General features: G+C 70.1%; 47 protein-coding genes and 2 pseudogenes. 22 read left to right on the top strand and 27 right to left on the bottom strand.

Annotated elements, in window-relative coordinates:
* The first annotated feature begins 295 nt into the window (after window positions 1-295).
* Window positions 296-925, top strand: coding sequence for a DUF6879 family protein (locus WBK31_RS29185; protein WP_364060582.1), 630 nt, complete (start codon window positions 296-298; stop codon window positions 923-925).
* A gap of 52 nt (window positions 926-977) precedes the next feature.
* Here WBK31_RS29185 and WBK31_RS29180 read toward each other — a convergent pair whose 3' ends face one another.
* Window positions 978-2,201, bottom strand: a complete 1,224-nt coding sequence (locus tag WBK31_RS29180) for an acyl-CoA dehydrogenase family protein (RefSeq protein ID WP_406673482.1) — start codon at window positions 2,199-2,201, stop codon at window positions 978-980.
* A gap of 103 nt (window positions 2,202-2,304) precedes the next feature.
* Here WBK31_RS29180 and WBK31_RS29175 point away from each other — a divergent pair, with 103 nt between their 5' ends.
* Window positions 2,305-3,177, top strand: a complete 873-nt coding sequence (locus tag WBK31_RS29175) for a TetR family transcriptional regulator (protein ID WP_378786676.1) — start codon at window positions 2,305-2,307, stop codon at window positions 3,175-3,177.
* Between the two features lie 58 nt (window positions 3,178-3,235).
* Here the strand turns inward: WBK31_RS29175 and WBK31_RS29170 are convergent, their stop codons facing one another.
* Genes WBK31_RS29170 through WBK31_RS29155 form a run of 4 tightly spaced genes read right to left on the bottom strand, consistent with a single transcriptional unit; the run spans window position 3,236 to window position 7,975 of the window.
* On the bottom strand, window positions 3,236-5,164 hold the full coding sequence (locus WBK31_RS29170; RefSeq protein WP_364060591.1) for a DUF6807 family protein: 1,929 nt from the start codon (window positions 5,162-5,164) through the stop codon (window positions 3,236-3,238).
* Entirely contained in the window at window positions 5,164-6,216 is a 1,053-nt protein-coding gene (locus tag WBK31_RS29165; RefSeq protein WP_364060594.1) for a mandelate racemase/muconate lactonizing enzyme family protein, read from the bottom strand. The genes WBK31_RS29170 and WBK31_RS29165 overlap by 1 nt, the downstream gene beginning before the upstream one ends.
* Entirely contained in the window at window positions 6,213-7,085 is an 873-nt protein-coding gene (locus WBK31_RS29160) for a 5-dehydro-4-deoxyglucarate dehydratase (protein ID WP_364060597.1), read from the bottom strand. Before WBK31_RS29160 ends, WBK31_RS29165 begins: the two co-directional genes overlap by 4 nt.
* Window positions 7,082-7,975, bottom strand: a complete 894-nt coding sequence (locus tag WBK31_RS29155) for an NAD-dependent epimerase/dehydratase family protein (protein ID WP_406673481.1) — start codon at window positions 7,973-7,975, stop codon at window positions 7,082-7,084. Before WBK31_RS29155 ends, WBK31_RS29160 begins: the two co-directional genes overlap by 4 nt.
* 192 nt (window positions 7,976-8,167) lie before the next feature.
* Here WBK31_RS29155 and WBK31_RS29150 point away from each other — a divergent pair, with 192 nt between their 5' ends.
* The 6 genes from WBK31_RS29150 (at window position 8,168) to WBK31_RS29125 (ending at window position 14,806) form a co-directional block, all read left to right on the top strand.
* Window positions 8,168-9,121 carry a LacI family DNA-binding transcriptional regulator gene (locus tag WBK31_RS29150; protein WP_378786680.1) on the top strand — a complete coding sequence of 318 codons (954 nt, stop codon included), beginning with the start codon at window positions 8,168-8,170 and terminating at the stop codon, window positions 9,119-9,121.
* Window positions 9,122-9,316: 195 nt separating this feature from the next.
* The gene (locus tag WBK31_RS29145; protein ID WP_364060606.1) at window positions 9,317-10,279 is read left to right on the top strand and encodes a sugar ABC transporter permease; all 963 of its coding nucleotides are present in this window, start codon (window positions 9,317-9,319) and stop codon (window positions 10,277-10,279) included.
* Window positions 10,280-10,358: 79 nt separating this feature from the next.
* Window positions 10,359-11,129 (top strand): carbohydrate ABC transporter permease, encoded by a 771-nt coding sequence (locus WBK31_RS29140; protein ID WP_378790185.1) that lies wholly within the window; start codon window positions 10,359-10,361, stop codon window positions 11,127-11,129.
* 48 nt (window positions 11,130-11,177) lie between these two features.
* A complete protein-coding gene (locus WBK31_RS29135) occupies window positions 11,178-12,464 on the top strand; it encodes an extracellular solute-binding protein (RefSeq protein ID WP_364060612.1) in 1,287 nt (428 codons plus the stop codon).
* An 8-nt stretch (window positions 12,465-12,472) separates the two neighbouring features.
* Entirely contained in the window at window positions 12,473-13,597 is a 1,125-nt protein-coding gene (locus WBK31_RS29130; protein ID WP_406673480.1) for a Gfo/Idh/MocA family protein, read from the top strand.
* Window positions 13,598-13,741: 144 nt separating this feature from the next.
* Window positions 13,742-14,806 carry a dienelactone hydrolase family protein gene (locus WBK31_RS29125; protein ID WP_406673479.1) on the top strand — a complete coding sequence of 355 codons (1,065 nt, stop codon included), beginning with the start codon at window positions 13,742-13,744 and terminating at the stop codon, window positions 14,804-14,806.
* On the opposite strand, the gene WBK31_RS29120 is transcribed toward WBK31_RS29125, so the two are convergent.
* The 7 genes and pseudogenes from WBK31_RS29120 to WBK31_RS29090 all read right to left on the bottom strand — a co-directional run bounded on the left by WBK31_RS29120 (window position 14,778) and on the right by WBK31_RS29090 (window position 21,464).
* Complete coding sequence (locus tag WBK31_RS29120) at window positions 14,778-16,562, bottom strand: ABC transporter substrate-binding protein (RefSeq protein WP_406673478.1); 1,785 nt, start codon at window positions 16,560-16,562, stop codon at window positions 14,778-14,780. The two genes, WBK31_RS29125 and WBK31_RS29120, sit on opposite strands and share 29 nt — an antisense overlap.
* 18 nt (window positions 16,563-16,580) lie before the next feature.
* Window positions 16,581-16,856 carry a DUF2160 family membrane protein gene (locus WBK31_RS29115; protein ID WP_364060625.1) on the bottom strand — a complete coding sequence of 92 codons (276 nt, stop codon included), beginning with the start codon at window positions 16,854-16,856 and terminating at the stop codon, window positions 16,581-16,583.
* Window positions 16,857-17,567 (bottom strand): annotated as a pseudogene (locus WBK31_RS29110) (carbohydrate ABC transporter permease); the annotation flags it as partial.
* 195 nt (window positions 17,568-17,762) lie between these two features.
* A pseudogene (locus WBK31_RS29105) lies at window positions 17,763-18,461 on the bottom strand (carbohydrate ABC transporter permease); the annotation flags it as partial.
* A 170-nt stretch (window positions 18,462-18,631) separates the two neighbouring features.
* Window positions 18,632-19,735 (bottom strand): ABC transporter ATP-binding protein, encoded by a 1,104-nt coding sequence (locus WBK31_RS29100; protein WP_378786689.1) that lies wholly within the window; start codon window positions 19,733-19,735, stop codon window positions 18,632-18,634.
* Window positions 19,728-20,819: an ABC transporter ATP-binding protein gene (locus WBK31_RS29095; protein ID WP_406673477.1), complete on the bottom strand. Its 1,092-nt coding sequence runs from the start codon at window positions 20,817-20,819 to the stop codon at window positions 19,728-19,730. The genes WBK31_RS29100 and WBK31_RS29095 overlap by 8 nt, the downstream gene beginning before the upstream one ends.
* Window positions 20,820-20,909: 90 nt before the next feature.
* Window positions 20,910-21,464, bottom strand: a complete 555-nt coding sequence (locus tag WBK31_RS29090) for a TetR family transcriptional regulator (RefSeq protein ID WP_378786692.1) — start codon at window positions 21,462-21,464, stop codon at window positions 20,910-20,912.
* Window positions 21,465-21,566: 102 nt separating this feature from the next.
* On the opposite strand from WBK31_RS29090, the gene WBK31_RS29085 reads away from it, so the two are divergent.
* The gene (locus WBK31_RS29085) at window positions 21,567-22,706 is read left to right on the top strand and encodes an FAD-dependent oxidoreductase (protein WP_406673476.1); all 1,140 of its coding nucleotides are present in this window, start codon (window positions 21,567-21,569) and stop codon (window positions 22,704-22,706) included.
* Between the two features lie 105 nt (window positions 22,707-22,811).
* Here the strand turns inward: WBK31_RS29085 and WBK31_RS29080 are convergent, their stop codons facing one another.
* Entirely contained in the window at window positions 22,812-23,240 is a 429-nt protein-coding gene (locus WBK31_RS29080) for a MarR family winged helix-turn-helix transcriptional regulator (protein ID WP_364060646.1), read from the bottom strand.
* 65 nt (window positions 23,241-23,305) lie between these two features.
* On the opposite strand from WBK31_RS29080, the gene WBK31_RS29075 reads away from it, so the two are divergent.
* Window positions 23,306-23,695, top strand: coding sequence for a VOC family protein (locus WBK31_RS29075; RefSeq protein ID WP_406673475.1), 390 nt, complete (start codon window positions 23,306-23,308; stop codon window positions 23,693-23,695).
* Between the two features lie 48 nt (window positions 23,696-23,743).
* On the opposite strand, the gene WBK31_RS29070 is transcribed toward WBK31_RS29075, so the two are convergent.
* A complete protein-coding gene (locus WBK31_RS29070; RefSeq protein WP_364060652.1) occupies window positions 23,744-24,535 on the bottom strand; it encodes an SDR family oxidoreductase in 792 nt (263 codons plus the stop codon).
* A gap of 98 nt (window positions 24,536-24,633) precedes the next feature.
* On the opposite strand from WBK31_RS29070, the gene WBK31_RS29065 reads away from it, so the two are divergent.
* From WBK31_RS29065 to WBK31_RS29055, 3 genes are all read left to right on the top strand, one after another.
* Window positions 24,634-26,199, top strand: a complete 1,566-nt coding sequence (locus tag WBK31_RS29065; protein ID WP_406673474.1) for a DUF4434 domain-containing protein — start codon at window positions 24,634-24,636, stop codon at window positions 26,197-26,199.
* 391 nt (window positions 26,200-26,590) lie between these two features.
* Window positions 26,591-26,887 carry a hypothetical protein gene (locus WBK31_RS29060; RefSeq protein WP_364060658.1) on the top strand — a complete coding sequence of 99 codons (297 nt, stop codon included), beginning with the start codon at window positions 26,591-26,593 and terminating at the stop codon, window positions 26,885-26,887.
* Window positions 26,887-28,440: a DUF6745 domain-containing protein gene (locus WBK31_RS29055; protein ID WP_406673473.1), complete on the top strand. Its 1,554-nt coding sequence runs from the start codon at window positions 26,887-26,889 to the stop codon at window positions 28,438-28,440. The genes WBK31_RS29060 and WBK31_RS29055 overlap by 1 nt, the downstream gene beginning before the upstream one ends.
* 663 nt (window positions 28,441-29,103) lie before the next feature.
* Here WBK31_RS29055 and WBK31_RS29050 read toward each other — a convergent pair.
* From WBK31_RS29050 to WBK31_RS29010, 9 genes are all read right to left on the bottom strand, one after another.
* Complete coding sequence (locus tag WBK31_RS29050; RefSeq protein ID WP_406673472.1) at window positions 29,104-30,027, bottom strand: STM4011 family radical SAM protein; 924 nt, start codon at window positions 30,025-30,027, stop codon at window positions 29,104-29,106.
* Window positions 30,021-31,298, bottom strand: coding sequence for an STM4012 family radical SAM protein (locus tag WBK31_RS29045; RefSeq protein ID WP_364060667.1), 1,278 nt, complete (start codon window positions 31,296-31,298; stop codon window positions 30,021-30,023). The genes WBK31_RS29050 and WBK31_RS29045 overlap by 7 nt, the downstream gene beginning before the upstream one ends.
* Entirely contained in the window at window positions 31,285-32,079 is a 795-nt protein-coding gene (locus WBK31_RS29040) for an STM4013/SEN3800 family hydrolase (protein ID WP_406675537.1), read from the bottom strand. Before WBK31_RS29040 ends, WBK31_RS29045 begins: the two co-directional genes overlap by 14 nt.
* A 19-nt stretch (window positions 32,080-32,098) precedes the next feature.
* Window positions 32,099-34,102: an STM4014 family protein gene (locus WBK31_RS29035; protein ID WP_406673471.1), complete on the bottom strand. Its 2,004-nt coding sequence runs from the start codon at window positions 34,100-34,102 to the stop codon at window positions 32,099-32,101.
* A gap of 7 nt (window positions 34,103-34,109) precedes the next feature.
* Window positions 34,110-35,075, bottom strand: a complete 966-nt coding sequence (locus tag WBK31_RS29030) for an STM4015 family protein (RefSeq protein WP_364060676.1) — start codon at window positions 35,073-35,075, stop codon at window positions 34,110-34,112.
* Between the two features lie 70 nt (window positions 35,076-35,145).
* The gene (locus WBK31_RS29025) at window positions 35,146-36,513 is read right to left on the bottom strand and encodes a cellulase family glycosylhydrolase (RefSeq protein WP_364060679.1); all 1,368 of its coding nucleotides are present in this window, start codon (window positions 36,511-36,513) and stop codon (window positions 35,146-35,148) included.
* Between the two features lie 8 nt (window positions 36,514-36,521).
* Window positions 36,522-37,367, bottom strand: a complete 846-nt coding sequence (locus WBK31_RS29020) for a carbohydrate ABC transporter permease (protein WP_364060682.1) — start codon at window positions 37,365-37,367, stop codon at window positions 36,522-36,524.
* Window positions 37,364-38,323, bottom strand: coding sequence for a carbohydrate ABC transporter permease (locus tag WBK31_RS29015; protein WP_406673470.1), 960 nt, complete (start codon window positions 38,321-38,323; stop codon window positions 37,364-37,366). The genes WBK31_RS29020 and WBK31_RS29015 overlap by 4 nt, the downstream gene beginning before the upstream one ends.
* Entirely contained in the window at window positions 38,320-39,603 is a 1,284-nt protein-coding gene (locus WBK31_RS29010) for an extracellular solute-binding protein (protein ID WP_378786705.1), read from the bottom strand. The genes WBK31_RS29015 and WBK31_RS29010 overlap by 4 nt, the downstream gene beginning before the upstream one ends.
* Window positions 39,604-39,750: 147 nt before the next feature.
* On the opposite strand from WBK31_RS29010, the gene WBK31_RS29005 reads away from it, so the two are divergent.
* The 7 genes from WBK31_RS29005 (at window position 39,751) to WBK31_RS28975 (ending at window position 48,447) form a co-directional block, all read left to right on the top strand.
* A complete protein-coding gene (locus WBK31_RS29005) occupies window positions 39,751-40,767 on the top strand; it encodes a LacI family DNA-binding transcriptional regulator (protein ID WP_364060691.1) in 1,017 nt (338 codons plus the stop codon).
* 282 nt (window positions 40,768-41,049) lie between these two features.
* Window positions 41,050-41,793, top strand: coding sequence for a maleylpyruvate isomerase family mycothiol-dependent enzyme (locus WBK31_RS29000; protein ID WP_406673469.1), 744 nt, complete (start codon window positions 41,050-41,052; stop codon window positions 41,791-41,793).
* Between the two features lie 174 nt (window positions 41,794-41,967).
* Entirely contained in the window at window positions 41,968-42,324 is a 357-nt protein-coding gene (locus WBK31_RS28995; protein WP_364060697.1) for a nucleotide pyrophosphohydrolase, read from the top strand.
* Between the two features lie 307 nt (window positions 42,325-42,631).
* The gene (locus tag WBK31_RS28990; RefSeq protein ID WP_364060700.1) at window positions 42,632-45,040 is read left to right on the top strand and encodes an ABC transporter substrate-binding protein; all 2,409 of its coding nucleotides are present in this window, start codon (window positions 42,632-42,634) and stop codon (window positions 45,038-45,040) included.
* A 236-nt stretch (window positions 45,041-45,276) separates the two neighbouring features.
* Window positions 45,277-46,500 carry an amidohydrolase family protein gene (locus tag WBK31_RS28985; RefSeq protein ID WP_406673468.1) on the top strand — a complete coding sequence of 408 codons (1,224 nt, stop codon included), beginning with the start codon at window positions 45,277-45,279 and terminating at the stop codon, window positions 46,498-46,500.
* A gap of 201 nt (window positions 46,501-46,701) precedes the next feature.
* Complete coding sequence (locus tag WBK31_RS28980) at window positions 46,702-47,748, top strand: alpha/beta hydrolase-fold protein (protein ID WP_406673467.1); 1,047 nt, start codon at window positions 46,702-46,704, stop codon at window positions 47,746-47,748.
* 9 nt (window positions 47,749-47,757) lie between these two features.
* Window positions 47,758-48,447: a helix-turn-helix domain-containing protein gene (locus WBK31_RS28975; protein ID WP_364060709.1), complete on the top strand. Its 690-nt coding sequence runs from the start codon at window positions 47,758-47,760 to the stop codon at window positions 48,445-48,447.
* A 178-nt stretch (window positions 48,448-48,625) separates the two neighbouring features.
* Here the strand turns inward: WBK31_RS28975 and WBK31_RS28970 are convergent, their stop codons facing one another.
* Window positions 48,626-49,264: an alpha-ketoglutarate-dependent dioxygenase AlkB gene (locus tag WBK31_RS28970; RefSeq protein WP_364060711.1), complete on the bottom strand. Its 639-nt coding sequence runs from the start codon at window positions 49,262-49,264 to the stop codon at window positions 48,626-48,628.
* A 204-nt stretch (window positions 49,265-49,468) separates the two neighbouring features.
* Here WBK31_RS28970 and WBK31_RS28965 point away from each other — a divergent pair, with 204 nt between their 5' ends.
* Window positions 49,469-50,287 carry a lysophospholipase gene (locus WBK31_RS28965; RefSeq protein WP_364060714.1) on the top strand — a complete coding sequence of 273 codons (819 nt, stop codon included), beginning with the start codon at window positions 49,469-49,471 and terminating at the stop codon, window positions 50,285-50,287.
* A 473-nt stretch (window positions 50,288-50,760) separates the two neighbouring features.
* Here WBK31_RS28965 and WBK31_RS28960 read toward each other — a convergent pair whose 3' ends face one another.
* Together WBK31_RS28960 and WBK31_RS28955 are read right to left on the bottom strand one after the other, a co-directional pair.
* Window positions 50,761-51,171 (bottom strand): SgcJ/EcaC family oxidoreductase, encoded by a 411-nt coding sequence (locus tag WBK31_RS28960; protein WP_364060717.1) that lies wholly within the window; start codon window positions 51,169-51,171, stop codon window positions 50,761-50,763.
* 11 nt (window positions 51,172-51,182) lie between these two features.
* The gene (locus tag WBK31_RS28955) at window positions 51,183-51,455 is read right to left on the bottom strand and encodes a hypothetical protein (RefSeq protein WP_406673466.1); all 273 of its coding nucleotides are present in this window, start codon (window positions 51,453-51,455) and stop codon (window positions 51,183-51,185) included.
* A gap of 779 nt (window positions 51,456-52,234) precedes the next feature.
* Here WBK31_RS28955 and WBK31_RS28950 point away from each other — a divergent pair.
* Window positions 52,235-53,422: a maleylpyruvate isomerase N-terminal domain-containing protein gene (locus tag WBK31_RS28950; RefSeq protein ID WP_406673465.1), complete on the top strand. Its 1,188-nt coding sequence runs from the start codon at window positions 52,235-52,237 to the stop codon at window positions 53,420-53,422.
* Between the two features lie 1,242 nt (window positions 53,423-54,664).
* Here WBK31_RS28950 and recQ read toward each other — a convergent pair.
* Window positions 54,665-56,491, bottom strand: a complete 1,827-nt coding sequence (gene recQ / locus WBK31_RS28945) for a DNA helicase RecQ (RefSeq protein WP_406673464.1) — start codon at window positions 56,489-56,491, stop codon at window positions 54,665-54,667.
* Window positions 56,492-56,810: the final 319 nt, after the last annotated feature.

Here is a 56,810-nt window from a genome sequence, read left to right as displayed (position 1 = left end):
CCTGCCTTTCGTGCCTTTCTGTTTTCGCGGCTGAGTCGCAGGCGGGTTGCGTGCTCAACACTCCGGCCACAACGCCGGAATTATTCGATTCGTGGGGGTTTGTGCGGGCGCAGGGAGGGTTTTTCGGGTTTTTGCCGGGGTTGGGTGGGGGATGCTCGACAAGCGGCGCTTCGTGGTGATAGTCAGGGACTTGACCTGCGAAATCAAGCTTGTGCCGTCGAGTGCGGCGACCGGTCCTGGCGTGATGTCCGGTCGTTCGGCGTGCGGGCTGCTTGCGTGAACAAGGGATACTCTCATGCTTGAGCGCATTCATGAGATACCGGGCGTCAGGCTGAGTGCGGACGAATATCTGGACGATTTCTGGCCTAATTTCCGGAAAATAGATGACGTGTTCTGGAAGCTGGAGCGCATCCAGAGTTTCCAGGAGACGGGCGAGCCGAGCTGGGTCGCGATGATGGAAGGCGACTGGGACCGGTCGCTGAAGCTCATCGACGACAAGCCGATCGGGTGGTTCGACAGCCGGGGCGGGCTGATGCGGGAGTACGACCGCCCGGCCGAGAGCTTCCTGCGCAGGCGCATCAGGATCGTGGAGCAGCCCGTCACGCCGTACCTGCAGTGGGAGATGCACGTGCTGGCGCTGCGGGTGGCGACCGTCGAGCAGGTGCGGGTGCTCGACGCGGGCGAGGTGGCCGAGCTGGAGGGCGGGCGGCGGCTGCCGGAGCTGGTGGTGCTCGGCACGGTGGTGATGTACGAGGTGACGTACGACGAGACCGGTACGCACAGCGGGGCACGGCGGATCGACGACCGGGAGGTGATCGAGGCCTGCCACGGTGAGCTGGACAAGTTGTTCGCCGCGGGTGAGGACTTCCGCTCCTACTACGACCGGGAGATCGTGCCGCTTCCCGCGCCCCGGGTGAGCGTCTGACTTCCCCCCGCCGGATGAGCGTCTGACGCAGCCCCCGAGCGCCCGGCGAGGCCTACAGTGGCAGGCCGCCGGTGGCCGCGGAGGTGGAGCCGGTGGCCTGGTATGCGGCGATGGTGCGTTCGGCGATGCGCATCTGGTGGATCTCGTCGGCTCCGTCGGCGAAGCGGGCCCACCGGGCGTGCTGGAACATCTGGGCCAGCGGCGTGTCGGTGGAGTAGCCGAGCGCGCCGTGCACTTGGATGGCGCGGTCGACGATGCGGTTGAGGCTGCCGGCCACGAAGTGCTTGGCCATGGAGACCTCCGTACGGAAGTCCTCACCCTTGTCGATCTTGGACGCGGCGTGCAGGACCATGAGCTTGCACTGGTAGAGCTCCATCGCCGAGTCGGCGATCATCCACTGGATGCCCTGCTTCTCGGCCAGCAGCGAGCCGTGGCTGTAGCGGTTGAGCGCGCGGTCCACCATCATGTCCAGGGCGGTCTCGGCCTGCGAGATCCAGCGCATGCAGTGTGCGAGGCGAGCCGGGCCGAGGCGGTACTGGCCCAGCCGGTGCCCGTTGCCCCGGCCGCCGAGTATGGCGCTGGAGGGCACCCGCAGGTCCTTGATGACGATCTCGCTGTGCCCGGTGGAGCCGTGCATGGTCTCGATCTCGCGGACGTCCTGCCAGCCGGGGTTGGGCAGGTCGATGATGAACGCGGTGTTGGCGCCCCGCGACCCCTCGGGCACGTCCTTCTCCGTACGGGCGATGAGGATCGCGAAGTTCGCCCGGCGCGCATTGGAGATGAACCACTTGTGGCCATTGATGACCCACTCGTCCCCGTCCTGGACGGCCTCCGTACGGATCAGGGTGGGGTCGGAACCGGCCACCTCCGGCTCCGTCATGGCGAAGCAGGACATCACCCGCCCTTCCAGAAGCGGACGGAGGTACTTCTCCTTCTGCTCGTCGTTTCCCCAGTGCAGCAGCGTGTGCATGTTGCCCTCGTCGGGGGCCTGGCAGTTGAGCACCCACGGGCCGATGCGGGTCTTGGCCGCCTCCGACTGCACCATGGCCAGCTCGACGTGCCCGAGCCCCATGCCGCCCCACTCCTTCGGCATGTGCGGCAGCCACAGCCCCTGCTCCTTGGCGAGGGAGCGGAGGTGGAAGATCGTGCGCAGGTACGCCTCGCGGTCTCCTTCGGGCACCTCGTCCATGGCGGGGATGACCGTGCCCTGGATGAACGCGCGGACCCGCTTGCGGATCTCCTCGTGCTCGGGGGCGAGGGTGAAGTCGATGGCCATGCGGTCGTACCTCCCAATGCGCGGGACGGCTGATCCCCAAGGGCGATTTCACCGATAGTACTATCGGTGAAATTCCGCACAAGACCCGCGGGAGAATCGACCGATGACGAGCACGCCGCTCACCAGGAGCGAGGCCAAAGACCTGACCAGGCGCAGGCTCCTGCGCGCCGCCCTGACCATCCTCGACGAGGAGGGCGAGGCCGGGCTCACCACGGTCAAGGTCGCCAAGGCCGCCGGCATCGCGCAGTCCAGCTTCTACGTGCACTTCAAGGACATGCAGGAGCTGCTGCGGGTGCTCGCCCAGGAGGGCGGCGAGCGGCTGCGCGCCTCCATGCGCGAGGCGCGCCGCAAGGCCCGCGAGGCTCCGGGCGACATCGACCTCCATCGCGAGACGTTCCGCATCCCGCTGGAGGCCATCTGCCGCCATCCCGAGCTGTTGCGCATCCAGCTCAGGGCGCGCCACGACCCCTCGTCCTCGCTGCGCGACTTCGCCAGGGAGACGGCGGACGCCTACCGCGACCATCACGCCGCCGACCTGGCCGCGCTCGGCTATACCGCCGACGACGAGCGCGACAGGCGGCGGCTGGAGATGATCGCCGAGGGCATCAACGCCGCCACCAACGCGCTGGCCATGGGCCACCTCGAAGGGCGCTACCCCGATCTCGACGAGGCGGCCGACATCCTGACCGCCCTGTCCCGCGGCGCCCTGCGCCTCCTCAGATCGACGGCCGGCAAGTCCGCGTCGCCGGGAGGCCCGCCGCAGGAGCCGGAGGGCTCCCCGGCTTCGCGCGCGGAAGCGGGCTCGCGCGCTGATGCGGGCTCGCGCGCTGATGCGGGCTCGTGTGCCGAGGCGGGCTCGTGTGCCGAGGCGGGCGGGCCCGTTTCAGACGGCTCGGATCCCGAGATGAGCGAGCCCGCCCCGCACGGCTCGCGCCCGGCACGAAGCGCCCCCGCCTCAGCCGGGGAGTCCGGCTGAGGCGGGGGCGGCGGGTGGGGGCTCCGGTGAGGCGTGGACCGGAGCCCTGAGGCGGTCGTCAGAACGTGACGGCGGACGCCAGCGCCCCAGCCTCGTCCGCCGTCAGCCGGCCGTCCGCCACGACCGTGACCACCCGCCGCGACAGCGTGTGCTCGAAGGTCAGCGGCGTGTCCCACGCCAGCGCCTGCCCCACCCCCGGATATTCCGCCACCCGCACGAACCACGGGTCGCCGTCGGCCTGCACGAAGACGAGCGTCCAGTCGCGCCCCTCGGGCGTGGTGCCCGACATCGCGATCCACGGCTCCCTGCTGCCGTGTACGGCCTGCTCGTCCCCGGGCAGCGTGACCCGGTCGACGGAGGTGCCGGGCGCCCGCCAGAAGAAGCCGCCGTACCCGGCGCCGGCCCGGCCCTTGGTGGCCGAGCTCTCGATCTTCAACGGCTCCCCGGTGAGGTTGGTCAGCGTGAACGCGAAGTCCAGCGCCCACGCCTCGCCCAGCGGCCGCGCGGCCACCGTGCGCTCTTCGCGGACCAGCGGCCCGCCGGGGCCGACCCACTCCAGCAGCTCGGTGAAGCCGTCGTCGTCCAGCCGGGTGAAGGCCAGGTGCCGCTGCGTGCCGTGGTTGTCCAGCCAGGTCGGCCCCTGGTCCTTGACGTACGTGCGCCCGCCCCAGAAGTTGGCGCCGCCGAGGTCGGAGATCGCCACCCCGGCGCCCAGGTGGTGCACGTGGTCCTCGGGGCGCACCTGGGTGACCTCCACGCCGCCCAGCGTGCGCACGCCGTGCAGGTACGGGCGCGGCGAGTCGGTGGCGGGCAGGTCGGGACGGAAGTCGTAGGCGGCCACCTCGGTGCCCGACACCAGCAGCGACACCCGCGTCCACGGCGCGTCCAGCTCGGAGTAGAGCGCCAGCTCGGCCGCGCTGCGCCGGGTCAGCTCGACCACGCCGGGCAGGACCCGCCCGGAGACCTCGCCGCCTGTGTCCCTGAGCACGATCTGGTGCCGCTCGGGGATCGGGACCGGCTCGGGCGACAGCCGGATGGCGTCCACCACCTGGGTGAACCGCTCGGTCGCGGCCAGCGGCGCCAGCAGCTCCGCGCCGGTGCGCACGTGGTCAATGAGGTTCTCCAGCAGCCCGGTACGCTCGTGCACGGTCGTGACGACCGACCCGTCGGTCAGCTCCACCACGAGCCGGTCGTTGGTGTAGGTCAGCGTGGCCTGGCCGCGCTCGCCGTGCACCACCAGGTACGGCTCGTGCCGGGGCACCGACTCGGGCGCGCACAGCGTCACCGCGATGGTGATGACCAGCCCGTCCTCCAGCCGGATCCGTACGCAGGAGGTGTCGTCGGACTCGATGGGGTGTGCGTGGTACAGCTCGGTCTCGATCCCGGCGATGGGGGCGTCCACGAGGGCCAGCGCGGTGGCGATCGCGTGCGCGAACGGGTTGGTCAGCGCGCCGTCCATCACGTCCACGCCGTTCAGCCGGCGGCGACCGGCCCAGGGGGCGCGGGTGAAGTACGCCGAAGGACGCTCCCAGGCCCCGGCCCCGCCGATGCCGCGGATCCGGCCGAGCGAGCCGCCCGCGATGATCCGCCGCAGATGGGGGATGGCGGCCGAGCCGAGCGACTGGAAGCCGACCTGGCAGGCGAGGCCGGTCTCGGCGACGACCTCGGCGATTCTGCGCTGCTCGTCGAGGCTGGGCGCGGGCGGCTTCTCCAGCAGCACGTGCGTGCCCGCGCGCAGCGCGGTGATCGCGAGGTCGGCGTGGGTGTTGATCGGCGTGCAGATGATGGTGAACTCCGCGCCGGTCTTGGCGATCAGCTCGCCCAGGTCGGACGACTGCGGCGGGTCGCAGAAGTCCACCTCGACCGGCCGCAGGTCGCAGATGCCGACCAGCTCGACGATGCCGCGCTCGGACAGCTCGCGCAGGATGCCGAGGTGGTGGCGGCCGTGTCCCTGCGCCCCTGTGAGGATCACCTTGGCCGGCGCCATCACGACCACCTCAGCCCGAGCCCGGCGTGGTCGCCCGCGCGCAGCACGCCGTCCGACACCCGCACCGGGTACGGCTCGGCGAGCAGCCCCAGCCGGGCGAAGGAGGCGTCCTCGACGTCCTCCACCATGAGCGGCTGCGGCAGCGCCAGCGCGAGCTGCCCCGACACCTCGCTCAGCAGGTGCGGGTAGACCGGCACATCGTAGGTGCGGGCCAGCTCGGCGATGCGCAGGAACGGCGTGATGCCGCCGACCCGCACCACGTTCGGCTGCACCACGTCGCACGCACCGGCGGCCAGCAGGTCGCGGAAGCCGTAGGTGGTGTAGACGTTCTCGCCGACGGCGATCGGCACGTCGATGGAGCGGCGCAGCTCGACGTGGGCGGCCACGTCGTCGGCGGGCAGCGGCTCCTCGATCCAGTACAGGCCGAACTCGCGCAGCGCGGCCAGCGCGCGCCGGGCCCTGTGCAGGTCCCAGCGCTGGTTGGCGTCGATCATCAGCAGCCGGTCGGGGCCGATCACCTCGCGGACCGCCGCCACCCTCTCGACGTCCTCGGCCAGGTCGGGGCGGCCCACCTTGATCTTGACGCCGCGGTAGCCGGCCGCCACCCAGCGCCTGGCCTGCTCGACCAGCTCCTCCAGCGGGTAGTGCAGGTTGACGCCGCTGCCGTAGACCGGCACCTCGTCGCGCCGCCGCCCCAGCACGTCGGGCAGCGCCTGCTCGCCGCAGCGCAGGTCCCACAGCGCGAGGTCCACGCCGGCCAGCGCGACCGTGGTGACGCCGCCGGGGCCGGCCTCGCGCAGGTGCCGCCAGAGCCGGTCCCAGACCACCTCGGGGTGCGCGGGCGCGCCGATCAGCGCCTTGCGGATGTCGTGGTCGAGCAGCGCCTTGACGGCGTGCGCGCCGATCTGCGGCGTCCACGAGAACCCGGTGCCGGTGCGCCCGTCCTTCAGCGTCACGTGGGTGACGATCACGTGGTTGTACGGCACGTCCGCGCCCCACGGGCGGGGCAGCGGGACCGTGCGCAGCTCGGTACGCAGCTCCGCGATCGTCATGACGCCACCCGGTCAAGACCGACCTTGATCAGCTCCTGCAGCTCGGCCAGGTGCTCCTCGGACACCTCGACCAGCGGCGGCCGCACGCCGCCGACGTCCAGGCCGCGCAGCCGCACCCCGGCCTTGATCAGCGACACCGCGTACCCCGGCACCTTGCCGCGCAGCCGGACGAGCGGGGCGTAGAACTCGGTGAGCAGCCGCTCGTCGCCGTTCAGGTAAGCGAGCGCGATCTCCGGTGCGAACGCGAACACCGCGCTGGAGTACAGGTGCACGCCGATGCCCCGGTAGGCGGGCATGGTCAGCTCGGCGGTCGGCAGCCCGTTGAAGAACTGGAAGTCGGGGTGGTTCTCGCGCACGGCGAGCACGGTCCGCTGCATGCGGTCGATGTCGCCGACGCCGTCCTTGAGCCCGATCACGCCCGGGATCTCGGCCAGGCGGACCACGGCGTCGGGTTCGAGCACGACCGAGCCGCGCTGGTAGATGACCACCGGCAGCACCTCGGCCACGGCCCGCACGTACGCCTCGAAGCCGTGCCCTGGGCCCTGCGCGAGGTAGGGCGGCATGAGCAGCAGCCCGTCGGCGCCCGCGTCCTTGGCGGCGCGCGCCTGCTTCAGCGCCGCGCCGATCGGCCCGCCCGCCCCCGCGAACACCGGCGCTCGCCCGGCCACGACCTCGGTGGCCACCCGCACCACGCGGGCGTGCTCGTCCTCCGACAGCGCGGAGAACTCGCCGGTGCCGCAGGCCGCGAACACGCCGCCGGGGCCGTGCTCCATGCCCCTGCGCACGTGCTCGGCCAGCACGTCCTCGGCCAGCGCGCCGCCGGCGTCGAAGGGGGTCACGGGGAAGAACAGCACACCGCTGAGTTTCATTCGGTCTCATCCTTGAGTTCGGTACGCCAGCTGCGCTTGGGCCGCCAGCCGAGCAGCCGCTCTGCCTTGGCGGTCGAGAAGGCGGGGGTGGTGCCGGTGAGCCCGTCGGCGAACCCCTCGGTGCCGGGCACGACCTGGGGGAGCAGGTCGGCCAGCGGCTTCCTGGCCAGCGCGTCGGCGGCGCCGGCGAAGAACACCTCGCCGTTGGGCAGCTCGGGCAGCGCCTCGGCGAGCACGGCGATCATCTCGGCGGCGTCGCGGGAGTCGATGTAGTTGAACAGCGACACCCCGCCCAGCTCGGGCCGGTCGAGCCGCTCGCGTACGGTGTGGCCGGACTGCGTGGGCGCGCCCGCCCACTCCTCGGGCGGGATGACGAAGCACGGGCGCACGGCGGCCATCTTGGTCGTGCCGGCCTCCGCGAACGCCTTCATCGTGTGCTCGGCGGTCACCTTGGACAGGTTGTAGGCGTTCCAGGGCTTGACCGGGTGCTCCTCGTCGATGGGCAGGTAACGGGGAGCCCAGCCGCCGGGGGCGCCGTACCCGATGACGGTGGGGCTGCTGGCCAGCACCAGGTTCGCCACGCCGAGCGCCACCGACGCCTCGCACACGTTGAAGGCGAGCTGCGTGTTGACCTTGAAGATCACCGACTCGGGCAGGCTGAACGGCGTCGCGATGGCGGCCAGGTGGATCACCGTCTCGGGACGGAATCTGGCCATCACCTCGAACGTCTCTCCCGCGTCGGTGAGGTCGGCCGGTAAGGTGACCGCTGCCTCCGCGGGCGTACCGGGGGCCCGGTCGACCCCGATGACCTCGTGCCCGGCCGCCGCGAGCGTGGTGACCACGCTGCGGCCGAGGCGTCCTGCGCTTCCGGTGACGAGGACTCTGCTCACCGTGTGGGGCTCCTTCAAGACTGCAAACAGTTGCACTAAACCTTTGTGTCAGGAAGGGTGAAGCGTCAAGAGGTGATTTCGTCACCGCACGCCTAGCTGCGGCTTCCTGAAGGGCTCGACTGACTGGCCGTGTGGCAAGCGCTTTCATCGCCCTAGTGGCTCCTGCAAGCGGTTGCGTTAGGGTGAGCGACTGTGACAGTGACGATTCGCGATGTGGCCCGGGCGTCCGGGGTGCACGTGTCGACGGTCTCCCGGACCTTCTCCGCGCCGCACATGGTGAACGCGGCCACCCGCAACCGGGTGCTGAGCGTGGCGGAGGAGCTGGGCTACCGGCCCAACCGGGCGGCACGGGCGCTGACGACCGGGCGTACGCACAATCTCGGGCTGATCGTGGCGGACATCGCCAACCCCTTCTTCCCTCCGCTGATCAAGGCCGCCCACGCGGCCGCCAGGCAGCGCGACTACCACCTGTTCGTGGCCGACACCGACGAGGAGCCGGCCGTGGAGGAGGAGCTGATCCAGGCATTCTCCAAGCAGGTGGACGGCGTGGTGCTGTGCAGTCCCCGCTCCTCCAACAAGGCGCTGGAACGGCTGGCCGAGCGGGTGCCGTGCGTGGTCATCAACCGCCGGCTGCGCGGCGCGGCCACCGTGCTCATGGACGTCGGACACGGCGCGAAGCTGGCCGTGGAGCACCTGGCGGGGCTCGGGCATCGCCGGGTCGCGCTGGTGTCGGGCCCCGCGGGGTCGTGGACGAGCGCGGAGATCCGTACGGCGGCCGAACAGGTGCCGGACGTCGAGCTGGTCGTCATCGGCCCCAACGCGCCCACCGAGCGGGGCGGCTTCGCGGCGGCGCCGCGCGTGCGCGACTCGGGCGCGACCGGCGTGCTCGCCTACAACGACCTGGTGGCCATCGGCCTCATCGAGGGCCTCGGCGACCTCGGGCTGTCCGTGCCAGAGGACATCAGCGTGGTGGGGATTGACGATATCGTTCCCGGGCGGCTGAACCGCCCGAAGCTCACCACCGTCGCCATGCCGACGGCCGCGGCGGGACGGCTCGCGGTCGATCTGCTCATCCAAGAGGTGAGCGCCACGACCTCGCTGGAGACCCGGCTCGTGATCAGGGACTCCACTGCGGCTCCGCGATGACGCGGCTGCTGCAAACGGTTGTACTAATCCGAAACGAAATTCATCAGACTTCTGTGGCGATCAAGCTCGCTAGCTGGGAAAACGCCGTAAAGATATATCGGTAACAGCCAGGTAACGCCTGCAAAGGGTTGACGTAACTTTCCCGCCAGCTATAGGAAAGCGCTATCCGTTCACCTACTCGCCGGAAGGTCCGTGATGACTGAAGTTTCGGCGGCGGTGAAACCCCGGCGGGCGGCGCCTGACGCCCCGCGCGGCGGCCACCGCTCCACGAAACGGTCCCGTCGGGAGGCACGGGCCGCCTATCTCTTCCTGGCCCCCTGGTTCGCCGGCCTGCTCGTCATCACGGTCGGCCCGATCCTCGCCTCCCTGTATCTGTCGTTCACCGACTACAACCTCCTGGAGGAGGCCAAGTGGGTCGGGTTCGACAACTACGTCAAGATGTTCACGCAGGACCCGAGGTTCCTGAACTCGCTGAAGGTGACCACGATCTACGTGGTCGTCTCGGTCCCGCTGCAACTGGCCTTCGCCCTCGCGCTCGCCCTGGTGCTCGACCGCGGCCTGCGCGGCCTGGCGATCTACCGCTCGATCTTCTACCTGCCCTCGCTGCTCGGCGGCAGCGTCGCGATCGCGATCCTGTGGCGCAAGGTCTTCGGCGCCGACGGCCTGGTGAACGCGGTGCTGGCGCTCTTCGGCATCGAGGGGCCCGGCTGGATCGGCGACCCCGACACCGCGCTGTCGACGCTGATCCTCCTGCACGTGTGGACGTTCGGCGCCCCGATGATCATCTTCCTGGCCGGTCTGCGCCAGATCCCGAGCAGCTACTACGAGGCCGCCGCGGTGGACGGCGCCGGCCCGCTGCGGCAGTTCAGGTCGATCACGGTGCCGCTGCTGACGCCCATCATCTTCTTCAACCTGGTGCTGGAGCTCATCAAGTCGTTCCAGTCGTTCACGCAGGCGTTCATCGTCAGCGGCGGCAGGGGCGGCCCGGCCGACTCCACCCTGTTCTACACGCTCTACCTCTACCTGAACGGCTTCAAGAACTACGACATGGGCTACGCCGCCGCGATGGCCTGGGTCCTGCTGCTGATCATCGCCGGGCTGACCGGGGTGAACTTCCTCGCTTCCAAGTATTGGGTCTTCTATGGCGACACCAAGTAGGCCGACTCCGGTGCTGTTCCGCCCCTTCCGCGGCGGGCCGGTGGTCAAGCACATCCTGCTGATCGGCTTCGGCCTGATCATGCTCTATCCGCTGCTGTGGATGATCTCCAGCTCGCTCAAGCCGGAGGAGCTGATCTTCCGTGAACCCGGCCTGTGGCCGAGCACCTTCACGCTGGAGAACTACACCGAGGGCTGGTACGCGCTGAAGCACCCCTTCGGCTACTACCTGTGGAACTCCGCGGTGATCACCGTGCTGTCGGTGCTTGCGAACCTGGTGGCGTGTTCGCTGGCCGCCTACGCGTTCGCCCGGCTGAACTTCCCGCTGAAGAAGCTGTGGTTCGCGCTCATGCTGGGCACGATCATGCTGCCCGCGCACGTCACGATCGTGCCGCAGTACATCATGTTCTCGAAGCTCGACCTGATCAACACGATCTGGCCGCTCATCATGCCGAAGGTGCTGGCCACGGACGCCTTCTTCATCTTCCTCATGGTGCAGTTCATCCGCACCCTGCCGAGGGAGCTGGACGAGGCGGCCGAGATCGACGGTGCCGGCTACTGGCGCATCTACATCAGGGTCGTGATGCCCCTGTGCATGCCCGCGCTGGCCACGACCGCGATCTTCACCTTTATCTGGACATGGAACGATTTTCTCAGTCAACTCTTGTATCTCAACAACCCCGACAACTTCACCGTACCGGTAGCGTTGCGCACGTTCCTGGACGCCAGTAGCGACTCGTCGTGGGGCCCGATGTTCGCCATGTCGATCATCGCTTTGGGACCCATCTTCGGGTTCTTTCTGGCGGGCCAGAAATACCTGATCCGTGGTGTCGCCACCACGGGACTGAAGTAGTTCCTCCTCCACCCCCCTCAACAGCGAACACCCATAGGAGGTAGAGCCGTGAGCTCTGGCAAGAAGATGTGGTCGGCGGCGCTGCTCGCCACCGCTGTGCTGGCGGTCACCGCGGCCTGCGGCGGCGGAAGCGGCGGTGGCGAGTCCGCCGATGGCAAGGTCAAGCTGCGCTTCTCCTACTGGGGCAGTGACGCGCGGCAGAAGATGACCGAAGAGGCGATCAAGAGGTTCGAGGCCAAGAACCCGAACATCGACGTCGAAGGCGAGTTCTCCGACTGGGCCTCCTACTACGAGACGCTGTCCACCAAGGTCGCCGGCAGCGACGCCCCCGACGTCATCAGCCTGGAGATCCGCGGCCTGCGCGAGTACGCCGACCGCGGCACCCTCGCCGATCTCTCCAGCAAGGTCAACACGGCCGACATCGACGCCAAGGTGCTGGCCACGGGTGCCATCGACGGAAAGCAGTTCGCCATCCCCACGGGCGTCAACGCCTTCTCCCTGCTGGTCAACCCGGCCCTGGTCAAGCAGGCCAAGGCCGAGATGCCCGACGACACCAAGTGGACCTGGCAGGACTTCATCGACCTGTCCGCCAAGATCACCGAGGGCAGCGGCGGCAAGATCATCGGTACGCAGCTGAGCTGGAACCCCGCGTACCTGCAGATCTACGCCGCGCAGAAGGGTGAGGAGTTCTACCAGGGCAACAAGCTCGGCCTGTCTCCCCAGACCATCAAGGACTGGTGGAAGATCATGCAGGACCTGATCTCGACCAAGGGCGCCCCCGAGCCCGCCAAGAGCTCCGAGATCGGCGCCACCAGCATCGACCAGTCGCTGCTCGGCACCAACACCGGCGCGATGGGCATGTGGTGGAGCAACCAGCTCGGCGCGGCGACCAAGGCGTCCGGCCAGGAGCTGGAGCTGCTGCGGATGCCGAAGCTGGAGGGCGCCCCGACCGGCGGCATGTTCCTGCAGCCCGCCATGTTCTACGCGGCCTCGTCGAAGTCCGAGCACCCCGAAGAGGCGGCCAAGTTCATCGACTTCATGATCAACGACCCGGAGGCGGGCGAGATCATCCTCAGCGACCGTGGCCTGCCGGCCAGCTCGAAGGTGCTGGCCGCGGTCAAGGACAAGCTGCCCGAGGCGGACAAGAAGACGCTCGCCTTCCTCGACGAGGCCAAGGGCGAGCTGACCGACCCGCCGGCCGCTCCGCCGAAGGGCGCGAGCGCCATGGAGGACATCCTGACGCGCTACTCGGAGGAGGTCATGTTCGGTCGCATGACCCCCGATGACGCTGCGCAGAAGTTCATCACGGAGGCCAACGCCTCCATCGCAGGCTAAGGAGAGTCATGAAGTACGCGTTCGTCGGGCTCGGGCACCGCGCGCAGATGTACGTCGACGCGCTGCTCGGAGATTGGCGCGACGCCGGCACCATCGTCGCCCTGTGCGACACCAACCGGACCCGCATGGACTACTACGTCGAGCGGATCGGCCAGAAGGTGCCGTGCTTCGCCCCCGATGAGTTCGACAAGGTGCTCGAGCTCGCCGACGCGGTCATCGTCACCACCGTCGACGCCACGCACGCGAAGTACGTGTGCGCGGCGCTCGACGCGGGCCGCGACGTCATCGTGGAGAAGCCGCTCACGATCGACGCCGACGGCTGCGCGGCCATCGCCGCGGCGGCGGAGCGCAGCAGCGGCAAGCTGATCGTCACCTTCAACTACCGGTACTCGCCGCGCAACTCCGCGGTGCGCCGCCTGCTGAAGGAGGGCGCGATCGGCGAGGTGACGTCGGTGCACTTCGAGTGGACGCTCGACACCATCCACGGCGCCGACTACTTCCGCCGCTGGCACCGCGACAGGGCCAATTCCGGCGGCCTGCTCGTGCACAAGTCCACCCACCACTTCGACCTGGTCAACTGGTGGCTGGACGCGGCGCCCGAGATGGTCTTCGCGCAGACCGGCCTGCGCTTCTACGGTGCCGAGAACGCCAGGAAGCGCGGGCTCGGCGAGCGGCCCGAGCGCGCGCACGGCGCGCCGGGTCTCGGCAGCGACCCGTGGCTGCTCGACATCTCCGCCGACGAGCGGCTCAAGCGGCTCTACCTGGACGCCGAGCACGAGGACGGCTACCTGCGCGACCAGGACGTCTTCGGCGAGGGCATCACGATCGACGACAACATGTCGGTCATGGTCCGCTACACCAACCAGGCCGTGATGACGTACTCGCTGCACGCCCACGCTCCGTGGGAGGGCTACCGGGTCGCCTTCAACGGCACGGCCGGCCGGTGGAGCTGGACGTGGTGGAGCGGGAGTGGACGCCCGTCCACGCCGCCATCGACCCGAGCGCCGCCTCCAAGGAACACGCCACCGGGTCCTCCGAGCGGCTGCTGCTGCGCCGCCACTGGAGCCCGCCGGAGGAGATCCCGATCGAGCAGGGCGCGGGCGGGCACGGCGGCGGCGACCGCCTGCTGCTGAACGACGTCTTCCGCGGTCCCGGCGACGACCCGCTGGCCCGCCAGGCGGGTTACCGCGACGGCATCCGCAGCGTGCTCACCGGTCACGCCGCCAACGTCTCCGCCAGGACCGGCGCCCCGGTCCTGCTCGGCGACGACGGGACCCGTGTTCTCTGAGCTCGCCCCCATCGCCGCCGCGCAGCTCGGGCTCTATCCCACCCTGCCGGGGCCCGAGCTGCGCGCGCGGGCCCGCGACGCCATCGGCGTGCTCGACCTGAGCGCGGACGACGTCCGGGTGGAGCGCTCCTGGACCGACGGCGACCTGTACGGCGAGGAGCTGTCCTGGTCGGTGGGCTTCGGGCCGCGCACGCGGGCGTACCTGCTGCGCCCGCGCGCGGCGGGCGGCCCGCTGCCCGGTGTCGTGGCGCTGCACTGCCACGCCGGCATGAAGTGGGCGGGCAAGGAGAAGATCGCCGACGGCCCCGGGGAGCCCAGCCCCGAGGTGCGCCGGCTGCGCGACGAGCTCTACGGCGGCCGGGCCTTCGCCAACGAGCTCGCCAGGCGCGGCTTCGTGGTGCTCGCGCACGACGTGTTCGTGTGGGGCAGCCGCCGCTTCCCGCTGGAGCTCCCCGAGCGGGAGGGGCTGAGCGAGGCCGACAGGTACGACCTGGCCGCCCGCGACCACGAGCACGTCGTGGCCAAGCACTGCGCCGCGCTCGGCACCTCGTTCGCGGGCGTCGTCGCGGGTGAGGACCTCGCGGCGGCGGCCTACCTGCGCTCGCGCCCCGACGTGGCCGAGGTCGGCTGCGTGGGGCTGTCGGGCGGCGGGCTGCGGGCCGCGCTGCTCGGCGCGTTCGACCCGGAGATGCGCGCGGTCGTGGTGGCCGCCATGGCCTCCTCCTACCGCGACATGCTCGGCGGGCACGTCGAGCTGCACACCTGGATGCTGTGGCCGCCCGGCCTGCCGCGCCTGGGCGACTACCCCGACCTGGTGGCCGCCCGCGCACCCGCGCCGCTCATGGTCCAGTACGCCACCCGCGACCGCCTCTTCCCCGATGAGGGCATCCGGCGGGCGCACGCCATCATCGGCGAGCGCTACCGCGAGGCGTCCGGCGCGTACGAGGCCGTCTTCGCCGACGTGTCGCACTGCTTCGACGTGCCCATGCAGGAGCGGGCCTTCGCCTGGCTGGCCGCGAACCTCGCTAGTTCCCCTGCTTCCACGTCGCGATGAGCTTGTCGTAGTCCACCGTCTGCGGCTTGCCCCGTTCGTCGGCCAGCTTCGGCACGGGCGCGCCCGGCTGGTCGAGCCAGTACTGGGCGGGCCGCTCGGGGTTCAGCTTGGGCGCGCACTGGCCGCCGTAGCCCTGCCGCTCGCGCGAGAGCCGCTCAAGCCGGGACAGGATCTCGTCCTGCTGCCTGGCCAGGTTGTCCATCGACTGCTGCGGCGTGGTCTCGCCGGTCACCGCGGTGGCGACGTTCTGCCACCACAGCTGGGCCAGCTTGGGGTAGTCGGGCACGTTCGTGCCGGTCGGCGTCCACTGCACGCGGGCCGGCGAGCCGTAGAACTCGATGAGGCCGCCGTACTTCTTCGCGTTCTCGGCGAAGTAGTCGCTCTTGATGTCGGACTCGCGGATGAACGTCAGGCCGACGATCGACTTCTTCAGCGACACCGTCTTCGACGTGACGAACTGCGCGTACAGCCAGGCGGCGGCGCGGCGGTCCTGCGGGGTGCTCTTCAGCAGCGTCCAGGAGCCGGCGTCCTGGTAGCCCAGCTTGTGCCCTTCCTTCCAGTACGCGCCGTGCGGGCTGGGCGCGATCCGCCACTTGGGCGTGCCGTCCTCGTTGACCACCGGCAGGCCCGGCTTGGTCATGTCGGCGGTGAACGAGGTGTACCAGAAGATCTGCTGGGCGATGTGGCCCTGGGCCGGCACCGGGCCCGCCTCGCTGAAGTTCATGCCGGCGGCCTCGGGCGGGGCGTACTTCTTCAGCCAGTCCACGTACTTGGTGAGCGCGTAGACGGCGGCGGGGCCGTTGGTGTCGCCGCCCCGGGTGACCGAGGAGCCGACCGGGCGGCAGTTCTCCACCCGGATGCCCCACTCGTCCACCGGCAGGCCGTTGGGGATGCCGGGGTCGCCGTTGCCCGCCATCGACAGCCAGGCGTCGGTGAAGCGCCAGCCCAGCGACGGGTCCTTGCGGCCGTAGTCCATGTGGCCGTAGACCTTCTTGCCGTCGATGGTGCCGTTGCCGTTGACCTTGTTGGTGAAGAAGTCGGCGATGTCCTCGTACGCCGCCCAGTTGACCGGCACGCCGAGGTCGTAGCCGTAGGCGTCCTTGAACTGCTTCTTGATCTCCGGGTCGGTGAACCAGTCGTAGCGGAACCAGTAGAGGTTGGCGAACTGCTGGTCGGGAAGCTGGTAGATCTTCTTGTCCGGGCCGGTCGTGAAGCTGATGCCGATGAAGTCGTCGAGGTCGAGCGTGGGGGAGGTGACGGCTCTGCCCTCGCCGGCCATGTAGTCCGACAGCGGCACCACGTAGTCGCCGCGCGAGTGGGTGCCGATCAGGTCGGAGTCGTTGACGTAGGCGTCGTAGATGTTCTGCTCGCCCTGGATCTGGGTCTGCAGCTTCTCGACGACGTCGCCCTCCTGGATCAGGTCGTGCTTGATCCGGATGCCGGTGATCTCGGTGAACGCCTTGGCCAGCGTGCGCGACTCGTACTCGTGGGTGGTGATGGTCTCGGAGACCACGTTGATCTGCATCCCCCGGTACGGCGCCGCCGCCTTGATGAACCAGTCCATCTCGGCGAGCTGCTGCTCCTTGGTCAGCGTGCTCGGGGTGAACTCCTGCGACACCCAGCGCTCGGCCGCCGCCCTGCCCTCCGCCTCCGTGTAGTCGGTCGCCGGCCGCTCGGCGCTCTGCGTGCAGCCGGCCGTCATCACCACCATCGCGGTGAGGGCCGCGACCGCGGATCTGCCTGCCCGATGCCTCATCGTTCGGCTCCTCTTCTGTCATCCCCATATGCCGATCACGACCGCCACGAGCAGCGCGCAGCCGAGCGCGAGCCACATGGACAGGTCGGTGATCGCGATCCAGCCGGCCAGCACGACGGCGGCGCTGATCAGGCCGATGTAGAGCCGGTCACCGCGATCGGTCTCGATGCGCAGGAAGCCTCGCCGTGCCACGGGAGGGGAGATGCGCGCCCAGATCGCCATGATCACCAGCAGCAGGGCGAGCCCGGCGAAGACCAGGGCGGTCGGGACGGTCCAGACCATCCACTCGAACATCTAGACCCTCCCCAGCGCGAAGCCCTTGGCGATGTAGTTGCGCACGAACCAGATGACGACCGCGCCGGGGACGATGGTGAGCACGCCGGCCGTCGCCAGCAGTGCCCAGTCCACGCCGGCCGCGCTCACCGTGCGCGTCATCGTCGCCGCGATGGGCTTGGCGTCGACCGAGGTGATCGTCCTGGCGATCAGCAGCTCGACCCAGCTGAACATGAAGCAGAAGAACAGCGTGACGCCGATGGCCGACCGGATCATCGGCAGGAAGATCTTGATGAAGAAGCGCGGCAGCGAATAGCCGTCCACGGCCGCGGTCTCGTCGATTTCCCGCGGAATCGCGGACATGAATCCCTCCAGGATCCACACCGCGAGCGGGACGTTGAACAGCATGTGCGCGATGGCCACGCCGAGATGCGTGTCGAACAGGCCGACGCTCTGATAGATCTGGAAGAACGGCAGCAGGAACACCGCCGGCGGCGCCATGCGATTGGTCAGCAGCCAGAAGAACAGATGTCTGTCGCCGGCGAACCGGAAACGCGAGAAAGCGTACGCCGCGGGCAGCGCGATCACCAGCGACAGCACCGCGTTCATCGAGGTGTAGATGATGGAATTGAGATAACTCGAATACCACGCGGGGTCGCTGAAGAAAGCCGCGTAATTGTCGAACGTCACCCGCTGCGGAATGAGCGAGAAACTGCCGAGGATGTCCTCGTTGGGCCTGATCGACATGCCGAACATCCACAGCAGCGGCAGCATCAGCGTGGCCACGTACAGCCAGAAGACCGTGCGCGCCCAGGGGAGCCGCCGGCCGGTGGTGCGAGCCATCACCCTCACCTCCCCGACCTGGTGAGCACGGTGAAGAAGACGTAGCAGAACACCTGCACGATGAGGAAATAGAGCAGCGAGAACGCGCCCGCCTGCCAGGTCGAACTGGCCGACCGCGATCTTCGACAGCAGGATGCTGAGGAACGAGGTGGCGTTGCCGGGGCCGCCGCCGGTCACCACGAACGGCTCGGTGTAGATCATGAAGCTGTCCATGAACCTGAGCAGGATCGCGATCGTCAGCACCCCGCGCAGGCGGGGGAGCTGCACGTGACGGAACGTGGCCCACGGCGAGGCGGCGTCGATCTGCGCGGCCTGGAAGTACGGCTCGGGGATCGAGCGCAGTCCCGCGTACGCGAGCAGCGCCACCAGCGGCGTCCAGTGCCACACGTCCATGACCAGCACCGTGATCCAGGCGTCGGTGGCGTCGAGCGTGTAGTTGAAGTCGGCGCCCAGCACGTTGTTGACCGCCCAGCCGCCCAGGCCGATGTCGCCGCGGGCGAAGATCTGCCAGATCGTGCCCACCACGTTCCAGGGGATGAGCAGCGGCAGCGCGACCAGCACCAGCGCCACCGAGACCCACACGCCCCTGCGCGGCATCACCACGGCCAGCGCCACGCCGAGCGGGATCTCCAGCAGCAGCACCTGCGCGGAGAACAGCAGCGTGCGCAGCAGCGCCCCGCGCACCTCCGGGTCGCGCGAGATCGACCGGAACCACTCCAGGCCGACGAACACCCGCTCGTGCGGGCCGAAGACGTCCTGGACGGAGTAGTTGACCACGGTCATCAGCGGGATCACCGCCGTGAACGCCACCGACACCACCACCGGCAGCACCAGCCACCAGGCCCGGTTGTCGCGGCGCTTGGGGGTGACGCGGGGCTCGTCGGCTGCGTCCGTGGCGTCCGTGGCGTCCGTCGCGTCCGTGGTGTCCGTGGTGTCAGTCGCGGGTTGCTCGATCACGCGCGGCCCCTTCCGTTCATGGGCGCGAGCGAGCCGCAACGCACCTCGTCCCTGAACAGGAACGTGCGCTCGGCCGGGAAGTGCAGGTACGCGCCGTCGCCCGGCCGGTAGGGCGCGCCGGCCTCGGTCTTGGCGATCACCTTGTGCCCGCCGGCCTCGGTGTGGACCAGGTCGTAGGCGCCCATGCGGTCCACCCCGGTCACCCGGGCGGGCAGGCCGGGGAAGACGCGGAACTCGCCGGCCTTGGCGATCTCGACGAACTCCGGCCGCACCCCGATCCGCACCGGCCCGGGAGGCAGGCCGCCGCCCGCCCTGCCCACGTCGGTGCCGCCGACGCGGACGACGCCGCTGACGACCTCGCCGGGCACCACGTTCATGCCGGGGGAGCCGATGAAGTGGCCGACGAACTCGTGCGCGGGCGACAGGAACAGCTCGGCGGGCTCGCCGGCCTGCACGATCTCGCCGTCCTTGACCACCACGACCTCATCGGCGAACGTCAGCGCCTCGGTCTGGTCGTGGGTGACGTAGATGAGCGTGTGTCCGGTGTCGCGGTGGATCTCCTTCAGCTTGCTGCGCAGCGTCCACTTCAGCGCCGGGTCCACCACGGTCAGCGGCTCGTCCAGCAGGACGGCGGCCACCTGGGAGCGTACGAGGCCCCTGCCCAGGCTGACGATCTGCTGGCGGCCCGGATCGAGCCGGCGCGACCTGCGGCCGAGCACCTGGTCGAGACCGAGCAGGTGGGAGACCTGCCGGACCCTGCGGTCCACCTCCTGCTTCGGCACCTTGCGGTTGCGCAGCGGGAAGGCCAGGTTGTCGTAGACCGACATCTCCTCGTACAGGACGGGGAACTGGAAGACCTGCGCGATGTCGCGGCCCGCCGTGGGCACGCCGGTGACGTCTCGGTCGTCGAAGTAGACGCGGCCCACGGTGGGCGTGATCAGGCCGGAGATGATGTTCAGCAGCGTCGTCTTGCCGCAGCCGCTCGGGCCGAGCAGCGCGTACGCCCGCGAGCTGCGCCACGTCCAGGTCATCGGCTTGACCGCCCACGTCCTGCCGCCGTCGTAGCTGTGGCCCACGCCCTCAAGGCGGATGTCAGCCATGCGGGCCCACCTCCGCCGCCCCGGTGCCGAGCAGCCGCCCGCCGTCCGCGTCGAAGACGAGCACGTGGGCAGGATCGACGTAGGCGAGCGCGGGCTCGCCCGGCGTGTACTGCCGGGTGCCCGGCAGGTGGGCGACCAGGTGACGGCCGTCCTGGAGGCGCAGGTGCAGGAACGTCGCGCTGCCCGTCACCTCGGCGAGCCTGATCTCGGCGGGCAGTTCGAGCGCGCCGGGACGGCCGTGGCCGATCGTCACCTGGTGGGGGCGTACGCCGAGCACGACCTCCTGCGCTGTGGCGTGGGCTCCCGGCGCGGGGATCGACCTGCCGAGCACCTCGATCCTGCCCTCCCTGACGAGGCCGGGCAGCAGGTTGAGCGGCGGGTCGCTGAGCGTGGTCGCCACGGCCAGCGTGGGCGGGCGGGCGTACATGCCGGCGACGTCGCCGACGTGCCGCACCCGGCCCTCGCCGAGCACCACGGTCGGCGCGGCGAACATCAGCGCCTCGGCCGGGTCGGAGGTGGCGTAGAGCACGACGCCGGGTGAGCCGGCGAACATGCTCTTCAGGTCGGCTCGTAATTGCTCGCGCAGCTTGAAGTCGAGGTTGGCGAGCGGCTCATCGAGCAGCAGCAGATCGACGGGCCTGGCCAGCGCGCGGGCGATGGCGGTGCGCTGCTGCTGGCCGCCCGACAGCTCGGCGGGGCGGCGGCCGAGCAGGCCGGCGATGCCCATGAGCTCGGCCACCTCGCGTACGCGGCGGTCCACGCCGTCGCGGCGGAAACGGGGGTCGAGGCGGAGCGGGGATGCGATGTTCTCGTAGACGGTCAGCGACGGATAATTGATGAATTGCTGATAGACGAAGGCGACCGAACGTTTTCGCACCGACATTCCGGTGACGTCTTGTCCGTTCACCAGCACACGGCCTGAATCGGGGGTCTGCAATCCGGCGGCGACCCGCATCAACGTCGTTTTCCCCGCCGTCATCGGGCCGATCAGGGTCGTCATTCCAGGGGATAATTCGAGATTGACGTCGTCGAGCCGGATCTCCCCGCGCGACCGCACGGAGACGCCGTCGAGAATCACCGTCACGGTGCCCGGTCCTCTCTGCTTCCCTCCCTTCATACATGATCTGGTTCGGCCTGCAAAGGTCGCTGTAGTGGCATTTGTTGCGGGTGTTACTCAGGTTTTCTCTTCATTGTCAAGGTCGAGGAAGCGGTGAACGGCGGGGGCTATCGCGGCGACGATTTCCTCCCTGGTCATCGTGGTCAACGGGGGAAATTTCAGGATGTATCGGCATAGGGCCATGCCGAGGAGCTGGGCCGAGATCAGCCCCGCCCGCCGGGGATCAGGGGTCAGCGCCGCCACCGCCGGCATGACCTGGGCGGCGAAGACCTCGCGCAGCCGCTCCTCCGCCTGGGCGTTCGTCACTCCCGCGCGCAGCAGGACCGGCAGGCTCTCGCCCGGCTCCCAGTGCGACAGGAAGTGGCGCACGAGCGCGGCCGCGACCTCATCGCGCGGCGCGCCGCGCAGGTCGGGCAGGCCGAGGTCCACCTCGCAGGCGGCCGCGAACAGCCGTTCCTTGCTGCCGAAGTAGCGCATGACCATGGCCGGGTCGATGCCGGCGTCGGCCGCGACGGCCCTGATCGTGGCCCGTTCGTAGCCGTCTTCTGCGAAGCGGGCCCGCGCGGCCTCCAGGATGCCCGCCTTGGTCGCGGCTCCGGATCTTCTCGTCATGCCAACAACTGTAGGCCAACATGTGTTGACGTCCATGGGGTGCCGGGCTTAATGTCAACGTGTGTTGGTCAACGGATGTTGGCCAACAGTTGAGGAGGAGACATGAACGCCACGGACGTCATCGTCGTCGGAGCCGGCCCCGTCGGGCTGACCACCGCCCTGGTCCTGATCCGGCGCGGTCACCGCGTCGTCATCGTGGACGGCCAGGCCGAAGGCGCGAACACCTCGCGCGCCGCCGTCGTGCACTCGCGCACCCTGGAACTGCTCGAGCCGTACGGGGTCACCGGCGACCTGGTCGCCCGCGGGGTGCACACGCCGCGCTTCACCATCCGCGACCGCGACAGGGTGCTGGTGCCGGTGCCCTTCGACGGGCTGCCCACGCGGTACCCGTACACGCTGATGATCTCCCAGGCCGACACCGAGGCTTACCTGCTGGCCCGGCTGGAGGAGCTGGGCGGCCGGGTGCTGCGGCCGGCCCGCGTCACCGCCGTCGCCCAGGACGCCACCGGCGTCACCGCCACCCTCGCCGACGGGACCGTGCTGCGCGCCGCCTACCTGGTGGGCGCCGACGGGATGCACAGCCTCGTCCGCGAGCAGGCCGGGATCGGCTTCACCGGCGGCACGTACGAGGAGTCGTTCGTCCTCGCCGACGTGCGGCTGCGCGGCGGAGTGCCGAAGGGCGAGGTCATCCTCTACTTCTCGCCCGACGGCCTGGTGGTCGTCGCGCCGCTGCCCGACGGCATGTACCGGATCGTCGCCACCGTGGACGAGGCGCCGCGCGAGCCGGACGTCGCGTTCGTGCAGCGGCTGCTCGACACGCGCGGGCCCGAGGCCGAGCCCGCCGTGGTCGAAGAGGTGATCTGGGGCTCGCGCTTCCGCGTGCACCACCGCATCGCCGACAGCTACAGGCACGGCCGGGTGCTGCTCGCCGGTGACGCCGCCCACGTGCACTCGCCCGCCGGAGGCCAGGGCATGAACCTGGGCATCGAGGACGCCGTCCGCCTGGGCGAGACGCTCTCCGACGTGCTCAAGGGCGGCCCCGACGCGCTGCTCGACGCGTACGCCGCCGGTCGGCGGCCGGTCGCCGAGAAGGTCGTGCGGCTCGCGTCCCGGCTCACCGCGCTGGCCACGGCCCGCGCGGCGGCCCGCCCGCTGCGCAACGCGGTGCTCGCGCTCGCCGGCCGCGTCCCCGCCGTCCGCCGCCGCCTGGCCTGGCAGCTCAGCGGCCTGGACCGACGCTGACTCGGTGGACCTGCGGCCGCCCGTCGTGTTCGGGCCCCATGACGCCTTGGCCGTCCGCCGTTTCAGCCCGTGCGGCGCTTCGGCGCGCCGGGCGTGCACTCCGCGTCAGCGGGTGAAGACCTTGGTGACCAGCTCGTGCAGGAGCTCCCGCTCCTCGGCCGTGAGCGGAGCCAGGGTCTCGCGTTCCACCTCCGCCACCAGCGCTCGGGCCCGGGTCAGCGCCTCCTGCCCGTCGGGGGTGAGCGAGATGCGGTAGCGGCGCCGATCGGCGGGGTCGCGGTCACGTACCGCAAGCCCTGCCGCGATCAGCCCGTCCATCAGCCGCACCATGTCACTCGGGTCGAGCCCCAGCCGATCGCCGACCTCGCGCTGCGCCGCAGCACCGAAATCGGCCAGCGCCGCCAGCACCGCGAACTCCCACAGGCTCAGCCCCACCTCCTCCGACAGCCGCCCGGCCAGCGCCCGCCGGCTGCCCGTGCCGACCTTGTGCAGCACGAAGGTCGGGAACGCGAGGAGGGTGGGCGGAAGATCCATACGACCAAGTGTATGGTGCTTACCAATAATTGGTTATTACCAACTATTTGGCTTGGAGGCTTTCCATGGACGCTCTCTACCCCCGGCTCCTCGTGCGCGACTTCCCGAAGAGCCCCGCCTTCTACCAGGGCGTGCTGCGCGACCTGCTCGGCGTCGAGCCGGTCAAGGTGCTGCCCGGCTACGCCAACTGGGACATCGCCGGAGAGGCCGGCCTGGTCCTGTTCGACCACGCCCAGCTCGGCATCCCTCCGGCGTCGCCGTCCCAGGAGGGCGGCGCGGACCGGGCGATGCTGGTCATGAAGGTGGACGACGTGGAGAAGGCGGCCGCGATCCTGGAACGGCACGGCGCCACCATGGCCGCCCCGCCCCAGGACCGTCCCGCGTGGGGGCCCACGCTGCGCACCGCGCACCTGCGCGACCCGGAGGGCACCCTCATCGAGCTCCAGTCGTACTGACCCGAGCCCGTCACGGGGACCCAGCCGCTTATGGGCGGGCGGAGTCTCTTACGGGAGGATCGAGTCCACGTAGCCGCCGTCCACCCGCACCGCCGCGCCCGTCGTGGCCGAGGCGAGCGGCGAACTGAGATAGACCACCAGGTTCGCGATCTCCTCAGGCTCGATCAGGCGCTGCAGCAGCGACTGCGGCCGGTGCAGCCGCATGAACTCGCGCTGCGCCTCCTCCCACGGCAGGTCGCGGTCCACGAGCTGGTAGACGAAGTCCGCCACACCGCCGGTGTGCGTCGGGCCCGCGATGACCGAGTTGACCGTGACGCCGCTGCCCGCCGCCTCCTTGGCGAAGCCGCGGGAGACGGCCAGCAGCGCCGTCTTCGACATGCCGTAATGGATCATCTCGGCCGGGATGACGATGGCGGAGTCGCTGGCGATGTACTGGATGCGGCCCCAGCCCCGCTCCTTCATCGCGGGCAGATAGGCCCGGGTGAGCCGGACCGCGGCCAGCACGTTGACCTCGAAGTACCGCCGCCACTCGGCGTCGTCGATCTCCAGCGGCGGCTTGGCGCCGAAGATGCCGAGGTTGTTGATGAGGATGTCGACGTCCGGCAGTGTCCGTACGACCTGCTCGCTGCCCTCCTCCGTGGCGACGTCGCCGGGCGCGGCGACCAGGTCGTACTGCTGTCCCCCGTTGATGCGTTCGATGGCCGCCGTGACCGAGCCCTCGCTGCGGCCGTTGATCCCCACCCGGGCCCCGGCCCGCGCGAGCCCGGTGGCGATGGCGGCGCCGATGCCCTGGGTCGAGCCGGTCACGAGGGCGGTCTTGCCTGTGAGATCGATGCGCACGATGTTCTCACCCCCTGCCCGCCATTGTCGATGATCGCCCGGGACTGCCCGCATCCGGGGGCCGCTGCGTAGTCTGGAGTGGGCGTGAGGGGGTGTGGGTGCACCGGATCCTGTGGCTGGTGGTGGCGGCCGCCTTCGTGGCGAGCCTGGTGGTGCCCGAGACCGAATCACCGGCGACGGACGACGGATGCCCGCCGCGCGACCTGCGGGTCCCCGCCCTCTACGCGGTGACCGGCTACTGGGTGATCCCGCGCGCCGACCCGTGCGTCGCCCGCCGCATGGTCGAGGCCGTCCACTCCATCGGCGGCGACACCCTGATCACGTTCGGGCCCCGGTTCGCGGCCGGCCGTCCCGGCCCCGACTTCGCCGCCTGCCAGGTGGACGGGCGGCCGTGCGCCGAGCCGCCCGGCGCGCGGGTGCGGCGCGTCTACACGTACGTCACCAGCGAGGAGTTCGGCGACGGCATGCTGCGCTGCCCCGGGATCGACCGGCGCGTCGAGGTCGAGGGGCGCGTCTTCTACCGCCTGTCGCTGGCCGAGTCGTGTGCCGCCCGCGAGCACGACCTGGTGCTGGTCTCGACTGACGGTGACGGGATCGGTCATCTGATCCGGGAGGCGACCGCGTACGGGATGACCGTCTTCCCCGGACTGCCCGCCGCGCCCCAGCGCCCCGGCAAGCCGTGGGAGCCCGACCTCGCCCACACCGCCGCGCTCAACGCCTTCACCGCGCGGGTGCTCGCCGACTACCGGGCGCGGTTCGGCTCGCTGGCGGCGTTCGGTGGGGTGTACCAGTCGTTCGAGCTGGCCGCGCGGGCCCGGTCCGCGCGCGATCCGATCATCTCCCTGTACGCCGCCCAGCACGCCGTGGTCGCCGACGCCCTGCCGGGCAAGAAGATCGTCGTCAGCCCGTACATCGACGCGCGACGGGGGCGCGGGTTCCCGCCGTCGCAGGTGCCTGCGGGCATCGAGGACATCGCGGGCACCCGGGCCGGGCTGCCCATGGCCATCGCCGTCCAGGACGGGCGCGGCACCGGCAAGGTGCCCGTCCACGGCCCGCACGAGGCCGGCGCCGCCGTTGCCGCCCGGCTCGAGCCGGTCGTCGGCGCGGTGACCAACTCGGAGGCGTACTACGGGTCCACCGCCGACTACGTCGAGGCCGCCGCCCGGCGGGTGCCCGACGGGGTCGAGCTGTGGGTGAACATCGAAGGCTTCGAACCCACGCCCGTCCCGGGGGAGTGCGGCCGGGTGGACCCGCTGCCGCTGCGCGGGCGCACCACCAAGGCCCGGCTCGACCAGCAGATCATGGCGGCGGGCCCGCATCCTTCGAAGATCATTTCGTACGGTTGGGACCCGTTCTTCACCTGCCAAGCTCGCCATGACACGCCCTCCCTGGCCGACGACATCGCGGCAGGGTGGCGGCAGCCGATCATCGTGGCGGCGTACAGGAAGGAGCTGAACGGGCGGGTCGGCGTACAGGTCGAGGGCTACAACCTGCGCGGCGGCACTCTGGATTTCGGTGGGACGCGGGTGAAGCAGGAGTGGTACGGCCGCACTTCCCGTCTGGAGTCCGCCTGGGCGCCGTTCGTCCCCACGTCCCCTTGGGTCCCGATCACCGCCACGAACGAGGCGGGGGAGTCGAGCACGAGCCCGTACGTGATGCGCTGACCTCTCAACGGGGTGCACTGGTTCTCGGAGGCCGTCGGCCGGGGTTGCGGCGGGAGGCCGTCGGCCGGGGTTGCGGCGTGTATCGGCTCCCGGAGGCTGCGAGCCGCCGCTGCGGCCTGCGCTGTTCCCGCGCCGCACGCTATTCCCGCGCCGTGCGCTGCTCCTGCGCCGCGCGTTGGCAGGAGGGGTTGCCCCGCCCCACGCCGTGGGTTCCACGCTGAGCGCTGCCCCTGCGTCGTGCGCTACCCCCGGCCACCGATCCTTCCGCCGTCCTGAGCCCTCGCGCAAGCCCTGGTCCGATGCCCTTGCCCGAACCCGAGCTTTCGGGCCCCGGATTTGTCGGTGGCGGTCGCTAGCTTTCGATCATCCCCCGATCGATGGAGGTTGGTCGATGTACCGACAGGGCGACATTCTGCTCGTGCCCGTTCCCGAGGAGTCCGCGCCCACCACGTTGCGTCCCGAGCCGCGTGACGCGCGCGGGCGGATGGTGCTGGCGTACGGCGAGGCCACCGGACACGCGCACGCCATCGCAGGGCCCGGCACGCTGTCTCAGGGTTTCCTCCACCTGCCGGAGGGAGGGCGGCTCGTCCACGAGGAGCACGCGGCGATCGTGCTGCCCAAGGGCTGGTACCGCGTCGTCAGGCAGCGCGAATACGTGCCGGGCTCCTACCAGGTGGTGGCCGACTGATGGCCACGCCGACATGGGAGCAGGTCGCGCTGGCCACCGGGCCCGGCGAGGGGGCCGAGGCGGCGGTGCGCCAGGCGTACAAGGAGGCGGGCCTGCCCGAGCCCGAGCTGGTCCTGATGTTGCCGTCTCCGGCGGCGGGAGCGGTCGTGGCGGCCTGGCTGACGGGTGACGAGCAGGCGCGCGCGGCACTGGCCGAGGCGGGGCTCGCGCCGGAAAGTCCTGCGGGGGCCTTTCCGGCGCCGGAGCTGCCCGGCCTGCTCGGGGACGCCGGTCCCGGGCGTTCGGTGCGCGATGACCTTCGCACCAAGCCGTGGGAGCGCGCCAGGGCGGCGGCGTACGCCGAGCTCGGGCCCGTCGGCTGGGCCGAGCACTGGGCCGAGACGGGCGGCAGGCTCTGGCCGCAGGCCGAACGCCTGATCAGCGACCTTCGGCGAGCGATCGGCCGGCTGGGTGACGACCCGTCCAGCTCGGTGGGGGAGCGGGGCGCCCCGCAGGAGACGCCGAGCGACCGGTCCAGGGGCGGCCGCGACGTCGGCGCGGTGCTCCGCGAGGCCACCCTCGACGCCGTACTCGGCCAGCACGACGCCCCGTGGCTGTTCACCTTCGACACCCTCGACGCCATTCGTTACGGCCTCGCCGCACCTGACGGAAGCGCCGGTAAGGGGAGCCGCGACGGCCTCGCCGGCCTCGCCGGGCTCGCTCGTCCCGGCGATCCGAGTGAGGGTGATGGGTTCGGCAAGCCGGGCGTCCGAGACCACCGGAACGGCGGTGACGGGTTCGGCCGGCCGGGCGCCCGAGACCACCGAGATGGCGGTGACGGGTTCGGCGGGCCGGGCACCCGCGACAGCCGGGATGGTGGTGAGGGGCTCGCTGGCCGCGACGGGCTCAGCAGGCTCGGTGGCCGGGATGAGCGTGGCGGACCTAGCGAGCCGGGGCCGGGCGCCGGAGAGGGCCGGGATGGCTCTGACGGGCTCGACGAGCGTGGCGGTCCTGCGGGCCTTGACGACATCCCGGATCTTGACGGGCTCATGCGGGTGGCCGAGCAGGCGGGGTGGTGGTGGCCGTACGAGCGGGTGGCCATCGTCACCGAGCGTCCCGTTGAGCTGCACCTCGACGACCTCGGCCGGCTGCACCGCGCCGACGGGCCCGCCATGGCCTACGCCGACGGGTTCGCCCTGCACGCCTGGCACGGCATGCCCGTACCGGCCGGCTTCGGCGCCGTGATGAGCGATCTCACGGTCGAGCGCATCCGCGCCGAGCGCAACGCCGAGCTGCGCCGCGTCATGCTGGAACACTTCGGCTTCGAGCGCTATCTCGCCGAGTCCGACGCCAAGCGGATCCACTCCGACGAGACCGGCACGCTGTGGCGAGTCGATCTGCCGGGCGACGAGCCGCTGACCATGGTGGAGGTGGTCAACTCCACGCCCGAGCCCGACGGCACCCGCCGCACCTACTTCCTGCGCGTGCCCCCGTGGATTCAGCGTGCCAAGCAGGGCGTGGCCTGGACCTTCGGCCTGGCCGAAAACGAGTACGACCCCCAACGCGAAACCTGAGCCGTTGCCGCGGCTGCCGCGAGACCGGCCCACACGCCGTCCCTGCTACGCGGCCCTGGCCCGGCCCACGCCGCCGGCCCGGCCAGGCTGACGCCGCTGTCTCGGTTCGCCCTCCGCCGCCCCGGCCGGGCTTGCGCTGTCCTGGCCAGGCCCGGCTCGCGCTGCCTCCTCTCGGCCCACGCCGCTGCTTCGGTCCGGCCGCGCTGGTCCCGGTGGTGGCAGTCCTGCTCGTGCTGGTCCGCGCGTGGGTCCGTCCGTGCGGGTCCAGCCCGCGACGGATCACTCGCAGATGCGCAGCGCGTGGCGGTCCTACCTGCCCCGGGTTCGCATGTGGCGGTCCTGCCCGCCCCGGGCCCGCATGTGGTGGCCCGCCCGAGCCGGCCTTGCCTCCATCGGTCGTGCCTGTGGAGGTGCTGCGCGTGGTGGCTTTGCCTGCGCCGGCCACGGGCTCAGGTCCTGGGGTGTGGGTGCACATCGGGAACGGGGTGCTGGAACCGCTACGAGTGCCTTGGCGCGCGTGGTGATGAGCGTCTGCCGGACGGGAGTCCTGGCCTGGCGGGCGTCCGGGTCTTGGGGAGGCGGGGTGTGGGGCCGGATCGTTGAGCGGGACGTCGCCGGCGGCGAGCGTCCATGCCCGAGTCGCGGGCGAGGGGCGGTTCGCGGTCAGCGGAGGGGTCCTGGGGCAGGTTCACCGCTGCTGGAGCAGGGGTGTTGCGGTGCAGGGGTGGCGGTGGGGTGACTCCGTGCGGCCGGTGGTGTGCCCCAGGCGTGGGGGATGCGTTCCAAGATGCCGCCGGCGAAGACGTCGTACAGGCCCAAAGGCTCAAGGTGGACGTAGCCGATGTGGCAGTCGCACGCGGTGGCGGGGCAGGGGCGGGGGCGGAGGGCGGCGCGGTACGAGCCGTCGTACAGGTTCCCCAAGACCTCCGGGATGAAGTGGCAGCGGCGTACGGTCCCGTCGCCGTAGACCGAGATCACGGTGTTGCCGGTGCGGCAGGGCAGGCCGGCGCTGGCGTGCGGGAAGCGGCTGTAGGGGAAGAGGGGGTCGATGGCCGTCCACTCGGCGGCCTCGTCGTCGGTGTAGAGGCGGCCTTCCTCGGCGTTGACCCACAGGTACGTCTCGGGCGGCAGGTCGGCGCGCAGCCGCCGGGCGTGCGGCAGGTGGGCCGGGTCGCCGACGATGCCCACGCTGTGGCGGACCGGCAGGGAGCGTACCTTGGCCAGGAACCGCTCATAGGGAACCTGGGTCGGGTGGTACGTCACCCACAGCGCGGCCCGCTCGGACGCCTCGGCCAGCCACTCGGTACGGCAGCTCAGATTCGTCTGAATGGCCACCTTGGCGACATGAGGCAGCCAGGACAGCTCGACGAGGGCCCGCCGGTACCACGACCTGACGAGCCCCTCGCCCCACGGCGTGAACAGGATCGACAGCTCCTCGTCCTGCGCGGCGGCCCAGGCGGTGAAGCGTTCGAGCGCGGCCCGGTCGGCGCGCAGCTGCTCGGGCGTGTCGCGGCGCTTGGCGAACGGGCAGTAGGCGCAGTCGTAGTCGCAGCTCGCGAGCGGGCCGCGATAGAGGATGGTCAGCATGGCCGGTAGGACTCCATGAGGGCCCGCACGCGGGGCGAGAACAGGGCGGGTCCGATGGCGTCGGAGCGGGCGAGCCCTTCTGGGGTGAGTGTGATGGTCTCGTCGGTGATCGTCAGGTAGGGGGCGAACGCGTCGAGCGGGAAGTCGTCGAGCACGTCGGTGCCGAAGCGGGAGGCGTACAGGGAACGCGACATGCCCTCGGCGCGCAGCAGCGACTGGATGAGGTGGCGCCGCTTGCGCTCGTCGTCGTCGAGGACGAAGCCGACGTTGGCGACGTCGAAGTCGTCCCTGGCGATGTAGTCGTCGATGATCGCGCGGACGTGCCGGGCCTCGACGGCGTACTCGAAGGAGTAGTGCAGGCCGCTGGTGTACGAGCGGGCGCCGCAGCCGAGGCCGACCATGCCGTCGGTCTGGCAGCAGTAGCCGGTGCCTGACTCGATGCCGGGCAGGCGGAACATACGCATCGAGACCTGCTCGTATCCGGCGGCCAGCAGGTGGTCGCGGCCCGCCCGGTACAGCTCGAGCCGCTGGTCGTCCCAGGCCCGCCCCTGCTTGCCGAGCCCGGTCAGCGGCCGGACGTAGAGCGGGTAGAGGTAGATCTCCTCGGGCCGCCAGCCGAGCGCCGTGTCGAGCGAATAGCGCCACGAGCGCGGCGTCTGCCCGTCGATGCCGTAGATGAGGTCGATGTTCAGCACCGGCACTCCGGAGGCCCTGATGGCGTCGAGCGCGGCGTCCACCTCGGCGCGTTTCTGCGGTCGTACGGCCGAGCGCGCCTCCTCCGGCACGAAGCTCTGCACGCCGATCGAGATGCGCGAGGCGCCGCGTTCGGTCAGCACCGACAGGCGGTCGGGGGTGGCGGTGGCGGGCGAGGTCTCGACGGACAGCGGGATGCGCGTGAGATCGACGCCCATCGTCTGCTCGGTGATGTCGAACAGGCGGGTCAGCTCGCGGGCGCTGAGGTAGGTGGGGGTGCCGCCGCCGAAGGCCGCCGTGGTGAACGCCGTCTCCTCCAGGGCGTCGCGGACCTGCCCGGCCTGGCGTTCGAGCGCGTCGAGGTAGGCGGTGACCAGCTCCTCGGGGGCGCCGGTGCGGGTGAACAGGTTGCAGAAGCCGCAGCGCATCTCGCAGAACGGGATGTGCACGTAGAGGGCGCCAGGCCGCTCACCGGCCCAGACCTCCTCAAGGTGCGGGCGCGGATCGAGAGGGCGGTAGGCGGTCTTGTGGGGATAGGCGTAGACGTAGCCCTGATAAGGGCCCTCATACGGCCGCATGGTTCTCCAGGACAAAGTGGGTGTAGGGGACGGCCCAGACCACCTCGTGGCCGATCCGGTGGCCGGTGTGGCCGTCCTCGCCGTACGCGGTGCCGTGGTCGGAGCACACGATGGCCAGGCACGGACGGCGACGGCGGCGCATGAGGTCATAGAGGCGGCCGATGTGCCGGTCGACGTAGCGCAGGGCGGCGGCGTGGCTGTCGATGGAGTCCTCGCGGGCGCCCGGCAGGTAGAAGTGGTTGGGCTGGTGCAGCGCCGAGACGTTGAGGAAGAGCATGACCAGGCCGGGCACGCGGTCGAGCACCTCGGCGGCGCGGTCGATCTGGCGCTCCAGCGAGGCGGGGTTGGTGACGCCGAACTCCGGCTCCCAGTGGCTCTCGCGGAACAGGCCGGGCAGCGCCGACCCTAGCGGGGTCAGCTTGTTGAAGAAGCCCACGCCGCCGATGCAGACGGTGTGGTAGCCGGCCCGTGCCAAGCCGGTGGGCAGGTCGGGCGCGTCGAACACCCACGTGCCGGGCGCGGTCGTCTCGCTGCCGGGGAACGTGGCCGCGAACAGCCGGGGATGAGGCCCGGGAGTGACCGGGGTGGGCAGGAACCCGGCGAACATGGCGGCGTGGGCGGCGTAGGTGAAGCTGCCGGGGCTGTGCCGGCGCTCCCAGCGCACGCCGGGCGGCAGCAGATTGGGCAGCAGCCCGGCCTCGGCCTGCGCGGCGGCGACGTCGTAGCGCAGGGTGTCAAGGGTGATCATGAGCAGGTCGTGGGTGCCCACGATGGTGTTCATGTCGAGGCTCGTGTCGAGGTCAGAACCGGCCACTCAGCACCGCCTCGACCTGTTCGGCATAGGTGTCACGCCCATGTCCTAAAAAGTCCCCCAGTCTCGGGAGGAGGTCGCCGAAGGCGTTGACCTCCGCCACCGCCACCGACCGCCAGTCGGCCCCCACCATCACGTCGACGCCCGTGGTCAGGCTGCCAGGGAAGCACCGGGCCACCGCGGTGCACACCTCCAGCACCCGCTCCCACAGCCCGGCCCGGCGGCGTACGACGTCGAGGTCGCCGCGCGCGCCCCCGAGATGCAGGTTGGTCATGGGGACGCGGCTGGTCCGCACGACGGCGTGGGTGGGAGTGCCCGCCACCGTCACCACCCGCAGGTCGAACGCCCGCCCGCCGGTCATCGCCTTGGGAAACCACCGCTCGACGTGCAGCCCGTCAGGAGCCAGCACGTCGACCAGCCGGCGCACCTCCGCCTCCTCGGTGATGGTCCTGACCCGCAGCGAGTTGCACAGCACGCCGCCGATCCAGACGGCCGAGGTGACCGCGCGGACCTGGCCCGCGTGGGTCTGGAAGGCGATCACGCCGGACGCCGACGAGCCGTGGGCGGGCTTGACGAACACCCTGGCCCAGCCCCGCCGCGCCATCTCCGCGCGCAGCTCGTCGTACGAGCGGGTCTCGAACGCCTCGGGCACCGGCACCCCGGCCGCCGCCAGCACCGCGTGGCAGCGCCGCTTGTCGAACATCACCTTGATCTCTTCGACGTCGCCGAGCAGCCGCACGCCCGGGATCGCCGCCACCCGGTCGAGCCCGGCGCTGAACGTCTTGTGCCAGGTCGCGCCGCCCCCGACCCGCGCCGGGTCACCGGGGCCGCGCAGCAGCTCGTCGGCCCGCGCGTCCTCGCCGGGAGAGTCGATGCGCAGCAGCGCGCCATCGGGCGCGCCGATCTCCCGCCCGGCGAGCACGTCGTGCCAGGGCACGACGCAGGGCTCGGCGAGCCCGCGCGCCACTACGGCGTCGCGGAACAGCGTGACCCGCCGGTCTCCCGGCGTGCCGACCACGGCGAAGCGCACCGTCACTCCCACTCCGCGATGTAGGGGGTGCCGTCGCCGGGCAGGTCGGGCGCCCGGGTCAGCTCGATGGTCACGCCGGGCAGCGCCTTGCGCACCCGTTCGGCCATGGGCTCGCTGAGGAAGTGATGGTGCAGGTCGAGCACCCGCAGGTGGGTCAGCGGCTGCCCGAACGAGCAGCGCCTCCATGCCGCGGTCGGTGAGCGTGCCCCGGCCGAGGCTGAGCTCCTCCAGCCCGGCCACCACGGGCGCGGTGGCCATGGCGGCGGCGATGTCGTCCTGGTATTCGCTGTTGCGCAGGCCGAGCCGCTTGAGCGCGGGCAGGCGCGAGCCGGACAGCACCCCGTCGAGGTCGGCGAGGGTGTTGTCGCCGTGGTAGGCCGCGGTGCCGAGCCACAGCTCCAGGTGCTCAAGCGCGGGGAACGAGCTCGCGCCCACGGCCCTGACCACGACGCCGGGCAGGCCGCCGGTCTCGAACCGCAGCACCTTGAGATGGTCGTGAACGACGGGCTGCATCACCAGCCCCTCCGAGCCGCGCACCTCCAGCCGCTCCAGCAGCGGATACGCCTCCAGGACCGGCGTGATGTCGCCGTGCCCGATCCACGACAGCTCCCACATCTCGGTGGGCATGAACCCGAGGAAGACCGCGCGCAGCGCGGGCAGCCGGTCGGCGTAGCGGGCCAGCCCCTCAGGCGCCTGGGCCACGCTGTAGCCGGAGACCGCCAGGGCCCGCACGCGCTCGGGCCCGACGTGGCCGAGCAGCTCGTCGAGCCCGTTGGGCAGGACGCTCCCGCTCCCGTGGAGGTCGTCGAAGTCGGTGACCTCCCAGGCGACCCGCTCGGGAGGCTCGCAGAGCGCCGCGTCGAACGGCTTGACCGGCAGGCCGGCGAAGTGTTCGCCGCCGTAGATGTCGGGGTCGGCGAGGAAGGTGGCCCCCGGGTCGGTGACGGCCGGCTCGTGGGTCATGCCGGCCTCACTCGCTCACCGCGACGTACTGCCAGTAGTCCTCGGGGTCGGCGGGCTCGCCGAGCAGGACCTCGACGCCCGGCAGCGCCGCCGTCACGCGGGCGGCCATGGCCTCGCCGAGGTAGTGGTGGCGCAGGTCGAGCCGGCGCAGGTGGGTGAGCGGCTGGCCGCTGAGCAGGGCCGCCGCGCCGTCGTCGCCGAGCGAGCCCATCGACAGGCTCAGCGTCTCCAGCCGGGCCACGACCGGGGCGGCCGCCACCGCACCGGCCAGCTCATCGGCGTACGGGCAGTTCTGCAGGCCGAGGTAGCGCAGCGCGGGCAGCCGCGCGCCGGAGAGTATGCCGGCGACGTCGTCGACCGTGGAGTCGCCGCCGTAATCGTCGATGCCGAACCAGAGCTCCAGGTGTTCCAGAGCGGGCAGGTCGGAGTCGCCGACCCCGCGGACGACCGTGGCGGGCAGGCCGCCGGTCTCGAACCTGAGCACGCGCAGCGACTCGTGGCGCACCGGGGGGAAGCGCAGCTCCGACCCGCCGCGCACCTCCAGCCGCTCCAGCCGGGGGAAGGCCGTCAGCAGCGGCGTGACGTCGGACTGCTGGATCCAGGAGATCTCCGACTGCTCGGGCGAGATCGCACCGAGGAAGATCGAGCGCAGCTCGGGCAGCCGGCCCGCGTTGTCGGCGAGCAGCTTGACGATCTGCTCGGAGCTCTGGTCGGCGTTCTCCTCCCACTCGCCGATCACGATCGCCTTGACCTTCGCCGTGTCGGCGTGGTCGAAGAACCAGCCGAGGACCTCCATGATGTCGTCGGGGACCTCTTCGCTCCACTCGCTCGCCTGGAGCTTCCAGGCGACCGCCCCCGGATCCGGGGGTGGCGACTTCACCAGGCTCTCCTCGGACAGCACGGAGTACACGGGGAGCCCGGCGTAGAAGTCGTCATAAGTGTCGTCGTGGCTGGGTTGGTCGTCGAAGAGCACGGATGATCCTCGGATGTCGGGGGTTACAGCGGCTCCTGTTCTACTAGATCCGCCCGACAAATCCGGGGTCTCAGCCCTGGAGGTTCGCCGACAGCAATTCCAGCAGGGGCTCGCGGCGTACGCAGTGCTCCAGCAGGAACGAGTCGGCCAGCTCGATCAGCTCGTCGTCGCCGAGCCCGCGGAAGCGCTCGGCGTACTCCGGCAGCATCGCCTGGGCCAGCAGGATGTGCCTGATCAGGTCGTCGGTCTGGTAGCGGGCGCCCCACGGGTAGGGATCCCAGTCGGGGAACTCGGTCTCGACCAGCGCGTGCAGCGGGGCGAGCGCGTCCGCGCACTCCTCCATCGTGGAGCCCCAGCGGTCCACGCCGAGCCGCCGCTTCTTGGCGATGACCTCGCCGAACCGGTCCAGGTACGCCCCCGTCGCGTGTACCAGGCCCTGCAGGCCGACGTCCTTGTACGTCCACAGCGACCAGCCCGCGTCCTGCTCGTCGTAGATCGAAAGCTGGTCGCGCAGGATCTGGTAGCGCTGCTCGTCCACGGCGGGGTCGCCGGTGTAGACGGGCCCGAACTCGCCCACCCACAGCGGCGTGCCGGTCTCCCGCTGGAAGCTTGAGCGCTTGGCGAACGTGCGCTCCAGCTCGTCGCGGTCGCACCACTCGCCGCGCGTGTAGCCGGGGTACGGGCCTCCATGCGCGAACCCGGCCAGCGCGTAGTCGTGCATGACGAAGACCGTGTTCTCGTACACCTCCCGAAATATCGAGAAGTCGGTGGAGTAGCGGTTGCCGTCCAGGAACAGCACATGGTGCGGATCCGTCGCCCTGATCGCCTTCACCAGCCGGTCGTAGAACGGCCCGATCACCTTCCCCGACACGTCGGCCGGCTCGTTGGCCGGGTTGTATCCGGCGACCCACGGGTGGTCGCGGTAGTGGTCGGCGATCACCTCCCACAGGTGCACCGCCCGGTCCTGGAAGTGCCGGTGCTGCCAGAACGCGGCGACGTGGGTGGGATTGTCGCTGTGCCAGTGCTGGTTCTGCGCGCCGGGCAGCGCGTGCAGGTCGATCACGCTGTAGATGCCGCGTTCGCCCAGCATGTCGATGACCCGGTCGAGGTGCCGGAAGCCGCGCGGGTCGATCTCCATCGGCCGGTCGTCGGACTCCCAGTGGCGGTAGTTGACCGGGATGCGCACGCAGTTCATGCCCAGCCCGGCCAGCAGGTCGGCGTCCTTCTCGGTGAAGAACGAGGTCAGCAGCCGTTCGAAGAACAGCTCCGCCCGCTCGTCGCCCAGCACGGCGCGCACGGCCTCGCGCATGGCGGACTCGTTGGCCGGATAGCCGGTGATGAAGTTCTCCATGTTCATCCAGCCGCCGAGGCCGACCCCGCGCAGCCGTACCGGCGTGCCGTCCTCGGTGACCAGACGGGTCCCTGACACGTGCAGCATGGACTCACTCACCCCTTCGTCGCGCCGGCGGTGAGCCCACCGACAAGGTGTCGTTCCGCGATGGCGTAGAAAGCGAGCGCGGGCACCATGGCCAGGATCAGGTAGGCCAGGATGCGCGCGGTGTCGGAGGCGTACTGTCCCTGGAACTGCTGGATGCCGAGCGGCAGCGTCCAGCTCGTCTCGTCGCTGAACACCACCAGCGGGAGCATGAAGTTGTTCCAGCTCCCCACGATGGCCAGCACGGAGACGGTGGCGATGGCGGGCTTGGCCATCGGCAGCAGGATGCGCCAGAAGAACCCGAACGGCGAGCACCCGTCGAGCGTGGCGGCCTCCTCGATCTCGCCGGGGATGCTGCGGAAGAAGCCGCGCAGGATGATGATCGTCAGCGGCAGCCCGAAGGCCGCCTGCGTGAGGATCACACCCATGGGGTTGTCCAGCAGCCCCAGCGTGCGCAGCAGCACGAAGATCGGCAGGATCGCCACCGCGAACGGGAACATCAGCCCGGCCGTGAAGAGCGTGAAGAACAGCTCCCTGCCGCGGAAGGCGAACCGGGCGAAGACGAACGCGGCCAGCGCTGACAGCGCCACCGTCAGCACGGTCGTGGCGACCGCGATGAACGTGCTGTTCCACATCTGCCGCCAGAAGGACAGCGAGCCGAGCACGTCGGTGTAGTTGGCGGTGATCCACGTCGCGGGCAGCCCGAACGGGTTCTCCGACAGCTCGCTGTTGTCCTTGAAGCCGCCGAGCAGCGCGTACACGACCGGGGCGACCATGAAGGCGCCCACGATCACCGCGATCACGTGCAGCGGCAGCGTGTTGCGCCGCCTCTTGAGCGGCTTTGTCCTGCTGCTCATCGCCTGTCTCCCATCGAGGTGGTCGCGCCCTCAAGGTCGCGGCGCATCACGAAACGCTGGTAGAGGAGGGCGAAGACGAGGCTGAGCGCGAACATCACGACGCTGATCGCGCTGGCGTAGCCGACCTGGGAGCGCTTGAAGCCCCACTCCATCATGGTGACCGCCATCGTCTCCGACGAGTGCGAGGGCCCGCCGCCCGTCAGGATCCAGACCAGGTCGAAGAGCTGGATCGTGTAGATGACCGACAGGAAGACGCTGATCCGGATCGTCGGGCCGAGCAGCGGCAGCGTCACGTACCTGAACGTTTTCCAGCCCGTCGCCCCGTCGATCTGGGCGGCCTCGATCAGCTCGTTCGGGATGTTCTGCCGCCCCGCCAGGTAGATCATCATGTGGAAGCCGAAGTACTTCCAGGTCATGACCAGGAACAGCGACGGCATCACGGTGTCGGGGTCGGCCAGCCACTCCGACTCCAGGCCGACCAGCGAGAGGATCTGGTTCGCCATGCCGGAGCCGGGCGAGAGGATCAGCGAGAACAGCACGCCCGTGATGACCTCGCTGAGCACGTACGGGGCGAAGAACACCACCCGGTAGAGCGTCCTGCCGCGGATGCGCTGGTTCAGCAGCATGGCGATGGCCAGCGAGAACGGCAGCTGGATGCAGATCGAGAACAGCACCAGGACCAGCAGGTGCCACAGGTCCTGGGCGAAGATCTCGCTGGTGAAGAGACGGGTGAAGTTGTCCAGGCCGATGAAGTCGGTCGGCAGGCCGCCGAAGCCGTTCCACTTGAAGGCGCTGGAGTAGACGGCCACCAGCATGGGGGCCACGACCAGCAGCAGGAACAGCACCAGCGCGGGGAGCAGGAACAGCACGATGCTGATCCACCGGCCACGTCGCTTCGTCGCAGGGGCGGGGGCCGGAAGCTTGACCGCCTCCGGCCCTCTCGTGAGCGTCGTCATCCTTCGCTCTTGGCCACTTCGGTGATTTCGGCGCCGACCTGTTCCGGTGTCTTCGTCCCGGCGAACAGCTCGGCGACGCTGTCGTTCACCTGCGCGCCGACCGCGGGCGGGTAGGCCTGGTCCAGGTAGAGCTGGTAGCCGCTGGCGCTCGCCAGCGACTCCGCGACCTCCTTGAGGTTCGGGTCCTTGACCGCGCTCTCCTCGCCCTTGAGCACCGGCAGCACGCCGCCGGCCTCCACGGCCTCGGAGTGCTTGTCCATCTGGGTCATGAACTTGACGAACTCGACGGCCTCCTTCGGCGCGTCCGCGCCCACGGCCAGCCCGCCGCCGCCGCCGAACGCGTCGTCGATCGAGCCCTTGCCGCCCTCGACCGCGGGGAACTTGAAGAAGCCGAGGTCGTCGCCGAGGCCCTTGCCCGCGTCGTTCTGCGTGGCGGGCGCCCACTGGCCCATCAGCTCCATGGCGGCCTTGCCGTTGCTGACCAGCGCGGCCTGGCCGTCGGGCGACGAGTACGCCGCGTTGAGGAAGCCCTTCTGGAACGGCTGCAGGTCGGCCAGCGCCTTCACCTGCCGGCCCGCCTCGATGAAGTCGGGCTTGGTGAAGTCGTGATCGGTCTCGGCCTGCTTGAGCGCCTCCAGGCCGCCGATGCGCAGCGCGAGGTAGGCCCAGTAGTAGTGGCCCGGCCACTTCTCCTTGCCCGCCAGGGCGATCGGGATGGTCCCGGACGCCTTGAGCTTCTTGACGTCCTCAAGGAACGCCGACCAGGTCGTGGGCGGCTCGTCGATGCCCGCCTGCTTGAAGAGTTTCTTGTTGTACCAGAAGCCCACCAGGCCGATGTCGGTCGGCAGACCGTACGTCTTGCCGTCCACCTGGTACGCGCTCAGCGAGGCGGGCGTGAAGTTCGGCAGCACGTCGGCGACGTCCTGCGAGATGTCCTTGACCAGGCCGGCGTCGATCTGCTGCTTGAGCACGCCGCCGCCCCAGGTGGCGAAGATGTCGGGCGCCTTGCCCGACTGCGTGATCGTGGTGAGCTTGGCCTTGTAGGCCTCGTTCTCCAGGACCGTCGCCTTGATCGTGACATGCGGGTTCGCGGCCATGAACTCCTTGGCGCGCTTGTCCCACAGCGTCTTGAGCGGATCCGCCGTCGACAGGTGCCACCACTCGAGCGTCACCTTCTGGGGAGCGCCGCCTTCTTCTTGAGGAGCGGACTCCCCACCACCACCGCCACTGCAACCGGCCACGAGCACGGCGGTTGCGAGTATCACCAGACTGCGTTTCATGGGGTTCCTTCCTCAGCTGGCGTATTGAAACTTTCGTGAACCCCCCGATAGTTTCGTTGCCGTGATCGTAGGTAAACGCCACGTAAAGCGTCAACACCTGCCGTGTGAGCGATCCCAAACCGAAACTTTCGGATACACTCCCGATTTGTGTCAGCAGCGAAGAGGCGGGTCACGATCGCACTGATCGCCCAAGAGGCCGGCGTATCCATCCCCACGGTCTCAAAGGTCATCAACGGGCGTCCGGAGGTCGCTCCGGCGACCCGCCACCGCGTCGAACGCCTGCTCCAAGAGCACGGCTACCAGCGGCGCATCAGCCAGGACGACACCCCGGCCGGCCTGGTCGACCTCGTCTTCGCCGAGATCGAGTCGCCCTGGGCCATGGAGATCGTGCGCGGAGCCGAGAGCGCCGCACACGACGCCGGTGCCAGCGTCGTCATCTCCGTCCTGCACACCCATGCGGGCCCCGGCCGCGACTGGCTCGAACGCCTGGCCGCGCGGCGGACCGACGGCGTCGTCATCGTCGCCTCCCGCCTGTCCACCGGCATCCAGGCCCAGCTCAGTGCCCGCTCGCTGCCGTTCGCGGTGGTCGATCCCGAAGGCGAGCCCGCGCCCGGTGTCGTCTCCGTCGGCGCCACCAACTGGAACGGCGGCCTCGCCGCCACCCGCCACCTCATCGAGCTCGGCCACCGCCGCATCGGCATGATCAGCGGCCCGGCCGACATGCTGTGCAGCCAGGCCCGCATCGACGGCTACCGCGCCGCGCTGGAAACCGCCGGGCTGCCCGTCGTGCCCGAGCTCATCCGGCGCGGCACCTTCCTCGTCGAGTCCGGCCACGACGAGGGCCACGCCCTGCTGTCCCTGCCCGAGCCGCCCACCGCCATCTTCGCCGCCAGCGATTTGATGGCCTTCGGCGTCTTCGAGGCGGCCCGCCAGCGCGGCCTGCGCGTTCCCGAAGACCTCAGCGTCGTCGGCTTCGACGACCTGCCCCTGGCCAAGTCCGCCTGGCCGCCGCTCACCACCGTCCGCCAGCCGCTCCAGGAGATGGCCGCGCTGGCCACCAAGACGGTGCTGGCGATGGGGCACGGGGAGGTGCCGGAGACCAAGCGGGTGGAGCTCGCCACGGAGCTGATCGTCAGGGAGAGCACGGCCCGCTACGAAGGCTGATCCGCGGGGGCGGCGGCCGGCCGCGCCTGTTCACGGGCGCGAGCCGGCGGTGCTGAGCCGTGGCCTGCTGTGAGGCGTACGGCGGCGAGCCGCGGTTCACACGAACCCGCACTGACATGGCGAGGCGTGGTTGGCACGGGCTCGCCTGACGTGGCGAGGCGCGGTTCACGCGAACCTGCTCAGAGGGCGAGGCGCGGTTCAGGCGAGCGTGCCCGAAGTGGCGAACCGCAAAAAATTCGGCATGTGGTGGCGCGCCAATCGAATGCGTGTTTGAATCACGAGATGGAATTCACCCGCTACCTTCAGCTGCTCGACGCCGACTGCGACCGCCTGCGGGCGGCCGCCGTGCGCGACCTCGCCGCCCCCGTGCCGTCCTGTCCAGGCTGGACGGCGTCCGACCTGCTCTTCCACGTGGGGGAGGTGTTCCTGCACAAGGTCGAGGCGATGCGGCTGAACGGCTGGCCCGACCCTTGGCCTCCGGAGCCCGACCCCGACGAGCCCGCCGGCGACTTCGACCGCGGCCTGCGAGAGCTGCGGGCCGAGTTCGCCGCGCGCAAGCCCGAGGACGCGAGCTTCACCTGGTACGCGCCGGACCGGACGGTCGGCTTCTGGATCCGCAGGATGGCGCTGGAGACCGTCGTCCATCGGGTGGACGCCGAGCTGGCGGCGGGAGTGCCGATCACGCCGATCCCCGACGACCTGGCGCTCGACGGCATCGACGAGGTGCTGGTGGCGTTCCTGGCCTATGTCGCCGCCACCTGGCCCGACGAGCTGGGCGAAGCGCTCACGGCCGCCGATGGCAGGGCGGTGGCGATCGAGGCGGGCGGCCGGCGCTGGACGGTCCGCATGGCGCCGTCGGGCATCGACATCTCCGACGACGCCGAGGCGCACGCCGTGGTGTCGGGGCCCGCGCAGGAGACGCTGCTGTGGCTGTGGGGCCGCGGGGACGACGCGGCGCTGAAAGTTTCAGGCGACGAGGAGGCCGTGAGGCGGCTGCGCGTGCTGCTGAAGGCCGCGACGCAGTAGGGCTGCGGGCCGGGCCGGGCGGCCCGGGCGACGGCGGCGGAAACGGTTCTTCGCGGCAGGCCCGTACGCGGTGATCTCGCTCACGGCCGCGTCCGGACGGGTGCGCAGGCCGCTTATCGTGCCGCCGTTCACGCCTCGGCGACGCGCAGGTACGGCTCGGTAGGGTCCTGAGACGTGACGAGCGAGTTGGAGTGCCTGGCCGCGCGGCTGCGCGAGTTCGCGCGGGTCAGAGACTGGGAGCAGTTCCACACGCCGAAGAACCTGGCAATGGCGCTGGCCGGCGAGGTGGGGGAGCTGGTGGCGGAGTTCCAGTGGCTGACCGCCGAGGAGTCGGCGCGCCCCGACCCTGAGACGCTGGCCCGCATCCGCAAGGAGCTGGGGGACGTCACGCTCTACCTGGTGCGGCTGGCCGACGTGCTGGGTGTCGATCTGATGGCGGCGGCGCACGCCAAGCTGGAGGACAACGATCGCCGGTACGACGCCGAGCGTTACCGGGGTTCGGCGAAAAAGGCCCCGCCGAGCGAAAAGTGATCTTTCGAGGCGATCAACAAACCCTACCAAACTGGACAAGCGTTCCAAGTATCTGAAAACGGCATAAAATTCATAAATATACGACTTAATCTCATAAGTGAACGCTTGTGGACAAGCCTCAGAGTTGATTGCCGGTTTTTGTCCATGTGGCAGCGCGATCCGAGTACCCTCTGCTGCACCGAGTCGTGCAGGCGGGCATCAATGGGGAGGATTGATCACGCATGCCGAGTACCTCTGCATACCAGTTGATAATCAACACTGCGCGACGTCCCTCCATATTCGCGAGAGAGGGGGTAGGCCGATCTTGGTGTTCACCGGGCCGGCAGCTGATAAGGCGATTGATGATGTGAAGCTGCTCAACCGGTGGGCGCAGTGCACTGTCATAGAGGTCAACCTGGACGCCGACAAGAAGCCGGACGTGAAGGCAATCATCGACGGCCTGAGCTCTAGCCTGGCGCGATGGGTCCCCGGCACGCTGCTTCCGCCTCCTCGTTTCCCGCGAACCGACTTCATCCTCTGGGCCTTGCGGGACGAAAAATCGGCAGACGGCGGCCGGCAACGGTTCTTTGCCTGGCGAAGGAAAAAGAAGTCCAAGGGCCAGGAGCTGCAACGCTGGGCTGATTATATCGGCAGGACCGTGACGACCTGGCTGCCGGCCTCAGGGCTTGCGGCTTTCGGGCTGCAACAGTTCATGGACGGTGTCAATTTGGTCCTCTGGTCGGTCAGCCCGATTGTCGCCGTCAGCGTCGCGTTGCTGCATGCGGTGCTCTTGATTCGTGGCAAAATCTCTTGCCGCTGGTTCTATCATGCGCCATATTTGCAGCGTGCTGAAGGAGATAGACTCGCCGACTATGCAGGTTTTCTCAGGATGGCGGCCGAGCCGCAGCTTGAGCGGCTGCTCGTCGCCGCATTCCTAGAGGACCTTCGCCAAGCTTACCGGCGGCACCCCTTCGGGTGGTCGTGGCCTGGCTGGGGGCGGCACACCTATCCCGTGGTGGGCATCAAGAACGCCGAGCCCGGCACGCCGGAGCGCCGGTTCATGGAACTGGTCGAGGAGGTCAGGGTCGATACCGGGCAGCGCAGTCCGCTACTGCTGGTCGTCTCCACGTCGACGGCACCGAATCCACGTCGCCCTCTTGTCAGAGCCGATAACGGCAAGAATGATTCCAGTAAAGGTAAGACGAAAAAGTCGGGGGATCCCTACGGCAAGTGGCAAGAGGCCATGCGCCGACTTCAGCCGAGCCCGTATCTCATATACACCCCGAGAACGCTCGGCGACAGCGGCGGCGGCAACGCGCTGGTGAAGCTACGTCCGCTAAGGGCGATGGGCTTCTGGGCGTTCGTGTTCGCGCTGGTGGCCGCTCCGGTGACGGCGGTCACGGTGGAAACCTTCGGATGCGGTTCTGAACTGCGTCAAGTCGATGAACAGTGCGTCGGTCTCGGCTCGCTGGACCAGATAGAGCCGCATGAGATGGTGCAACCGGTGGCGCACAAGATCGAGCAGCAGAACGCCGCGATCCCCTTCGGCTCGAAGATCATCAAGATCGCGTATTTCGGTCCACTGACCACGAAGCCCAATGCCCAGTTCAAAGACGGTCAGATGGCGGCGGTCGCCGGCGAACTGGCCGGCGTCGGCGCCTATCAAGCGGACTTCAACAAAGGCAAATCCGACTGGAAGATCAAGGTGCTGTTCGCCAATACCGGTCAGGATTTCGTCGGTGCGAAGGAAGCGGCCACCGGGATCGCGAGATTCGCCAGAGACGATCAGTCGTTGGCGGCCGTCGTCGGATTCGCCTGGAGTCGCGATGAGGTGAAGAGTGCGGTGGCGGAGCTGACGAAGGCGGACATTCCGATGGTCAGCACGGTGACCACCGTCGACCAGATCGCGGGTGAGGGGAAGAAGCGATCGCCGTACTTCTATCGCCTCGCGGTTGTGGACAGCATGCAGGTGAAAGCCACCGTGCACTGGCTCGAGCGGATCGGGCTCGACCCGAAGGTGGGCAAGAAGCCCGAGGTGGCCGTCATCTGGCAACGAGAGGACAACGAGCTCTACAGCCAGGATCTGCGAAACCTGTTCCTCAGTGAGTATCGGGGGAAGAAGACGGCCTTCGAGTTCTCCGATGACGCCTCGCTCGATGACGCGATCCGGACCGCGTGCCGGTCCAATGCCAAGGTGCTTTACTACACCGGCAGAGCCGACTTCCTGGACACCGTCAAGCGCTCATGGGGCGCCTCGTGCGAGAGCCGGGGCGTCCGGTTGCTGGCGTCCGACGACGTCACCGGGCGCATCGCCAACGAGGTGCACCGCGACGGCGCGAAGCACAGCGTCACCATGTCGTTCGTGTCCCTCACCGACGCCAGGGGCTCCTCGGCCAATCAGAACCAGGTGCAGCTGCGGCAGTGGGCGGACAAGGTCACACGCAACTACTCGTTCGTACACGCCGCGTTCGGCTGGGATGCCGTCGAGGCCGTCATGACGGCGTTCAACACCTACCGCAACCAAAGTCCTGACGCCCTCGACATACGCAGCGGTGTGCACTACAACCTGCGTGGCCTGGATTTCGACGGGGCCTCGGGCAAGGTGACCTTCTCCTCTCACCTCACCGAGCACGACGCCCAGGGGCGCACCGTATGGCTCATGAGCGTTGAGGCGGGCCAGCCGATCCGGGCGGTGCGCGAATGCCGCGTCACCAGCACGAGCCCCTCCTGCGGCTAGCCACGGGACACCGCGGGCTCTCTGCGACGTTCAATGCCCGGGGCAGAAGGCTTCGGACTCGGCGTGCCCGGCTACGGTGCGGCCGGAGGCCGGAGCGGTCAGTGGAATGGCCGGTGGGTCGTTGGCGACGGTCCGGGAGAGCGCGGCAGGATTGGTCCTCCGGGATGACGATGCCTCCAGAGGGCGAGCACTGCGAACCTTCTCGCCGCCTTCAGGGCCGTGGCACGCTGGGACGTATGAGGATCATTCGCGCGTCCAGGGTGCTCACCGGACGTCCCGGAGAGACGATCGCCGACGGCGAGGTCCTCATCGACGGGTCGCGCATCGTCTCCGTGGGGCCGCGCGGCAGCGCCGGAGAGGCGGCCGCGGCGGCGGAGGTGATCGACCTGCCGGGCCACACGGTGCTGCCCGGCCTGGTCGACGCGCACGTTCACCTGGGCTTCGACGACAAGGTCGATCCGGTGACGCGGCGCAGCCCCGAAAGCGACGCTCACCTGCTGCTGCGGATGGCCGAGAACGCCCGCAAGCTCGTCTCCGCCGGCGTCACCACCGCCCGCGATCTGGGCGCGCGTGACTTCCTCGACCTGGAGCTGCGCGACGCCATCGAGGAGGGCCTGGCCGTCGGGCCGCACATCGTGGCCGCCACCAGGCCGATCACCATCACCGGCGGCCACTGCTGGTACATGGGCGGCGAGGCCGACGACGAGGCCGCCATCCGCAGGGTGGCCAGGGAGAACCTGCGCGCCGGGGCCGACTGCCTCAAGGTGATGGCCTCAGGTGGTCAGATGACGCCGGGCGCGCCGCCGAGCTGGGTCCCGCAGTACGGCACCGAGCAGCTTCGCGCCGTGGTCGAGGAGGCCGCGTCGCGCGGCAAGGGCGTCGCCGCCCACGCGCATGCGCACGCCGCCATCCGCGGCAGCGTCGAGGCGGGCGTCACCACGATCGAGCACTGCACGTTCTTCACCCCGTCGGGCCACCGCTACGACCCGGAGCTGGTCGAGCTGGTCGCGGCGAGCGGCACGTACGTCTGCCCGACCGTGCACGGCGCGTTCCACCGCGTGAGGAAGGTGCACGGGCAGGAGATGCTCGACGCCTGGCTGGCGGGTGTGGCGAGCATGCGGGAGGCCGGGGTGCGGCAGATCGCGGGCACGGACGCCGGGTTCGCGGTGGGCGACGTGGCCAACAGGACCGACGGGTACGTGGGCGGGCTCGAGGTGTTCGCGATGGCCGGTTACGGCAACGCCGAGATCATCGAGCTGGCCACCGTACTGGCCGCCGACGCCTGCGGGGTGGGCGAGGTAGCCGGCAGCCTCGACCCCGGCAAGCGGGCCGACATCATCGCGGTCGCGGGGAACCCCCTTGAGCGTCTCTCCGACCTGCGCAACCTCGCGCTCGTACTGGTCTCGGGCCGGTCGGTGGGCCAGGCGGGCGTGGAGACCGTGACCTCCTCGGTCGGCTGAACGGGACGGCCCGGCTGTGCGGGGTGGGCCGCATGGTGACCGGACCTGGCGGGCGCGGGCACCGCGGCTTCTGCCGCCGCTCGGCCTGAGCCGGGCGGGCCACCGGCGTTCGGCCCGGTTTTCGTCGGTGGCGTGCGGCATCATGCTGCCGTACGTTTCCGCCGCCCGGCCGAGTCCGCACGCTCCCCGAGGAGATCCCGCATGCTGCCCTGGTCCGCCGACCTCGCAGGACGCCTCGACCACCACGTCGTCGACAGCGCGCTGCTGCGCGGCAACCCCCTCGGCGACCCGCACGAGCGGCCGCTCGTCGTCTACGTGCCGCCCGGCTACGACGACGCGCCCGATCGCCGCTATCCCACCATCTACGTGCTGCTCGGCTACACCGGCCACGTCGCCATGTGGTTCAACAGGACGCCGTTCCGCCAGCCGTACCCCGAGCTGGCCGACGCCCTGTTCGCCGAGGGCGACGTGCCGCCCGCCATCGTCGTCTACGTCGACGCCTGGACCTCGCTCGGCGGCAGCCAATACCTCGACTCGCCGGCCACCGGCCGCTACCACTCGTACCTGCGCGACGAGATCGTCCCGTACGTCGACGCGCACTATCGCACGATCGCCGACCGCGACCACCGCGCGGTCACCGGCAAGTCCAGCGGCGGCTACGGCGCGATGGTGACCGCGATGCTGGCGCCCGACGTGTTCGGCGCGCTGGCCACCCACGCCGGTGACGCGCTGTTCGAGGTGAGCATGCGGCGCACGTTCCCGGCGCTGGCGCGGCGGCTGCGCGACATGTACGACGGCTCCTACGACGCCTTCCTCGCCGACTTCCGCAGCCGGCTCGCCGGCACCAAGGAGGGCGACCTGGAGCTGCTGGAGATGTACGCCTACGCGGCCGCCTACTCCGCCGACGACGACGGCACCGTACGGCTGCCGTTCGACGACACGGGCGCGGTCGTGCCCGAGGTGTGGCAGCGCTGGCTCGCCCACGACCCGGTGGTGATGGCCGGCGAGCCGCGACACGCCGATGCGCTGCGTTCCATGCGGGCGATCTGGATCGACGCCGGCCGCCGCGACGAATACTTTCTCGACTTCGGCGCCGTGGCGTTCCGGCGCGCCGTGGAGGCGGCGGGCGTGCCGGACGACCGGGTGCACTTCGAGCTCTTCGACGCAGGTCATGGCGGCATCGAATACCGCTATCCGCTTGCCCTAGCCTGGCTCGCCCACCGCCTCACCTCAGGCCCGGTCCAGTAGGCTGCCGCAATGGAACTGAAGGACCAGGTACGCGAGCTGCGCGAGCAGGGCATGTCGCCCAAGCAGATCGCCCGAGCGCTCAAGGTCTCGCCGTCCGTCGTGGCGCCGCTGGTGCGCGCCATCGCCGAGGAGACCGCCCAGGCCGCCGGCCCCGGTGAGGCCGAGGTGGTCGGCTGCTGGATCAACGTCGGCTGGAGCGAAGGGCTCGGCGTCGATCCGGCGCGCGGCTGGGTCGACGAGGCCCCCGACTCCGGCGGTGGCGGCAACCTCAGCGTGCTGATCGCGCGGCGGTACAACTGGGACCGGCTGACGGTCTGCGGCTACCTCGCCGACGTCTGGTGCCTGGGCGTCAAGGCCGTCATCGGCCCCGACGTGCTCGACGACCGCGACCTCGTGCGCTTTCGCGAGTACTTCTTCGGCGAGTACCCCGGCTGGCAGGAGGCCCCGATCGAGCTCGCCAGGCACCTGGTGTTCGGCTCGATCGACTACGCCCGCACGCTCGGGTTCGAGCCGCACGACCTGTTCTCGCTCGGCGCCGACGTCCTCGGCAAGTGGGAGGAGGAGGCGGCGATCACGTTCGGCCGTCACGGCAAGCCCTGCTACGTCGAGGGGCCCGACGACGACCCCGGGCGGGTGCTGCGCACGCTCCGGCGCAGCTTCTCGGACGACGAGTTCGGGTACGTCCCCGCAAGCCCATGACCCCGCCCCCGTAGGCCCGTCACCTGGGGTGATCCGTGCTTGCGGGCCTGTCACCCGGGGCGACCTCTGTGCCTGCGCGCGCATCGCCTGCGGTGAGCCGTGCCTGCGGGTTCGCCGCTTGCCGTGGGCTGCGCGCGTGGACGCTTCACCGCAGGGCGGCCACGTTCCCGCGGTCGCCTCACTGCAGGCCGGTGACGCGCATCGTGATGTTGAGCCGGCCGGAGGCCAGGCCCGTGGCGGGGTCTCCGGTGCCCGGATAGACCTTCGGCACCCCGTGGTAGGCGAACCGCGACGGCCCGCCGAACACGAACAGGTCACCCGATTCGAGCCGGATGTCGGTGTACGGCTTGCCGCGCGTCTCGGTGTTGCCGAACCGGAACAGGCAGGCGTCGCCGATGCTCAGCGACACCACGGGGGAGTCGGAACGTTCATCCTTGTCCTGGTGCATGCCCATCTTGGCCTGGCCGTCGTAGAAGTTGATGAGTGCGGTGTCGGGTTCGTACGGGACGTCCGTGCCGTAGGCGTCGGCGAGCGCGCGCCGGCCCAGCTCGGCCAGCCACGCGGGAAACTCCGCCACCCGCCGGCCGTTCACGTCGTGGGCCAGGCGGGTGTAGCGATACGGCTGCCAGTGCCAGCCCACGCAGACCGTCTGCACCGACATGACGCCGCCGCCCGGCAGCACGGTGTGACGCATCGGCACGGGACCCTTCGCCCATTCCCGGCAGGCTTGGACGAGATGGCGCTGCTGGTCGAGGCTGAGCCAGCCGGGCACGTGCACCGCACCCGGGGCGATCTCCCTGAACGGCAGCGGGATCACGGCAGCTCCCGTTCTGGTGTCGTACGCCGCATCCCCCTATTCTCCCCGCCTGCCCGCCTCACCAGCGCGACTCTTTCGACGCCACGGGAGCGAGCGGAACCCGGGTGCGGTTCCCGGACCTCGCGCCCGCCTATTTGATCGCGAGTGCCGGACGGCGTACGCTCACCGCACTTCGGACCCAGAAGTGAGCATCCAGGAGCGGGCATGGCCACCTCACGCGAGTACACGTTCACCGGCAGCCGAGTCACCAACCACGTCCGCGAATGGCCCAACGACCGGCCGCGCTACGTCGCCATCCTCGTCCACGGGTACGGGGAGCACATCGGCCGGTACGAGTACGTGGCCGACCGGCTCGTCCGCCACGGGGCCGCCGTCTACGGGCTCGACCACATGGGGCACGGCAAGTCCGAGGGCGACCGGGTCCTCATCGCCGACTACGAGGACGTGGTCACCGACGTGCACACCGTCGAGGAGCAGGCCAGGGCCGCGCATCCGGACGTACCGGTCGTGATGATCGGCCACTCGATGGGCGGCCTGATCGCGGCCCGGTACGCCCAGCGCTACGGCACCGGCCTGGCCGCGCTCGTCCTGTCGGGCCCGGTGCTCGGCGAGTGGGCGGTCGTGCCGGAGCTGCTCGCCTACCCCGAGCCGCCCGACACGCCCATCGACCCGTCCACCCTGTCCCGCGACCCGGCGGTGGGGGAGGCGTACGCGGCCGACCCGCTGGTCTGGCACGGGCCGTTCAAGCGGACCACGCTGGAGGCGCTCGCGACCACCCTGGACGTCATCAACAAGACCGGCAGCCTCGGCCCCCTGCCCACGCTCTGGGCGCACGGCGAGGACGATCAGCTCGTTCCCATCACCGGCACCCGCGCCGGCATCGACGCCATCCGCGGGACGGACCTGACCGAGCGCATCTACCCGGGGGCGCGGCACGAGATCTTCAACGAGACGAACAAGGACGAGGTCCTGGACGACGTCACCGCCTTCATCGACCGCGCCCTGAGCGGACGCACGTCGTAACGCGCTTGCGGGTTGGCGTCGGCCGGCACTTCCGGCGGAAGGGGCGATCGGTCGGGAACGACGCGAGTCGCACGTCCGGCATCTGTGCGTGCTGATCCCGTTCGGCATGCACGGGCTCGCCCGCTGTTGGCGCGCTGTCTTCGTCCGCGTCGGTCCCGTCAGTACAGACGGGGTCCGCCTGCCGAACGTCCGCCGCCGCCTTCACCCGCGCGGATCCCGTTCCGGCGCGGACGGAGGCGGCGGGCGCAGATCAAGCGGCCGATGCGCGACGGCGGACGAGCTCCGCGCGGTGGGCTGCGCTGTCCGCCGTACCTCACCCCGGCTCCCCGCTCCTGCACCTGCGCCCGCTCCGCGCCGTCACCCGGCACCCCGTCCACCCGACGTCGTCCGCCCGCACCCGAGCTGTGGCGCGAGCGAACGGGGCCCGCCGTTCGTACCGTCCGAACCGAAGCCGTGGTGTGCCTCCAGACGATTCAGGAGCCCTGGTAGACCTGGGTGTTCTGGGCGGCCGTGATCTTCCAGACACCCTCTTCCTTGGCGAGGATGTAGAAGGGGCGTCCTTCGGGGGTGTCGGCGGGGGTGCCGTCAGGGTTGAAGGGCACCTGGTGGACGTTGACGGCGGCCACGTCCGGGCGGATGAAGAGGATGCGCACGGGGGTGTAGGCGGCGATGCCGTGCTTGGTGGCGCCGGGAAGGGCCTGGGCGGTGAAGTCGTGGATGGTCTGCCAGCCGGACAGCCGCTTGCCGTGTGCGGTCGTCCACACCGGGTCCGCCTTGCGGAACAGGCTCATAAAGGCTTCGACCTGCTCCTTCTTCCAGCGCCCCTCGCCGCACCGAGGCCCGGTAACCCGTGCTGTCCTCGTCGGCCGGGGTGAGCCGGCCATGGGCAGGGCCGTCAATGCACCGGCAGCCAGACGTGGCCCGAGCCGCGCGTACGGGTGAGCTCGATCTTCCAGCAGCCCGCCTTCGGGAACACGAAGCCCGTACCCCACTCCTGGCCGGGCCTGCGCCAACTGGACCCGCCGTGTTCCTCGGGCCCCCAGATCAGCTTGGCGCGGGTGCCGTCGGGCAGGCTCGCCCGGACCTTGAGCGGCCCCTCGCCGGTCATCCGCCACACGATCTTCACCTCGTCCCCGCGCTTCAGCGGAGTCGCCCGTACGAACAGCAACCCCCAAAGCTCGGCCCCCTCGGCCGTCCCCGCACCTCCGGGAACCCTTCGCCGAGGAACACCGGCGTCCCCTTGCACCCTGCCCCGGCTCGTGTGGGCCTCGCCGTCGCCTGTGCGTCAGTGTCGCTCCCCGTCGCCGTCGGGCCCTCCGTCGCGGTCGCCGTGGCCGTGGCCGTTGTCGTTGGCATGGTCGTTGGCGTGGCCGTTGGCGTGGTTGTTGGCATGGTCGGTGGCGTCGCGGTCGGCGTCACGGGCGCGTCAGTAGCCGCTTGCACACCATCAGCCGAGTTCGGACCGTCACCCGCCTCCGGGCCGCCGCTCGACTTCGCGCCGGTGCCGGCTTCCACGCCGGTACTTGCCTCGGGGCCGCCACTCGACTTCGCATCGGTGCCGGCTTCGATGCCGGCACCCGCCTTACCGCCGGGGGCCGAACTCGGACCCGCACACCCACCCACCGCCGCCACCATCGCCGCGACAGCGGCCGCGACACGCCACCACGCTTTCACCGGTCCTCCTTCGCCTCGCCCGTCCTCACCCCCACTACTTCCGATCCCGGCAGAAGGTTCCACGGCCATCGCACGAGCGGGATGAGGCACCGGCAGCGCGTGATCGGCAACGCGTGCCCGGAACCGTGTATCACCATGAAGTGCGTGCCCCGGGTCCAGGCCGCCTGCCCGGCCGGCTCCTCCCGTCGGTGACGACCCGCGAGAAGAGGGTGAGCCCCTACCGGCCCGATGAGTTCTCGCCTCCCCACGGGTCTCCATCTATGAGGAGGCGATATGAGTGAGCACGAGAAGGCCCTGAAAGCAGGGGTGGCACTGCTGGAACGAGCCACCACGTACGCCCTCGGCAGCCTGCGCCTGGTCACCCCGGCCATCCTTCGCCGTCCGACTCCCTGCACCGGCTGGACGCTGCACGACCTGCTGCTCCACCTGAGCGACTCCCTCCAGACCCTCGCCGAAGCCGCCACCCCTGTCTGCACAAACGCGGGCGGTACGGCGAGCGCCGCCGAGAGGGCCATCGTCTCGCTCGCGTCTCCGATGGACGGCGCCGAGGGGAGCGGTATGCAACGGCAGGTGACCAAGAGAGCCAAGCCGACCGTGATCGCCGCACCCCGGGCGGCCCCACAGCATGACCTCCGCAGCTCCGCCCCGCAACGCGAGTCCCGCGATGCAGCCGCGCAGCAGGACCGACCCACCCCGGCCCCGCAGGATGGGCTCCGCACCCGGGCTCCGCAGGATGGGCTCCGCACCCGGGCTCCGCAGGATGGGCTCCGCACCCGGGCTCCGCAGGATGGGCTTGGCACCTCGGCCCCGCAGCGCGAGTCTCGCGATGCAGCCGCGCAGCAGGACCGACCCACCCCGACCCTGCAAGACGGGCTCCGTGACCCGGCCGCGCAGGACAGGCTCCGTGACCCGGCTTTGCGGCACGAGCTCCACAACCTGCCACCGCAGCATGAGCAGTGCAACCCGACCCCGCAGGATGAGTTGTGCACCCCGGCTCCGCAGGATGGGCCGGGCAACTCGACCGGGCACCCCGGGCTTCGCAACCCGGCCCTCCTCCTCAGGGACAGCGCCACAGAGGTGCTCGGTCGGTGGGTGGCTCTCGCAGGGGACGATCTCGTCGCCGTCGGCGACCGGCACCTGACCCGTCCGATGGTGGCCGCGGTGGGGGCGATCGAAGTGGCCGTCCACGGCTGGGACGTCGCCATGGCGTGCGGTGAACGCCGACCATTGCCACCGCTCCTGGCCGAGGAACTGCTCGACCTGGCCCGCCTCTTCGTCACCGCCGAGGAGCGTTTCGTCCGCTTTGCCCCACCCCTCGCCGTCCCGCCCGCACGCCCCCGCCCACGATCATCTCCTGGCCTACCTCGGCCGCGACCCCGCATGGACCCCTTTCCGCTGATAGCCGACAGGCCACGGCCCGCCCTGTCGGCGAGCCCTCCGGCCGTTGAGGGGAAGCTCTGAAGATCGTCAAGTGTCCGAGTGGCGGGACCCGGCTGCACATTGACCGCCGGCACGTCGTACGATCACTTCGTACGGAAATGTCAACCGCACACCTTGACGCGGCTCTTGGTAGAACCCGGCGGCGTTCCGACCGATACGGTGAGAAGATCGGTTAGGGTCACTCGGCTGCGGCTGGAATGCCACGTGAGCCACGCCATGCCGAGGAGCCGGTAAGACGTCCGGTCAAGTCCGCGAGACGACCCTTCGTCCAGCGCGGACGGGCCGGCCAACGTGGTGGCGACGACCGTTCTTCGTGCGGCCGTCGCCACCACCATCGTTCAGCACGGCCGGCGCCCCACACCCCATGCTCCTTACGCAGCCGTTCCCACGCCCTTTCGTGATCGCCCCACGCCGCGTTCGCCGTACGTTCCACGCGCGCGGGGGTTACGTCCCGTCAAGTGGTGTAGAACCGGCCCTCATCGGCGCGTCGCCTTCGACGAAAGGGGGCCATCGCGTGAGTCTCTGGGTGAAACCGCCAAGTCACACACCAAGGGAGAACCAACGCGATGGCCCTGGACCAGTCTGCCCTGTGAGAAGTCCTTTCGCTGGTCCACGCCCGTCAGCGGCTCCTCCCGCCGGCCCGTGATCGTCGCGTGCTGCTCCACGGAGGGTCGGGACTGTCCGTGCCTCTGTGATCGTCGTCGCCGCGTCTCTCTCACGAAGGCGCTCTGGTGGTCTCTACGTGAGGGCGCTCTCGTGGTTTCTTCGTGAGGGCGTTCTCACGGTCTCTTCGCGAGGGCGCTCTCGCGAGTGTGCGCTCGTCGTCGGCGACCTGTGCGCGCTTAGGCGGGTCGGTCTGTGTCCATACGTAGTCGTCGTCCGTACGTAGTAGTCGGCGTGCGCTTCGCGGACCGCTTGCGTGGCCGCGCGCTCGTTGTCCGCTCTCCCGTCCCTTCGCGAGCGGTCCGCGAGAGGCACGGACCGCTCGCGGACCGCGAGAGGCGCGGGCCCGTTGCGCGCGACCCGGGGGAGGTGGGAGGCAGCGTGCGGCGAGGTGCGGAAGGACGCGGGAGGGATGCTGGGGCCGACCGCGCGATGCGAGGTCGTGCCCAGCCCAGGGTGTGCGGCGGTGTGAGACCGCAAGAGGCCGGGCCGACGCTCCCCACGGTGCACCCACCCCGATACGTTTGGCCCCGGAGCGGCGCGCCCTGGGTGATTCGCCCGGTGCGCCCGGCATGGCCGGTCCGCTGCGCTTCGCCCTGGTTACACCTCCGGAGCGTCTTCGCTCAGCAGCTCCAGGACCTGTTCGCCGTACTTCGCCAGCTTGTTCTCCCCCACGCCGTTCACCCGGCTCAGCTCCTGCAAGGTCGCAGGCCGCGCGGTGGCGATCTCGCGGAGGGTCGCGTCGTGGAAGATGACGTAGGCGGGCACCCCCTGCTCCTTCGCGACCGCGGCGCGCCACGCACGCAGGCGTTCGAAGATCGGGGCGGCCTCGGCGGGTAGCTCGGCGGCGGCCTTGGCGGCCTTCGCGGCGGGGGAGGACGTCTTGGCGCGGGCCGGGCGGAGGACGTCGCGGCGCAGCCGCACCTCGCGCTGCCCGCGCAGCACGTCGGCGCTGGCGTCGGTGAGGACGAGGGCGCCGTAGTCGGACTCGACCGCCAGCAGCCCCTGGGCGAGGAGCTGGCGGACGACGCTGTGCCACTCGGCGGTGCCCAGGTCGGCCCCCACGCCGAAGACCTTCAGCGTGTCGTGGTTGTGCTGCAGCACCTTGGCGGTCTTCTTGCCGAGCAGGATGTCGACGATCTGCCCCACCCCGAACTTCTGCCGCCGCTCCCGCGCCAGCCGCAGCACGGTGGACAGCACCTTCTGGGCGGGGATGGTGCCGTCCCACGACTCGGGCGGCGTCTGGCAGGTGTCGCAGTTTCCGCAGGGCTGGGAGCCCTTCTGCCCGAAGTAGTCGAGCAGCATCATGCGGCGGCAGCCGACCGTCTCGCACAGCGCGAGCATCGCGTCGAGGTGGAGCACCTGGCGGCGGCGGTAGGCTTCGTCGCCCTCCATGGCCATGCGCCGGTGCTGGACGACGTCTTGCAGCCCGTACGCCATCCACGCCGTGGCTGGCAGCCCGTCGCGCCCCGCCCGCCCGGTCTCCTGGTAGTAGCCCTCCACCGACTTCGGCAGGTCGAGGTGGGCCACGAAGCGCACGTCGGGCTTGTCGATGCCCATGCCGAACGCGATCGTGGCGACCACCACGAGCCCCTCCTCGCGCAGGAACCGGGCCTGGTGGTGGGCGCGGGTGCGGGCGTCGAGCCCCGCGTGGTAGGGGACGGCGGGGATGCCGTTGCCGACCAGGAACTCGGCGATCTTCTCGACGGACGAGCGGGACAGGCAGTAGACGATGCCGGAGTCGCCGTCGTGCTCGGTGCGCAGGAACTCCAGGAGCTGCCGCTTGGGGTCGCTCTTGGGCGTGATGCGGTAGTGGATGTTGGGACGGTCGAAACTGGCCACGAAGTGGCGGGCCTGCTCGAGGCCGAGCCTGGATGAGATCTCGGCGTGGGTGGCCGGCGTGGCGGTGGCGGTGAGCGCGATGCGCGGAACGTCGGGCCACAGCTCGTGAAGCCGGGACAGCTCGAGGTAGTCGGGGCGGAAGTCGTGACCCCACTGCGACACGCAGTGCGCCTCGTCGATGGCGAACACCGAGATCTCGCCCTTGGACAGCAGCCGCTGCGTCGCCTCGAGCCGCAGCCGCTCGGGGGCGAGATAGAGCAGGTCGAGCTCGCCGGCCAGGAACTCCGCCTCGACGAGCTGGCGTTCGTCGAAGTCCTGCGTGGAGTTGAGGAACCCGGCGCGTACGCCCAGCGCCCTGAGCGCGTCGACCTGGTCCTGCATCAGGGCGATCAGAGGGGAGATGACCACGCCGGCGCCGGGACGCACCAACGCGGGGATCTGGTAGCAGAGCGACTTGCCGCCGCCGGTGGGCATCAGGACGAGCGCGTCACCCCCGGCCACGACGTGTTCGATGATCTCCTGCTGGCCCTCGCGGAAGGAGTCGTAGCCGAACACGCGGTGCAGGACGTCGGTGGGGGTATCCATGCGGCTACCTTACGTGTTCGGCGGCGGGCTGGTGTCCGGTTCCGCCCTGGGCTGACCATGCATTCGGCGGAGGATCGCGGTTGCGGCTCCACCGTACTCAAGTGCTCGAGCCGCCGCCTCGTCCGCGTGCGTGCGGAGCCCGGTCGTCGATGGGGATACGGCGCGAAAAAGCGCGATAAATGGCGCTCTATCCGGCTGTCCAGGTGATCGCCAATGCGCACATGAAATGCCGGTTCCGCAATCGTGTGATTACGATCTGTCCATTCTCGGGAGAATATGGTGACGCAAGTCACTTTAGCGCCAGCAATGGCGCTAAAGA

Source organism: Nonomuraea sp. N2-4H (assembly GCF_045291505.1).
GTDB classification, from domain to species: Bacteria; Actinomycetota; Actinomycetes; order Streptosporangiales; family Streptosporangiaceae; genus Nonomuraea; species Nonomuraea fastidiosa.
Note: the sequence above shows the minus strand (reverse complement) of the source record. Positions and strands in the feature narration are given on the sequence as shown.

What these genes read in the sequence shown, in the direction of transcription:
- WBK31_RS29160 (WP_364060597.1), bottom strand. Translation starts at nt 7,085, where the DNA reads ATGAAACTCAGCGGTGTGCTGTTCTTCCCCGTGACCCCCTTCGACGCC.
- WBK31_RS29185 (WP_364060582.1), top strand. Translation starts at nt 296, where the DNA reads ATGCTTGAGCGCATTCATGAGATACCGGGCGTCAGGCTGAGTGCGGAC.
- WBK31_RS29090 (WP_378786692.1), bottom strand. Translation starts at nt 21,464, where the DNA reads ATGACGAGAAGATCCGGAGCCGCGACCAAGGCGGGCATCCTGGAGGCC.
- WBK31_RS29015 (WP_406673470.1), bottom strand. Translation starts at nt 38,323, where the DNA reads ATGACGACGCTCACGAGAGGGCCGGAGGCGGTCAAGCTTCCGGCCCCC.
- WBK31_RS29100 (WP_378786689.1), bottom strand. Translation starts at nt 19,735, where the DNA reads ATGGCTGACATCCGCCTTGAGGGCGTGGGCCACAGCTACGACGGCGGC.
- WBK31_RS29170 (WP_364060591.1), bottom strand. Translation starts at nt 5,164, where the DNA reads ATGGCGCCGGCCAAGGTGATCCTCACAGGGGCGCAGGGACACGGCCGC.
- WBK31_RS29145 (WP_364060606.1), top strand. Translation starts at nt 9,317, where the DNA reads ATGACTGAAGTTTCGGCGGCGGTGAAACCCCGGCGGGCGGCGCCTGAC.
- WBK31_RS29000 (WP_406673469.1), top strand. Translation starts at nt 41,050, where the DNA reads ATGGAATTCACCCGCTACCTTCAGCTGCTCGACGCCGACTGCGACCGC.
- WBK31_RS29010 (WP_378786705.1), bottom strand. Translation starts at nt 39,603, where the DNA reads ATGAAACGCAGTCTGGTGATACTCGCAACCGCCGTGCTCGTGGCCGGT.
- WBK31_RS28975 (WP_364060709.1), top strand. Translation starts at nt 47,758, where the DNA reads ATGGAACTGAAGGACCAGGTACGCGAGCTGCGCGAGCAGGGCATGTCG.
- WBK31_RS29180 (WP_406673482.1), bottom strand. Translation starts at nt 2,201, where the DNA reads ATGGCCATCGACTTCACCCTCGCCCCCGAGCACGAGGAGATCCGCAAG.
- WBK31_RS29035 (WP_406673471.1), bottom strand. Translation starts at nt 34,102, where the DNA reads ATGACCCACGAGCCGGCCGTCACCGACCCGGGGGCCACCTTCCTCGCC.
- WBK31_RS29050 (WP_406673472.1), bottom strand. Translation starts at nt 30,027, where the DNA reads ATGCTGACCATCCTCTATCGCGGCCCGCTCGCGAGCTGCGACTACGAC.
- WBK31_RS29165 (WP_364060594.1), bottom strand. Translation starts at nt 6,216, where the DNA reads ATGACGATCGCGGAGCTGCGTACCGAGCTGCGCACGGTCCCGCTGCCC.
- recQ (WP_406673464.1), bottom strand. Translation starts at nt 56,491, where the DNA reads ATGGATACCCCCACCGACGTCCTGCACCGCGTGTTCGGCTACGACTCC.
- WBK31_RS28985 (WP_406673468.1), top strand. Translation starts at nt 45,277, where the DNA reads ATGAGGATCATTCGCGCGTCCAGGGTGCTCACCGGACGTCCCGGAGAG.
- WBK31_RS29085 (WP_406673476.1), top strand. Translation starts at nt 21,567, where the DNA reads ATGAACGCCACGGACGTCATCGTCGTCGGAGCCGGCCCCGTCGGGCTG.
- WBK31_RS29040 (WP_406675537.1), bottom strand. Translation starts at nt 32,079, where the DNA reads ATGAACACCATCGTGGGCACCCACGACCTGCTCATGATCACCCTTGAC.
- WBK31_RS28950 (WP_406673465.1), top strand. Translation starts at nt 52,235, where the DNA reads ATGAGTGAGCACGAGAAGGCCCTGAAAGCAGGGGTGGCACTGCTGGAA.
- WBK31_RS29130 (WP_406673480.1), top strand. Translation starts at nt 12,473, where the DNA reads ATGAAGTACGCGTTCGTCGGGCTCGGGCACCGCGCGCAGATGTACGTC.
- WBK31_RS29060 (WP_364060658.1), top strand. Translation starts at nt 26,591, where the DNA reads ATGTACCGACAGGGCGACATTCTGCTCGTGCCCGTTCCCGAGGAGTCC.
- WBK31_RS29055 (WP_406673473.1), top strand. Translation starts at nt 26,887, where the DNA reads ATGGCCACGCCGACATGGGAGCAGGTCGCGCTGGCCACCGGGCCCGGC.
- WBK31_RS29075 (WP_406673475.1), top strand. Translation starts at nt 23,306, where the DNA reads ATGGACGCTCTCTACCCCCGGCTCCTCGTGCGCGACTTCCCGAAGAGC.
- WBK31_RS29025 (WP_364060679.1), bottom strand. Translation starts at nt 36,513, where the DNA reads ATGCTGCACGTGTCAGGGACCCGTCTGGTCACCGAGGACGGCACGCCG.
- WBK31_RS29140 (WP_378790185.1), top strand. Translation starts at nt 10,359, where the DNA reads ATGCTCTATCCGCTGCTGTGGATGATCTCCAGCTCGCTCAAGCCGGAG.
- WBK31_RS28960 (WP_364060717.1), bottom strand. Translation starts at nt 51,171, where the DNA reads ATGGCCGGCTCACCCCGGCCGACGAGGACAGCACGGGTTACCGGGCCT.
- WBK31_RS29020 (WP_364060682.1), bottom strand. Translation starts at nt 37,367, where the DNA reads ATGAGCAGCAGGACAAAGCCGCTCAAGAGGCGGCGCAACACGCTGCCG.
- WBK31_RS29045 (WP_364060667.1), bottom strand. Translation starts at nt 31,298, where the DNA reads ATGCGGCCGTATGAGGGCCCTTATCAGGGCTACGTCTACGCCTATCCC.
- WBK31_RS29175 (WP_378786676.1), top strand. Translation starts at nt 2,305, where the DNA reads ATGACGAGCACGCCGCTCACCAGGAGCGAGGCCAAAGACCTGACCAGG.
- WBK31_RS28965 (WP_364060714.1), top strand. Translation starts at nt 49,469, where the DNA reads ATGGCCACCTCACGCGAGTACACGTTCACCGGCAGCCGAGTCACCAAC.
- WBK31_RS29120 (WP_406673478.1), bottom strand. Translation starts at nt 16,562, where the DNA reads ATGAGGCATCGGGCAGGCAGATCCGCGGTCGCGGCCCTCACCGCGATG.
- WBK31_RS29115 (WP_364060625.1), bottom strand. Translation starts at nt 16,856, where the DNA reads ATGTTCGAGTGGATGGTCTGGACCGTCCCGACCGCCCTGGTCTTCGCC.
- WBK31_RS28980 (WP_406673467.1), top strand. Translation starts at nt 46,702, where the DNA reads ATGCTGCCCTGGTCCGCCGACCTCGCAGGACGCCTCGACCACCACGTC.
- WBK31_RS29080 (WP_364060646.1), bottom strand. Translation starts at nt 23,240, where the DNA reads ATGGATCTTCCGCCCACCCTCCTCGCGTTCCCGACCTTCGTGCTGCAC.